The 43,428-nt window shown below is 70.1% G+C and carries 41 protein-coding genes and 1 pseudogene; 22 read left to right on the forward strand and 20 right to left on the reverse strand.

The window, feature by feature from the left end; all coding sequences use genetic code 11:
* The 3 genes from AC1DVI_RS28585 to AC1DVI_RS28595 form a co-directional block, all read left to right on the forward strand.
* On the forward strand, positions 1-522 hold a 522-nt coding region (locus AC1DVI_RS28585), incomplete at its 5' end, for an electron transfer flavoprotein subunit alpha/FixB family protein (RefSeq protein WP_476960849.1).
* A gap of 54 nt (positions 523-576) precedes the next feature.
* On the forward strand, positions 577-1,455 hold the full coding sequence (locus tag AC1DVI_RS28590; protein WP_145627486.1) for a 3-hydroxybutyryl-CoA dehydrogenase: 879 nt from the start codon (positions 577-579) through the stop codon (positions 1,453-1,455).
* 141 nt (positions 1,456-1,596) lie between these two features.
* Entirely contained in the window at positions 1,597-2,193 is a 597-nt protein-coding gene (locus AC1DVI_RS28595; RefSeq protein ID WP_476960850.1) for a DUF4142 domain-containing protein, read from the forward strand.
* A gap of 150 nt (positions 2,194-2,343) precedes the next feature.
* Here the strand turns inward: AC1DVI_RS28595 and AC1DVI_RS28600 are convergent, their stop codons facing one another.
* The gene (locus AC1DVI_RS28600; RefSeq protein WP_476960882.1) at positions 2,344-2,991 is read right to left on the reverse strand and encodes a TlpA family protein disulfide reductase; all 648 of its coding nucleotides are present in this window, start codon (positions 2,989-2,991) and stop codon (positions 2,344-2,346) included.
* A gap of 39 nt (positions 2,992-3,030) precedes the next feature.
* On the opposite strand from AC1DVI_RS28600, the gene argH reads away from it, so the two are divergent.
* The 4 genes from argH to AC1DVI_RS28620 all read left to right on the forward strand — a co-directional run bounded on the left by argH (position 3,031) and on the right by AC1DVI_RS28620 (position 6,427).
* The gene (gene argH, locus AC1DVI_RS28605) at positions 3,031-4,473 is read left to right on the forward strand and encodes an argininosuccinate lyase (RefSeq protein WP_476960851.1); all 1,443 of its coding nucleotides are present in this window, start codon (positions 3,031-3,033) and stop codon (positions 4,471-4,473) included.
* The gene (locus tag AC1DVI_RS28610) at positions 4,470-4,655 is read left to right on the forward strand and encodes a hypothetical protein (protein WP_014197613.1); all 186 of its coding nucleotides are present in this window, start codon (positions 4,470-4,472) and stop codon (positions 4,653-4,655) included. The genes argH and AC1DVI_RS28610 overlap by 4 nt, the downstream gene beginning before the upstream one ends.
* Positions 4,652-5,917, forward strand: coding sequence for a diaminopimelate decarboxylase (gene lysA, locus AC1DVI_RS28615; protein WP_476960852.1), 1,266 nt, complete (start codon positions 4,652-4,654; stop codon positions 5,915-5,917). Before AC1DVI_RS28610 ends, lysA begins: the two co-directional genes overlap by 4 nt.
* 90 nt (positions 5,918-6,007) lie before the next feature.
* Positions 6,008-6,427 (forward strand): bacteriohemerythrin, encoded by a 420-nt coding sequence (locus AC1DVI_RS28620; RefSeq protein ID WP_476960853.1) that lies wholly within the window; start codon positions 6,008-6,010, stop codon positions 6,425-6,427.
* Positions 6,428-6,477: 50 nt separating this feature from the next.
* Here AC1DVI_RS28620 and AC1DVI_RS28625 read toward each other — a convergent pair whose 3' ends face one another.
* Positions 6,478-6,960: a hypothetical protein gene (locus AC1DVI_RS28625; protein WP_476960854.1), complete on the reverse strand. Its 483-nt coding sequence runs from the start codon at positions 6,958-6,960 to the stop codon at positions 6,478-6,480.
* 298 nt (positions 6,961-7,258) lie between these two features.
* Between AC1DVI_RS28625 and AC1DVI_RS28630 the strand changes: the two genes are divergently transcribed.
* Together AC1DVI_RS28630 and rodA are read left to right on the forward strand one after the other, a co-directional pair.
* A complete protein-coding gene (locus AC1DVI_RS28630; protein ID WP_476960855.1) occupies positions 7,259-9,862 on the forward strand; it encodes a TIGR02302 family protein in 2,604 nt (867 codons plus the stop codon).
* 138 nt (positions 9,863-10,000) lie between these two features.
* Positions 10,001-11,173 (forward strand): rod shape-determining protein RodA, encoded by a 1,173-nt coding sequence (gene rodA / locus AC1DVI_RS28635; RefSeq protein ID WP_476960856.1) that lies wholly within the window; start codon positions 10,001-10,003, stop codon positions 11,171-11,173.
* 22 nt (positions 11,174-11,195) lie between these two features.
* Here the strand turns inward: rodA and AC1DVI_RS28640 are convergent, their stop codons facing one another.
* The 5 genes from AC1DVI_RS28640 to AC1DVI_RS28660 form a co-directional block, all read right to left on the reverse strand.
* Entirely contained in the window at positions 11,196-12,500 is a 1,305-nt protein-coding gene (locus AC1DVI_RS28640; protein ID WP_476960857.1) for a hemolysin family protein, read from the reverse strand.
* A gap of 26 nt (positions 12,501-12,526) precedes the next feature.
* On the reverse strand, positions 12,527-13,219 hold the full coding sequence (locus tag AC1DVI_RS28645) for an exopolysaccharide biosynthesis protein (protein ID WP_476960858.1): 693 nt from the start codon (positions 13,217-13,219) through the stop codon (positions 12,527-12,529).
* 133 nt (positions 13,220-13,352) lie between these two features.
* A complete protein-coding gene (locus AC1DVI_RS28650) occupies positions 13,353-14,549 on the reverse strand; it encodes a sensor histidine kinase (RefSeq protein ID WP_476960859.1) in 1,197 nt (398 codons plus the stop codon).
* A 24-nt stretch (positions 14,550-14,573) separates the two neighbouring features.
* Positions 14,574-15,686, reverse strand: a complete 1,113-nt coding sequence (locus AC1DVI_RS28655) for a cobalamin B12-binding domain-containing protein (protein WP_476960860.1) — start codon at positions 15,684-15,686, stop codon at positions 14,574-14,576.
* A gap of 144 nt (positions 15,687-15,830) precedes the next feature.
* A complete protein-coding gene (locus AC1DVI_RS28660; protein ID WP_149166882.1) occupies positions 15,831-16,265 on the reverse strand; it encodes a response regulator in 435 nt (144 codons plus the stop codon).
* A 306-nt stretch (positions 16,266-16,571) separates the two neighbouring features.
* Between AC1DVI_RS28660 and AC1DVI_RS28665 the strand changes: the two genes are divergently transcribed.
* Positions 16,572-17,186, forward strand: coding sequence for a hydrolase (locus tag AC1DVI_RS28665; protein ID WP_476960861.1), 615 nt, complete (start codon positions 16,572-16,574; stop codon positions 17,184-17,186).
* Positions 17,187-17,417: 231 nt separating this feature from the next.
* Complete coding sequence (gene hpnH / locus AC1DVI_RS28670; RefSeq protein ID WP_476960862.1) at positions 17,418-18,545, forward strand: adenosyl-hopene transferase HpnH; 1,128 nt, start codon at positions 17,418-17,420, stop codon at positions 18,543-18,545.
* Here hpnH and AC1DVI_RS28675 read toward each other — a convergent pair.
* Genes AC1DVI_RS28675 through shc form a run of 3 tightly spaced genes read right to left on the reverse strand, consistent with a single transcriptional unit; the run spans position 18,486 to position 21,505 of the window.
* Positions 18,486-19,190: a phosphorylase family protein gene (locus tag AC1DVI_RS28675; RefSeq protein ID WP_476960863.1), complete on the reverse strand. Its 705-nt coding sequence runs from the start codon at positions 19,188-19,190 to the stop codon at positions 18,486-18,488. The genes hpnH and AC1DVI_RS28675 overlap by 60 nt on opposite strands.
* Positions 19,191-19,199: 9 nt before the next feature.
* Positions 19,200-19,586: a DUF2141 domain-containing protein gene (locus AC1DVI_RS28680; RefSeq protein WP_476960864.1), complete on the reverse strand. Its 387-nt coding sequence runs from the start codon at positions 19,584-19,586 to the stop codon at positions 19,200-19,202.
* 2 nt (positions 19,587-19,588) lie between these two features.
* Entirely contained in the window at positions 19,589-21,505 is a 1,917-nt protein-coding gene (shc, locus tag AC1DVI_RS28685; RefSeq protein ID WP_476960865.1) for a squalene--hopene cyclase, read from the reverse strand.
* Between the two features lie 186 nt (positions 21,506-21,691).
* Here shc and AC1DVI_RS28690 point away from each other — a divergent pair, with 186 nt between their 5' ends.
* Positions 21,692-24,379, forward strand: coding sequence for an MMPL family transporter (locus AC1DVI_RS28690; protein WP_476960866.1), 2,688 nt, complete (start codon positions 21,692-21,694; stop codon positions 24,377-24,379).
* Here AC1DVI_RS28690 and AC1DVI_RS28695 read toward each other — a convergent pair.
* Both AC1DVI_RS28695 and AC1DVI_RS28700 read right to left on the reverse strand, forming a co-directional pair.
* Positions 24,291-25,307 carry an SMP-30/gluconolactonase/LRE family protein gene (locus AC1DVI_RS28695; protein WP_476960867.1) on the reverse strand — a complete coding sequence of 339 codons (1,017 nt, stop codon included), beginning with the start codon at positions 25,305-25,307 and terminating at the stop codon, positions 24,291-24,293. The genes AC1DVI_RS28690 and AC1DVI_RS28695 overlap by 89 nt on opposite strands.
* Positions 25,308-25,402: 95 nt before the next feature.
* Positions 25,403-26,530, reverse strand: coding sequence for a sulfotransferase family protein (locus AC1DVI_RS28700; RefSeq protein WP_476960868.1), 1,128 nt, complete (start codon positions 26,528-26,530; stop codon positions 25,403-25,405).
* 168 nt (positions 26,531-26,698) lie between these two features.
* Here AC1DVI_RS28700 and AC1DVI_RS28705 point away from each other — a divergent pair, with 168 nt between their 5' ends.
* Together AC1DVI_RS28705 and AC1DVI_RS28710 are read left to right on the forward strand one after the other, a co-directional pair.
* Positions 26,699-27,319, forward strand: a complete 621-nt coding sequence (locus AC1DVI_RS28705; protein ID WP_149166890.1) for an ABC transporter substrate-binding protein — start codon at positions 26,699-26,701, stop codon at positions 27,317-27,319.
* 4 nt (positions 27,320-27,323) lie between these two features.
* Positions 27,324-28,301, forward strand: coding sequence for an NAD-dependent epimerase/dehydratase family protein (locus tag AC1DVI_RS28710; protein WP_476960869.1), 978 nt, complete (start codon positions 27,324-27,326; stop codon positions 28,299-28,301).
* On the opposite strand, the gene cueR is transcribed toward AC1DVI_RS28710, so the two are convergent.
* The 3 genes from cueR to AC1DVI_RS28725 form a co-directional block, all read right to left on the reverse strand.
* The gene (gene cueR / locus AC1DVI_RS28715) at positions 28,253-28,765 is read right to left on the reverse strand and encodes a Cu(I)-responsive transcriptional regulator (RefSeq protein WP_476960870.1); all 513 of its coding nucleotides are present in this window, start codon (positions 28,763-28,765) and stop codon (positions 28,253-28,255) included. The two genes, AC1DVI_RS28710 and cueR, sit on opposite strands and share 49 nt — an antisense overlap.
* The gene (locus AC1DVI_RS28720) at positions 28,762-31,170 is read right to left on the reverse strand and encodes a heavy metal translocating P-type ATPase (protein WP_476960871.1); all 2,409 of its coding nucleotides are present in this window, start codon (positions 31,168-31,170) and stop codon (positions 28,762-28,764) included. Before AC1DVI_RS28720 ends, cueR begins: the two co-directional genes overlap by 4 nt.
* 233 nt (positions 31,171-31,403) lie before the next feature.
* Entirely contained in the window at positions 31,404-31,610 is a 207-nt protein-coding gene (locus AC1DVI_RS28725) for a heavy-metal-associated domain-containing protein (protein WP_476960872.1), read from the reverse strand.
* A 138-nt stretch (positions 31,611-31,748) separates the two neighbouring features.
* Here AC1DVI_RS28725 and AC1DVI_RS28730 point away from each other — a divergent pair, with 138 nt between their 5' ends.
* From AC1DVI_RS28730 to AC1DVI_RS28740, 3 genes are all read left to right on the forward strand, one after another.
* Positions 31,749-32,588 carry a TIGR02587 family membrane protein gene (locus AC1DVI_RS28730; protein WP_476960873.1) on the forward strand — a complete coding sequence of 280 codons (840 nt, stop codon included), beginning with the start codon at positions 31,749-31,751 and terminating at the stop codon, positions 32,586-32,588.
* A gap of 14 nt (positions 32,589-32,602) precedes the next feature.
* Positions 32,603-33,028 (forward strand): hypothetical protein, encoded by a 426-nt coding sequence (locus AC1DVI_RS28735; RefSeq protein WP_476960874.1) that lies wholly within the window; start codon positions 32,603-32,605, stop codon positions 33,026-33,028.
* A 61-nt stretch (positions 33,029-33,089) separates the two neighbouring features.
* Positions 33,090-33,650 carry a hypothetical protein gene (locus tag AC1DVI_RS28740; RefSeq protein ID WP_040134496.1) on the forward strand — a complete coding sequence of 187 codons (561 nt, stop codon included), beginning with the start codon at positions 33,090-33,092 and terminating at the stop codon, positions 33,648-33,650.
* 228 nt (positions 33,651-33,878) lie between these two features.
* On the opposite strand, the gene AC1DVI_RS28745 is transcribed toward AC1DVI_RS28740, so the two are convergent.
* Positions 33,879-34,577 carry a pirin family protein gene (locus tag AC1DVI_RS28745; RefSeq protein WP_476960875.1) on the reverse strand — a complete coding sequence of 233 codons (699 nt, stop codon included), beginning with the start codon at positions 34,575-34,577 and terminating at the stop codon, positions 33,879-33,881.
* Positions 34,578-34,746: 169 nt separating this feature from the next.
* Here AC1DVI_RS28745 and AC1DVI_RS28750 point away from each other — a divergent pair, with 169 nt between their 5' ends.
* A complete protein-coding gene (locus tag AC1DVI_RS28750) occupies positions 34,747-35,379 on the forward strand; it encodes a trimeric intracellular cation channel family protein (RefSeq protein WP_476960876.1) in 633 nt (210 codons plus the stop codon).
* A 43-nt stretch (positions 35,380-35,422) separates the two neighbouring features.
* Positions 35,423-35,701, forward strand: coding sequence for a GNAT family N-acetyltransferase (locus tag AC1DVI_RS28755; protein WP_149166899.1), 279 nt, complete (start codon positions 35,423-35,425; stop codon positions 35,699-35,701).
* 6 nt (positions 35,702-35,707) lie between these two features.
* Here AC1DVI_RS28755 and AC1DVI_RS28760 read toward each other — a convergent pair whose 3' ends face one another.
* From AC1DVI_RS28760 to AC1DVI_RS28770, 3 genes are all read right to left on the reverse strand, one after another.
* The gene (locus tag AC1DVI_RS28760; RefSeq protein WP_145629512.1) at positions 35,708-36,412 is read right to left on the reverse strand and encodes an ABC transporter ATP-binding protein; all 705 of its coding nucleotides are present in this window, start codon (positions 36,410-36,412) and stop codon (positions 35,708-35,710) included.
* A gap of 103 nt (positions 36,413-36,515) precedes the next feature.
* Positions 36,516-37,259, reverse strand: coding sequence for a sulfite exporter TauE/SafE family protein (locus AC1DVI_RS28765; RefSeq protein WP_476960877.1), 744 nt, complete (start codon positions 37,257-37,259; stop codon positions 36,516-36,518).
* Positions 37,260-37,378: 119 nt separating this feature from the next.
* Entirely contained in the window at positions 37,379-38,995 is a 1,617-nt protein-coding gene (locus tag AC1DVI_RS28770) for an acyl-CoA synthetase (RefSeq protein ID WP_476960878.1), read from the reverse strand.
* 137 nt (positions 38,996-39,132) lie between these two features.
* On the opposite strand from AC1DVI_RS28770, the gene AC1DVI_RS28775 reads away from it, so the two are divergent.
* The 3 genes from AC1DVI_RS28775 (at position 39,133) to AC1DVI_RS28785 (ending at position 42,243) form a co-directional block, all read left to right on the forward strand.
* Positions 39,133-39,666, forward strand: a complete 534-nt coding sequence (locus AC1DVI_RS28775) for an RT0821/Lpp0805 family surface protein (RefSeq protein ID WP_476960879.1) — start codon at positions 39,133-39,135, stop codon at positions 39,664-39,666.
* Between the two features lie 54 nt (positions 39,667-39,720).
* Positions 39,721-41,883, forward strand: a complete 2,163-nt coding sequence (locus AC1DVI_RS28780) for an O-linked N-acetylglucosamine transferase, SPINDLY family protein (protein WP_476960880.1) — start codon at positions 39,721-39,723, stop codon at positions 41,881-41,883.
* Positions 41,884-41,997: 114 nt separating this feature from the next.
* Positions 41,998-42,243: a hypothetical protein gene (locus tag AC1DVI_RS28785; protein ID WP_476960881.1), complete on the forward strand. Its 246-nt coding sequence runs from the start codon at positions 41,998-42,000 to the stop codon at positions 42,241-42,243.
* Position 42,244: 1 nt separating this feature from the next.
* Here AC1DVI_RS28785 and AC1DVI_RS28790 read toward each other — a convergent pair.
* Positions 42,245-43,428: pseudogene (locus tag AC1DVI_RS28790) on the reverse strand (tetratricopeptide repeat protein); the annotation flags it as partial.

Below are 43,428 nucleotides of genomic sequence, written 5' to 3' on the forward strand. Positions count from 1 at the left end.
GACCCGATCAAGGTCGTCACGGTGCGCACCACCGCCTTCGAGGCGGCGGCCGCCACGGGCGGCTCGGCCACGGTCGAGAGCATCGCCGGGACGGGCGACGCCGGTTCGGCCAAGTTCGTCGGCCAGGAGCTGACGAAGTCGGAGCGTCCGGAGCTGACCCAGGCCAAGATCGTCGTGTCGGGCGGCCGCGGCATGCAGTCGGGTGACAACTTCAAGCTGCTGGAGGCGCTGGCCGACAAGCTGGGGGCCGCGGTCGGCGCCAGCCGCGCCGCGGTGGACGCCGGCTTCGTGCCGAACGACTACCAGGTCGGCCAGACCGGCAAGATCGTGGCGCCCGAGCTGTACATCGCCGTCGGCATCTCCGGTGCCATCCAGCACCTTGCCGGCATGAAGGACAGCAAGGTCATCGTCGCCATCAACAAGGACGAGGAGGCGCCGATCTTCCAGGTCGCCGACTACGGCCTCGTCRCCGACCTGTTCAAGGCGGTGCCGGAGCTGACGGCCGAGCTGGGCAAGGCGTAATCGGCCGGTCCTCTTCGGAAGACCAGCGGGCCAAAGACAAGCGGGAAAGCTCATATGTCCACGATCAAGAAGATTGGCATCATCGGTGCCGGCCAGATGGGCAGCGGCATCGCCCACGTCTGCGCGCAGGCGGGGTACGAGGTCGTCATCTCCGACATCAGCCCGGAGATTCTGCAGAAGTCGGTGGCCGCCATCTCCAAGAACATGGACCGCCAGGTTCAGAAGGGGAAGCTGACGGAGGCCGACAAGACGGCGGCGATCGCCCGCATCTCCACCGGGTCCGACCTGTCCGTGTTCCATGACGCCGATCTCGTGGTCGAGGCCGCGACGGAGAACGAAGCGCTCAAGCGCGAGATCTTCAAGAAGCTGGTCCCCAACCTGAAGCCCGAGGCGCTGATCGCGACGAACACCTCGTCGATCTCGATCACCCGSCTCGCGGCCTCGACGGACCGCCCRTCCAAGTTCATGGGCATGCATTTCATGAACCCGGTGCCGGTGATGCAGCTCGTCGAGCTGATCCGCGGCATCGCGACGGACGAGGCGACCTTCAACGCGATCAGCGAGCTGACGGCGAACATCGGCAAGACCGCGGCGGTGGCCGAGGACTTTCCGGCCTTCATCGTCAACCGCATCCTGCTGCCGATGATCAACGAGGCGGTCTATACCCTCTATGAGGGCGTGGGTGGCGTCCACGCCATCGACACGGCGCTGAAGCTGGGCGCCAACCACCCGATGGGCCCGCTGGARCTGGCGGACTTCATYGGTCTGGACACCTGCCTGGCGGTCATGCAGGTCCTCTACGAGGGTCTGGCCGACAGCAAGTACCGCCCCTGCCCGCTGCTGGTGAAGTATGTCGAGGCCGGCTGGGTCGGCCGCAAGGTCGGCCGGGGCTTCTACGACTACTCCAAGAACCCGCCGGTCCCGACCCGCTGACGCGGCGGTTCCGAACGGATGATGCAACGAAGCCCGCCCTTGGGAAACTAGGGCGGGTTTTGTGCGTCTGCGGAACCGCTGCGCTCGCGCTCTGTTCGTCCCGCAGGGGCATCGTGGCGAACAGCGGAAAGGACGGGGGCGATGCGGCGCGGCTTCCTGACGGCGATGCTTGTGACCTGCCTGTCCAGCCCGGTCCTGGCGCAGGCGCCGGGCTCAGTCCCGGCCTCGCCCTCCACCCTGTCCCGGCAGGAGCGCAACTTCATCGCCGAGGCCCTGGCCGACGGCATGGCCGAGCAGGCGCTCGGCAAGCTGGCCCAGGACCGGGCGGAGACGGAGCCGGTTCGCCGCTTCGCCCGCCGCATGGCCGATGACCACGGGCTGAAGACGGACCGGCTGGCCGGCATGGCGCTGCGCCACGGCATTCCCATCCCGCGCGAATTGGGCCTGTCCGCCCGCGCCCACATGTCCAGCCTGCGCGACACGCCGGAGGAGGCCTTCGACCGCCGCTACATGGCCGCGGAGGAGGAGACCCACGCCCGGGCCATCAAGCTGTACGAGGCCCAAGCCGAGCGCGGCGGCGAGACCGGCGACTTCGCCCGTGACGCCCTGCCCATGCTGCACAGCCATTTCGAGGAGGCGCGGGGCATCATGGCCGAATTGGCGCGCGGCCCGGCCCCGCCGCAGACCCAGGCGCCGCCGGGCGACGCCCCGCCTGGAACGTCGGGATCGTCGGAGTGACATGAATTCCCTCGCCCCTCCGGGGAGAGGGTTTGGGTGAGGGGGCGCCCGCATGGACGTCCGCGCTCTGCAAAGTGACTCTGTTGTCGGCCTGCGGCCGCCCCCTCATCCTGACCTTCTCCCCGGAGGGGAGAAGGGACTTCAGGCGCATCACCCGCCCGTCTTCACCACGCCGCTGCGGCTGTCGCGGTTGGGACCGCCGCCGTGGCCCATGTGCTTGCGCAGAAAGGCGATGACTTCCGGCGAATCCCATTCCACCGCGCCTTCGATGCGGCCAAGCTCGCGCCCTTCCTGGTCAACCAGCAGGGTGGTCGGCAGGCCGCGCAGCTTCAGCGTCTGCATGGAGGCGCTCGACGGGTCGAGATAGAGGTCGAGGTTCTTCACGCCGGTCCGCTGGTAGAAGGGCTGCACCTGATCCTTGCCGCCGCGGTCCACCGACAGCGCCACCACCTGGAAGCCCGGCCCGCCCAACTGCGCCTGGAGGCGGTCGAGCGCCGGCATCTCCTTCACGCAGGGCGCGCACCATGTCGCCCAGAGGTTCAGCAGGACCAGACGGTCCTTGAACTCCGACAGGTCGACCCGGCGCCCCTCCCCGTCGAGGAAGGGCAGTTCCGGCACCGGCGTCAGCGGCTCCATGTAGCGGAACTTGTCCAGCCCCACCGCCGTCGCGCCGGTGGCGGGCTGGTCCAGCGTCAGCACGGCGGGGGGCGGCGGGGCCGCCGGTCCGGCCAGCGCCATCCACAGCCCGGCACCGCCCAGCGTCACACAAAAGATTGCGGTGGCCGCCAAAGTCCGCATACTCACGCTTCCCGTCCTCCCACCCGTATTGTGTCCGCCATGAGCGCCGAACAGCCCAAGCCGAACCATCAAGACCGCACCGCCCAGGACCGCTCGGCCCCGGCCGCCAGCCAGATGTGGGGCGGCCGCTTCGCCCGCGGTCCCGCCGCCATCATGGAGAGGATCAACGCCTCCATCGGCTTCGACAAGCGGCTGGCCGACCAGGACATCGCCGGGTCGAAGGCCCACGCCGCCATGCTGGCGCGCCAGGGCATCATAACCCAGGCCGACGCCGATGCCATCCGCGAAGGGCTGGACCGGGTCAAGGAAGAGATCGACTCCGGAGCCTTCACCTTCAAGGTGGAACTGGAGGACATCCACATGAACGTGGAGGCCCGGCTCGCCGAGCTGATCGGCGAACCCGCCAAGCGCCTGCACACCGGGCGGTCGCGCAACGATCAGGTGGCAACCGACTTCAAGCTGTGGGTGCGCGACGCGCTCGACCGCGCCGACCAGGGGCTGACGGCGCTCCAGGCCGCCCTCATCGATCTGGCGGAGAAGCACACCGACACGGTGATGCCGGGCTTCACCCACCTCCAGGCCGCCCAGCCGGTCAGCTTCGGCCACCATCTGCTGGCCTATGTGGAGATGTTCGGGCGCGACCGCGGCCGCTTGCGCGACGCCCGCGCCCGGCTGAACGAGTGCCCGCTCGGCTCCGCCGCGCTGGCCGGCACGCCCTACCCCATCGACCGCTTCATGACGGCGGAGGCCCTGGGCTTCGACCGGCCCACCGCAAACTCGCTGGACGCCGTGTCCGACCGCGACTTCGCGCTGGAGTATCTGGCCGCCGCGAGCATCTGCGGCATGCACCTCTCCCGCTTCGCGGAGGAGATCGTGCTGTGGTGCTCGGCCCAGTTCCGCTTCATCAAGCTGACGGACGCCTTCACCACCGGCTCCTCGATCATGCCGCAGAAGAAGAACCCGGACGCGGCGGAGCTGGTGCGCGCCAAGGCCGGGCGGGTCATCGGCAGCCTGAACAGCCTGCTGGTCGCCATGAAGGGCCTGCCGCTGGCCTATTCCAAGGACATGCAGGAAGACAAGGAGCCGGTCTTCGAGGCCGACGACACGCTGGCGCTGTGCATCGCCGCCATGGAGGGCATGGTGCGCGACATGCAGCCGAACGTGCCGGCGCTGCGCGAGGCGACCGACCGCGGCTTCCTCAACGCCACCGACCTCGCCGACTGGCTGGTGCGGGAGCTGGACATCCCCTTCCGCGAGGCGCACCACATCACCGGGCGCGCCGTGAAGGCGGCGGAGGACAAGCGCGTCGGGCTGACCGCCCTGACGCTGGAGGAGTTGCAGGCCATCGAGCCGCGCATCACCGAATCCGTCTTCCCGGCGCTGAGCATCGAGGCGTCGCTGGACAGCCGGCGCAGCTTCGGCGGCGCTTCCCCCGTCCGCGTGCGCGAGGCCGTCGCGGCGGCGCGGGAGCGCTTCCTGTGAGGCGCCCGCTGCTGATCCTGGCGACCGCTGCCGTCGCGCTGACGCTGGCCGGCTGCGGCAAGAAGCCGAGCTTCGTCGATCCCCCGCAGGGCAAGGAAGCCGACACGTTCCCCGGCACCTACCCGAACCCGAAGACCGACCCCAAGCCCGGTCAGCCGTCCTCCGGAGCCCGCTTCCCATGAGCGCCTTCGCCTACCGCAACGGCGTGATGCACGCCGAGTCCGTGCCGCTGTCCACCATCGCGGCGGAGGTCGGCACGCCCTTCTACTGCTACTCCACGGCGGCGCTGGAGGCGCATTACAGCGCCTATGCCGGGGCCTTCGCGGGGCAGGACGCCGACGTCTGCTACGCGGTGAAGGCCAACTCCAACCTCGCGGTCATCCGCGCCTTCGCCCGGCTTGGCGCCGGCGCCGACGTGGTGTCGGGGGGCGAGATGCGGCGCGCGCTGGCCGGCGGCATCCCGGCGGCCAAGATCATCTTCTCCGGGGTCGGCAAGACGCGCGAGGAGATGCGCGCCGCGCTGGAGGCCGGAATCCACCAGATCAACGTGGAATCCATCCCGGAGGTGGAGGCCCTGTCGGAGGTGGCGGTCAGCCTGGGCGTCACCGCGCCCATCGCCTTCCGCGTGAATCCGGACGTGGACGCCAAGACCCACGCCAAGATCGCGACGGGCAAGAAGGAGAACAAGTTCGGCGTCGATTACGACCACGCGCGGGAGGTCTACGCCCAGGCCGCCAGGCTGCCGGGCATCAAGCCGGTGGCCATCGCCGTCCACATCGGGTCGCAGCTGACCGACCTCGCCCCCTTCCGCGCCGCCTACGAGCGGGTTGCGGCGCTGCTCCACGTCCTGCGCGAGGACGGGCACGACATCACCCGCCTCGACCTCGGCGGTGGGCTGGGCATCGTCTACAAGCACGAGGCGCCGCCGGACATCGCCGACTACGCCGCCATGGTGAAGTCGATCACCGGCAACCTCGGCTGCCGCATCTCGCTGGAGCCGGGCCGCTCGCTGGTCGGCAACGCCGGCGTCCTGGTGTCGCGGGTGATCTACCTGAAGCAGGGGCTGCACCGCCGCTTCGTCATCATCGACGCGGCGATGAACGACCTGATCCGCCCCACCCTCTACGAGGCCTATCACGGCATCGTCCCAGTGACCGAGCCCGCCAGGGGCGCCGCCACCGAGCCCTACGACGTCGTCGGTCCGGTCTGCGAGAGCGGCGACACCTTCGCGCTCCAGCGCGCGCTGCCGGCGATGGCGCCGGACGAGCTGGTGGCGATCCTGTCGGCGGGGGCCTACGGCGCGGTCATGTCCTCCACCTACAACACCCGCCCGCTGATCCCGGAGGTGCTGGTGAACGGCGACCGGTTCTCCGTCATCCGGCCGCGCGTGTCAGTGGAGGAGCTGCTGGCGCTGGACCGCGTGCCGGACTGGCTGAAGGACTGAGCCGCGACGGTTGCCGGCCTGCAATAACCGCTGCACAGAATCACCCGTAAGGCGTATGATTCCCCGTTCGAGAAACGGGCGGGGAACATCATGGAGTGGGACGCGGCCTATGCCATTGGACAGAGCGCAGTGGACGGAGACCACCAGCGCCTGTTCCAGCTGTTCAACCAGTTCAGCGCAGCCATCGCCGCCGGCGAAACCCGCGAGTCCGCGAACCGCTTCCTGCGCGAGCTGGCCGATTATTCGGCCTATCATTTCCGCCGCGAGGAAGGGTTGATGCACGCGGTCGGCTACCCCGACTACACCAAGCACAAGACGATGCACGACACCTTCGCCGACTTCGTCCGCCGGCAATCCGATTCCGGCGCGCGCGATCCGGAGGAGGTCCAGTTCCTCCAGAGCTACGTCGAGATGTGGCTCTGCGGCCATATCCTGGTCATGGACAAATGGTTCGGCGAATGGCTGGACGGGCGGGGCGGGAGTTCCGGCGCGGCGGCCCCGACGGCCTGAGGGCCGGGCCGCGGAAGCCCGGCGCTCAGAACCTTCGGACCGGGCGCCGTCTATTTCTTGTAGGGATTGACCGCCCACGTCTTCAGGTAGGACACGAGTTCGGCGTCCCCGTCATAGTACAGCCACTCGGTTTCCTCCTTCGACAACGGCTTGGTCGGCGACGGCCGATAGAGCTTGTCGTAAGGTACCGAGAAAACCCCCAGATCGGGCGCCGTCTCGAGGATCTTCTTCACCCAGCCCTCGGCCCGGCCATAGAGGGCTTCGTAATCCGTGGCGACGGACAGGAAGGGGTTGTCGTTCGCGTTCTCCGACTGGCTGCCGTACGAGCTTTGCTTGAGCGCCCAGTCGTTCAACACCGAATCGCTGGGTTTGGCGAAGCCGCCGCCGACGGTGTTCCGGCGGCGCGACCTCCAGTCGGTCGCCTTGGCCTTGTCGGCGAACCGATAGACAAGGACATGGCCAGCCTTGGCGGGGTCGAGCGTGTATCGCTCCCCGGTGGCATTCGCAGTCGAGAAGGTCTTGGGGCTTGGCATGGGGCCGCTCCTGATCGGGTGCAGTTGGACGGGCGCGATGCGCCTCGCCTTCTGGAGAACGACCCACCGTCCACCGTCGTGAATTCGGACGGCCCTGAGACAAGAGGGGCGCCGCACCCTGTGCCTTCCATCGGCCCGCCATATTTTGGACCCCGCCATATTTTGGACATGGCCCGATGTTTCGGTAACGAACCGGCATGCCGGACCGCGACAGACGGCGCGGCCGAGCCTATATCCTGACGATGTTCCGGCGGCGGTTTCTCCTCCCGCCCGGTGCCTGACCTGACGGGAGAGCGGCATGAGCGACAGCAAGGACGGGTTCCGGTTCCCCCTGCGCAAGGAGGCACCCCCCGCACCCGCCCCGCGGGAGCCCCGCCTCCGCATGGGGCAGGCCCGCGCCGCCCTGCTCTGGGAACGGCTGTGGCCGGCGCTCTGGGCGCCCATCACCATCGCCGGGGCCTTCCTCGCCCTGGCCCTGCTGAACGTCTTCCTGCTGTTGCCGGGCTGGCTGCACGCCCTGGTCCTGCTGCTCTTCGTCGCCGCCATTGGCTGGACGGGGTGGCGCGGGCTGCGCGCCTTCCGCCTGCCGGATGAGGACGCCGCCCGCCGCCGGCTGGAGCGCGACAGCGGCCTGCCCCACCGCCCCCTCCACGCCCTGCGCGACACGCCCGCCGGCAATGACCCCGTCGCCGCGGAGCTGTGGCGCCTGCACCAAGAGCGGGTGCGCGCCGCCATGCGGCGGCTGCGCGTCGCCATGCCGCCGTCCGACGGCCTCGCCGCCCGGGACCGTTACGCCCTGCGCGCGCTGGTGGCGCTCGTGCTGATCGCCGCGGGCGGGGCGACCTGGGGCGACTGGAAGCCGCGGCTGGCCGCCGCGGTCACCCCGCATTTCGGTGGACCGGCCACGGCGTCGGTCGCGACGCTCGACCTGTGGGTGACGCCGCCGGAATACACCGGCCTGCCGCCGGTCTTCCTGAAATCGGCCAACCCCGCCCACACGCCGAGCCTCGCCGACCCCGTACCGGTCCCCAAGGGCAGCCTCGTGCTGGCCCGCGTCAGCGGCGGCGGCGGCACCCCGTCGCTGGAAGCCGGCAGCAAGACCACCGCTTTCGAAGCGGTGGACTCGTCCACCTTCCAGATCCAGCAGCCCATCGAGGACGGCGCCCGCATCGCCGTGACCCAAGGGGCCAACCTGCTGGGCGGCTGGAACGTGCGGATCATCCCAGACAACCCGCCGACCATCGCCTACGCCAGCCCCCCGGCCAAGGGGGAGCGCGGCGCGCTGCGGCTGGACTACACCGCGCAGGACGACTACGGGCTGGCCGAGGCCAAGGCCGTCGTGCGGCTGGCCCTGCCGGAGGGCGAGGCCCCGGCGCTCGACCGCAGCCCGCTGGAGCTGCCTCTGGCCCTGCCCGGCGTCCGCCCGCGCGAGGCGCGCAACGCCGGCTTCCACGACCTGACCGCCCATCCCTGGGCCGGGCTGAACGTCACCATCCGCCTGACCGCCCTCGACGGCGCCGGCCAGACCGGCAGCACGGAGGACGTGGCGATGGTCCTGCCGGAGCGCGTCTTCAACCACCCGGTCGCCCGCGCCATCGTGGAAGAGCGCAAGAAGCTGACCCTGCGACCCCAGCAGCTCCGCATCGAGGTGGCGCGCGCGCTGGCCGATATCTCGTCCAGACCCAGCCAGTTCGGCGGCGATCTGGTGGCCTTCCTGGCGATGCGCACCGCGGTGAATCGCCTGCTGCTCGACGAGGAAGCGGCCTCCGTCCCCGCCGTCCAGCAGCTTCTGTGGGAAACCGCGCTGCGCATCGAGGACGGCGGGCTGTCGCTCGCCGAGCGCGACCTGCGCGACGCCGAGAGCCGTCTCGCCGAGGCGCTGGAACGCGGCGCCGACGACCAGGAGCTGAAGAAGCTGATGGACGAGCTTCAAGCGGCGCTCGACAAGTTCCTCGACGCCATGGAGCAGCAGATGCGCGAGGCGCTGGAGCGCGGCGAGCAAATTCCCATGGTTCCGCCGGAAATGGCCGACCAGATGATGGACCGCCAGGACCTTCAGCGCATGATGGAGCAGATGCGGCAGATGGCCGAGACCGGCGCCCGCGACGCCGCGCGGCAGATGCTGTCCCAGCTCCAGCAGATGATGGAGAACATGCGCAACGGCGCCATGGCCCAGATGCAGCAGCAGGGCCAGAACGAGGCGGCGCAGATGATGCGCGAGCTTCAGGAGCTGACGCAGCGGCAGCAGCAGCTGCTCGACCAGACCTTCCGCCAGTCGCAGGAGCAGATGGGCCGGCAGGACGGGCAGCAGGGCCAGCAGCAGGGACCGCGCAACCGCCAGGGTCGGCCTCAGCAGGGGCAGCAAGGGCAGCAGGGTCAATCCGGCAGCCCGCTGATGCAGCAACAGGCCGAACAGCAGGAGGCGCTGCGCCGCCAGCTCGGCGAGCTGATGCGCCGCATGGGCGAGCAGCAGGGCGGCGAGATCCCGCGCCCGCTCGGCCGTGCCGAACGGGCGATGCGCGACGCGGGCCAGGCGCTCCAGCAGGGGCAGCCCGGCTCCGCCGTTCCGCCGCAGACCCAGGCGATGGACGAGCTTCAGCAGGGCATGCAGGCAATGGCCGAGCAGATGATGCAGCAGATGATGGGCCAGCAGGGTCCGGCGATGAGCGGGCAGCAGCCCGGACAGGCGCAGCAGCGCCAGGGCCAGGGCCGCAACCGCGACCCGCTGGGCCGCCGCCCCTCCGGCTTCGGCAACTACAACAACGAGGACGTGAAGATCCCCGAGGAAGCCGAACTCCAGCGCGCCCGCGAAATCCTCGACGAGCTGCGCCGCCGCTCCGGCCAGTACGGCCGGCCGCAGATGGAGCGCGAGTACATCGACCGCCTGCTGAAGCAGTTCTGACCGGCTTCTGAAGCAGTTTTAAGGCGGCGGGACCGGGCGGCTTTACCGGAGGGCGGCGCTGGTGCAGTATCCGCCGCGCAAGGCGCCGCCGCTTGCCCTTCCGGCACGGACGCCCCCGGACACAACGAACGTTTCCTCATGGTCGCGGTCCTTTCGAACCACGGGTCGGGCGGGCTTGCCCCGCAGCGCCCGGAACTGACGCTCGGCAGCAAGTTCCGCATGATCAACTGGGGGCTGGTGCTCCTGGTCTGCATCATCACGTCGGTCGGGGTGGCCCTTCTCTACTCGGCCGCCGGCGGCAACTGGAAACCCTGGGCGCAACCGCAGCTCGTCCGCGCCGTCCCCGGCCTCGTCTTGATGCTGATCATCGCGCTGGTCGACGTGCGGCATCTCATGAAGTCGGCCTACGCCATCTTCCTGATCGTGCTCTGCCTGCTGGTGGCGGTGGAGTTGATGGGCCGCATCGGCATGGGCGCCCAGCGCTGGATCGACCTGGGATTCTTCCAGCTCCAACCGTCGGAGCTGATGAAGCCGGCGCTGACCCTGGCGCTGGCCCGCTACTTCCACGGCATCTCGCTGGACCAGATCGGCCGCCCGCTGCTGCTGATCCCGCCCTTGCTGCTGGTCTTCATCCCGGTGGCCCTGGTGCTGATGCAGCCGAATTTGGGCACTTCGCTCCTGCTGATCATGGGCAGCGGCGCCGTCTTCTTCGCCGCGGGTGTGCGGATCTGGAAGTTCCTGTTGGTCATCGGCGGGGGGCTGGCGGTGATTCCCGTCGCCTGGGAATTCCTGCACGATTACCAGAAGCAGCGCGTCTACACCTTCCTCGACCCGGAAACCGACCCGCTCGGCGCCGGCTACAACATCCTCCAGTCGAAGATCGCCCTGGGGTCGGGCGGGCTGTTCGGCAAGGGCTTCATGTCCGGCTCGCAGAGCCAATTGATGTTCCTGCCGGAGAAGCACACCGACTTCATCTTCGTGGTGCTGGCGGAGGAGTTCGGGATGGTCGGCGCGCTGATCCTGCTGGCGCTGTACCTGATGCTGTTCATCTACGGCGTGGTCATCGCGCTGAGCTGCCGCAGCCAGTTCGCCCGGCTGGTGGCGGTCGGCATGACCGCGCAGTTCTTCCTCTACGTGATGGTCAACGTGTCGATGGTGACCGGCCTGATCCCGGTGGTGGGCATCCCGCTGCCGCTGGTGTCCTACGGCGGGTCGGCGATGATGACGCTGATGATCGGCGTGGGGCTTCTGCTCAGCATGTCGGTCCACCGCGAGGTCCGTATCCCGAAGAGCGGCGTCACCGAGTTGTGATACCGCTCTTCGGAGCGCTTTCTCAGCCCTCCGAAATCTCGCCGTTCTCCTGGATCAGCACCTTGTCGATGCGCCGGCCGTCCATGTCGACGACCTCGAAGCGCAGGCCGTTCCAGTGGAAATGCTCCGCGGCGGTGGGCACATGGCCCAGCCGGTCCAGCATGAAGCCGGCGATGGTGTGATAGTCGCCCTCGCCCTTCAAGCCCTTCACGCCGACCAGCGACTCCACCTCCTCCACCGGGGTCATGCCGTCCACCAGCCACGAGCCGTCGTCGCGCTGGACCGCGAATCCGTCGCCTTCCTGCCCCTGTTCGGGCATCTCGCCGGCGATGGCCTCCATGATGTCGGTGACGGTGGCGATGCCCTCGACGCTGCCATACTCGTCCACCACCACGGCCATGTGGATGCTGGCCTGCTTGAACAGCTCCAGCAGCCGCAGGACGGGGGTGCCGTCATGGACGATCAGCGGCTCCACCATGGCCTCGCGCAGGTCGAAGCTGCGTCCCTGGAGCGCCTGGTTGAGCAGCGCCTTGCTGGACACGATGCCCTGCACCTCGTCCACGTCGCCGCGGCAGACCAGGAAGCGGGAATAGCCGCTGGCCTGGATCTCCTTGGCGATGGCGTCGGGCGGGTCGTCGAGGTCGATCCACACGAGGTCCGGGCGCGGCGTCATGATCGACCGCGCGGTGCGGTCGGACAGCCGGAACACGCCCTCGATCATCTGCCGCTCGGCGGGCTCGAAGACGCCGCTCTGGGTGCCCTCCTTGATGAGGCTCTTGACCTCCTCCTCGGTGACGGTCTGCTCGCGCGCGGTGGGCAGGCGCAGCAGCTTCATCAAGCCCTCGGTCGAGACGCCGAGCAGCCAGACCAGCGGCATGGCGACGCGCGACAGGACGCTCATCGGGCCGGCCACGCCGGCGGCGATGCGCTCCGCGTTCACCAGCGCCATGCGCTTGGGCACCAGTTCGCCGACGATCAGCGACAGGTAGGTGATCGCGGCGACGACCAGCGCGAAGCCGACCTGCTGCCCGTAGGGGGCGATCCAGGCGACGTTGGCGTCGAGGACCGTGCCCAGCCGGTCGGCCAGGGTCGCACCGCCGTAGGCACCGGCGATGATGCCGATCAGCGTGATGCCGACCTGCACGGTGGAGAGGAAATTGCCGGGGTCCTCCGACAGTTTCAGCGCGGCGCGGGCGCCCTTGCTGCGTGTTTCCTCGGCCATCTGCTGAAGCCGCGCGCGTCGCGACGACACCAGCGCCATTTCCGACATCGCGAAAAAGGCGTTCAGCAGGATCAGCAATATGATGACCAGTACTTCCCAAATCATGGCGTCGAGCCCGCGGGCGCTCCCTTTTATGAAGACAGTTTGTCGAAGATCAGAATGCCGGCCTGCCCGAAACCGAACAGGATGGCGGCGACGATGACGATGGCGATCAGCCCGGCGATCAGGCCGGCGATGACGAAGGCCCCATCCTTCTCGATCAGCCCCAGCGCGATCAGCGCAATGGCCAGCGCCGGCGGCTGGTTGCCGAAGACGATGGGGAGGGCCAGGATTCCGGCCAGGATCATCACGGCCACGCCGAGCAGCCGTTCTGCCGTGGGGGCGGTCATCGCCGGCAGACGCGGGCGCAGATGCCGCTCCAGCCGGTCGACGTGCGGCTTCGCCTTCGCGATCACGCGCAGGAAGGCGTCCCGGTCGAGCGTGAGGGCGGCCAGCCGGCGCGGCAGCCAGGGGCGGTCGCGCCCGGCGGCGATCTGGGCGCCGATCAGCAGCATCGGCAGGCCCGTCGCCGTGGACAGGCCCGGCACCGGCAGGATGTTCGGAATGGACAGGATCAGAAGCAGGGCGCCGAAGGCGCGGTCGCCCAGAATGCCCACGAGGTCGCCCAGCGCGATCCGCGCGCCATGGTCGTGGTTCAGGAAATCGTCCAGCACCGCCGAAGCGGGGTTCACCGGCGGGAAGCCGGTGGGCGCGGCGTCGCCGCGGTCAACGTCCTCAGGAGCCTGACGGTCCGGGGACGTGTCGGGAGGTCGGCCGTCGCTCACGGCGCTCCCCACGGAGGCCGCCCGAAACGGCGGAAGGGTAAACCCATGGACCTTTCGCGTCGCAACATCGTAGGGGGTCCTTTTACAGCATCGCCGGTCGGTGCGCCACCCCATCCGTGGAATGTGCCGTTTCTCAAGGGGATGATGCCACCAATGGCAACTCCACGGTGAAGGTCGAGCCGCGCCCCGGCGCCGAATCGGCGGTGATGCGGCCGCCATGCCCCTCCGCGATGGACCGGCAGATGTGCAGGCCGAGGCCGACCGTCCCTTCCCCTTCCGTGCCCAGCCGGCCGGTGCGGGTGAAGGGCTGGAACAGCTGCGCCAGCTCGGCCGGAGGAATGCCCCGCCCGTCGTCGGACACGCGGATGCGCGCCCAGCCGCCGCCTTCGCTCGGGGCCTCGCCCAGGGCGACGCCGACCCGTCCGCCACGGTCGGAGTATTTGATGGCGTTCGACAGAAGGTTGTTGAGAAGCTGATCCAGCTTGGCCGGGTCGATGTCGGCCAAGGGCAGCGGGTGTTCGGGCACGGACAGCTCGATGGTGATGGACTTGCCCTCGGCCAACACGCGGTTCATCGAGACGTTCCGACTCACCAGCGCCGCCAGATCGGATGGTCGCCGCGCCAGCCGCAGCCGCCCCGCCTGAAGCGCCGCCAGGGACAGCGCATCCTCCACCATGTGGCGCATGGACAGGCTGGTTTCCCGGATGCGCTCCAGGCAGGCGCGCTCCGTCGGATCCAACCGCCCGTCCAACCGCTGCTCCAACAACTCCGCGAAGCCGGCGACGACCTGGAGCGGCGTGCGCAGATCGTGGGCCAGCATGCCCATCAGCCGGTTCTTCTGCTCGTTGCTGGCGGCCAGCTCGGCGTTGGCCTTGGCGAGCGCCCGCTGGGCGTTGGCGAGGTCGTTGTTGAGAAGGGTCATCTCGTCGAACAGCGCGTCCGCGCTGGGAAGCTCCGGCTTCGCAACCGCCGACCCGAGGGGGGCGAACCGCCGGGCCAGCCGCGGATTGAGCGCGTCCAGCGCGTCCATCAGGGCCGGGAGCCCGCCGGGAGCCGGCGCCACGGCCAACACCATGCCCTCCGCGTCGCTGAGCCCGCTGACATGGAGCACCCCGCCGGGGTCGAGTCGGCTGGGCACGGGATGGTCGAGCGTCCGGCCCGACTTCCGCAGGCCGCTGAACAGATCCAGCGCGCCCGCCACCGCGTCCGGGCCGAACAGGGCCGGAAAGGGCGTGCCGGGCTTTCCCGTCAATCCCGGCAGTCCGGCGCCCAACCGGTGCAAGGCGCGCAGCCGCCCGTCGTGGTCGCAGGTCAGGACCAGCCCGTCCATGTCCCCTCCTTCACGCCATGCTCATCAGGCAACACCGGCGGCGCGGTCCGGGGCTGCGGGACCGATCAGCCGCTCCGCGATGGCGACGGCCTCCTGCGCGCCGGGGGCGAAGGCATCGGCGCCGACCGTCCGCCACAATTCCGGGACGAGGTTGAAGGGATAGCCGCCGACCAGCACCTGCGGCGGCCGCTCCCATGGCGCGGCGCGCACCGCGGCGATGAGGGCGGCGACCCGCCCGACATGGGCGGTGATGGTGGCCGATACCGCCAGAATCTGGGCGTTCCGCTCCCGCAGCGCGTGGATGATGCTGGTCGCAGGCGTGTTGGCGCCGAGATAATGGCTGTCCCAGCCGGCCATCTCGAAGAAGTCGGCGACCATGCGGATGCCGATTTCGTGCTGCTCCCCGCTGACGCAGGTGGCGACCATGGACAAGCCGCGCCGCTCGGCGGCGAAGATCGTCGGGTAGAGTTGGCCCATGATCGCCTGGGTGGCGGCAGTGGCGAAATGCTCGTGCGCCACGGTGATCGCCCGGCTCTGCCACAGCCGCCCGATCTCGCGCAGGGCCGGTTGGAACACATGCAGGTAGAGGTCGGGCACCGTCGCCCCGATGGTCGTGGCCTCCGTCACCAGCGCCGCCGCCCGGCGCCGGTCACCAGCCAGCAGCGCGTCCATATAGGTGCGCGCGAGCACGCCGAGCGGCGCGTCCGACCGGACGAAAGGCGGCGCCTCCCGCGGCAGGCCGGGCAGCACCGACAGACCCTCCCCCACGCAGGCGTGCATGCGCGTCGCCGTGGCGGGATCGACCCGGGCGGCCACCACGTCGCGGAGGATCTCCAGGCTTTCACCCAGTTCCTCGTCCGGAATGCCGATTCCGGCGAAGAGGATCTTGACCCAGGCCACATACTCGCGGAACAGCGCCGGGCTGTCGCTCGCCACTGCCTCCGCCAGATACAGAAGGTGGAAGCCGACATCCTCGACGCAGCGCTCCCGGCCGGCCTCGCCGTAGCGGGCATAGAGCGCCGGCCAGCGCTCGAACTGGATGGCGACGACGGCGCGCGCCAACTCCTCGCGGCGGTCCACGATGGGATTCGAGGCGATCCGCAGCGGAGCTGGGATGGGCCGGACGGTCCCCGGCATGGCACGGCGTCTCCGCTCAGAGGGGTCTTCGGAAGGAAGGTGTCCCCTCCCATCCGTTCCCGCAACGCCTGACTGCGCCAAATAATTACTGCGCCGAATAACTCGGTTTCCGACCGGCCACTCGTTATGATTGGGAAAGTTCTCTCAGCGGCCTTTCTGAAGGACGAAGGTCAGCCTCTTCACGAGGTCGGCCTTCGACACCGGCTTCACCAGATAGCCGGAGATGCCGTAGGCGATGGCCCGCTTGACGGTGTCCGCCTCGCGGTGGGCGGTCAGCACGATCACCGGAAGGTCGGCCAGCGGATTGCCCGTGGCCGTCCGCAGGGCGTGCAGCAGATCCAGCCCGCTCATCCGCGGCATTTCCAGGTCGCAGATGGCGAGGTCCACCTTTTCCGGGTGATCGCGCAGGATGGCCAGCGCCGACACGCCATCCGACGCTTCCCACACTTGGCGGACCTTCAAATCCTGCAGCAGGCGGCTCATCAGCCGGCGGGTGAAGTCGTCGTCTTCGATCAGGAGGACGCGCAGATCATTGATGCTGCGGTTCAGCACCCCATCCTTCGCAGGTTCGTTCAGCATCGGCGCGGCCATCCTTATCCGTGTCGTTGCATTGGAAAAATGCAGGCATACGTTACATCCCCGTCGGCGACCGGAAAAGTCTGTAAATGATGCAAAATTTGTAATTTCTGCAACCTTGGGGACGGATGCGCAGCGGACCGCTGCGGTCAATGCCGGCCCTCCACCGGGGTGCGTTGTCCGCACCGTCCGCGATCTGCTAAACCCCTTCCGGCCAACGATCAGGCCAATGGGTGGGGTCGACGGCTGGGGCAAGCCCTTGGAAGCGGCCCCGCACCCGGCCCGCGGTTTTGGAACAGTCATCAAACCATGCAACTCGATCTTCTCAAAAGGCCGGACGGACGCACCGCCATCCTGATGCCGTCCGGCTTCGTCCTTGATCTGCTGACGCCGGACGCCACAGATATGCCCATCGAGGACATCGCCCAATGCCTGTCCTCCCAGCCGCGCTGGGGCGGCGCCGCCCGGCCCTGGTATTCGGTCGCCGAGCATTCGGTGATGGTGTCGCGTCTGGTGCCGCCGCCCCTGGCCTACTCGGCGCTGATGCACGACTGCGAGGAGTTCCTCGGCGACTGGCCGTCGCCGGTCAAGGTGATGCTGGACCGCGACTACGTCAAACAGCGGCTTCATCCGGTCAAGGACGCGCTCCGCCGCTGGTTCGGCTTCGATGACGAGGCGCCAGCCATCAAGCAGGCCGACCTCGTCTGCATGGCGACGGAACTGCGCGACCTCCTGCCGCCCGCCTGGCTGGATTGGGGGCATCTGCCGGCTCCCCACCCGGACAGGATCGTCCCGGTCGGCCCGGACCGGGCCTACGCGCTCTTTCTGGAGCGGTACGAGGAGTTGAAGCACCTTGCCCAGTCGCAAGCCAAAAGTCAGAAGGCCAAAGCCACGCGGAGCAGACGCAAGCCTCCGCAGCCTTGACCGCCAAGCCGAATTCCCGCACCGAAAGGGCGTACGTGCCCCCTGTACGTCCCCCAAACCATCGCTGCCCGCCGGACCACGGCAAGTATCATACAGTAACCTACCTGCCGTGCGTCCCCGGACGCTCCAAACTGGAGCGCACCACAATTCCAGGGATAAGCGCATGACGGGGATTCACCGGACGGCGATCCATCACGGTTCGGGCCATCACGGTTCGGGAAGGGCATAACCATGGCCGTTCCCGCGATCCAGGCGGCGCTGGTCGGCGCCTATGTGCTGCGCCAGCGGCTCAAGGGCAACCGGCGCTTCCCGCTGGTGCTGATGATGGAGCCGCTGTTCCGCTGCAACCTCGCCTGCGCCGGCTGCGGCAAGATCGACTATCCCGACCCGATCCTGCGCCGTCGCCTGTCGGTGGAGGAAGCCCTGGAGGCGGTGGACGAATGCGGCGCCCCGGTGGTTTCCATCGCCGGGGGCGAGCCGCTGCTGCACCCCGAGATCCACACCATCGCCGCCGGCATCGTGGCGCGGCGCAAGTTCGTCTATCTCTGCACCAACGCCCTGCTGATGGAGAAGCGACTCGATCGCTTCACCCCCAGCCCCTTCTTCACTTGGTCGGTCCATCTCGACGGCGGGCGAGAGGAGCATGACAAGGCGGTCTGCCAGCCGGGCGTCTACGACCGCGCCGTCGCGGCGATCCGCGCCGCCAAGGCGCGCGGCTTCCGCGTCAACATCAACTGCACCCTTTTCGACGGGGCGGAGCCGGAGAAGGTCGCCGCCTTCTTCGACGAGGCGATGGCCGCCGGCATCGACGCCGTCACCGTGTCGCCCGGCTACGCCTATGAACGCGCGCCGGACCAGGAGCATTTCCTGAACCGCCGCAAGACCAAGGAGCTGTTCCGCGACGTCTTCGCGCGGGGGCGCGGCCGCAACTGGCGCTTCTCGCAATCGTCCCTGTTCCTGGACTTCCTGGCTGGCAACCGCAGCTACCGCTGCTCGCCATGGGGCAACCCGACGCGCAACGTCTTCGGTTGGCAGCGCCCCTGCTACCTGCTGGGCGAGGGCTACGCCCCGACCTTCAAGGCGCTGATGGAGGAAACGGACTGGGACGCCTACGGCACCGGTAATTACGAGAAATGCGCCGATTGCATGGTCCACAGCGGCTATGAGCCGACCGCGGTGGAGGACACGCTGCGCAATCCCCTGTCGGCGCTGGCGGTCAGCCTGCGCGGGCCGCGCACGGAGGGACCAATGGCGCCGGAGATCCCGCTGGACCGTCAGCGCCCGGCGGAGGAGGTCTTCTCACGCCACGTCGCGGACACGCTCCGCCGGATCGAGGCCGAACGGACCGCCGCCGAGTGAATTCGCCGGAATGGCTTGGGTGGCCCTGCGCAGTGATGCCAGGGCGCGGCCCAGGTCCCAGGCCAGCCGGCCCAGCGCGACGACGTCGCGGGGGTCGGCGATCAGCCGTGCCAGCACGGCGCCGGGGGTGATGCGCCCAGATCTATCCAGCCCGGCCAACGCCGCCGCGGGCAGTGCCCGCCACGCCGGGTCGGCGACCGCGCGCAGCACGGCGAAGGGCCGCCCCCAGGCTTGACAGGCCCGCGCGACGGCAAGGCTCTCCAGATCGACCGCCGCCGAGCCGGTCAGCGCACGCAGTCGCGCCTTGTCCCCGACCGTCGCCGCGGGCATGCGGGCGCCGGCCACCAACGCGGAGCGCGCCTGCGGCAAGGCGCCGTGCAGGCGATCCCACCAGGACTGGCAAACCTCGAAGACAGCGCCGTCCTCATCGACGACGGCTGTCGCCAGAACCAGTGAACCGGGCCTCAGGTCGGGCGCCAAGCCGCCCGCGATGCCGAAGCTGACGATCCCGCAAGCCCCGCTCTCCAGCAACCGATGCGCCGCCACCGCGGCGGCGGCGCCTCCCGTGGCACAGGCGACGGGCAGCCCGCTGCGCCGGGCCAAACGGGCTTCAAGCGCCATGCCGGTGAGGATCGCGGCGGCCATCACGCCTCCCTAAGGCGACATCCAGTAACGCAGCGTCAACGCCGTTTCCACGCCATCGTCCCCCACCGTCACCGCGGCGTCGCGGAAGTTCGGCGGCGCCAGGGACACCGGGGCGTCATTGCCGAAGCCGAAGCCCTCCCACGGCAAGCCGAGAAGGTTGCGGTCCAACTGCCCGTTGCCGTTCTCGTCGTGGTAGACGCGCAACGCGTAGATCCCCGGCGGCACGTCGGGCACGGCGACGCGCACCGAACCCTCCGCCGCCGGGGCGGTGACCCGGAAGGCGCAACGCCCCGCCGGATAGGCCGCCTCCTCGCAGACGGCGAGGACGATCTGCCCGTCGCCGTTGCGCACGCCCTGAACGGTCACGGTCAGCGCCGCAGCCAAGACCGCCGCCACCCTCACACTCTCAAGGCCCGGTAGCGGGCCAACGCCCACAGCGGGAAGCTCGCCGCGTAGCCATGGTACTTGAGATAGAAGACGCGCGGGAAGCCCACGGCGGTGAAGGGTTCCTCGCTCCACAGCCCCTCGGCGTCGCGGGCCGACAGCAGATACTCGACGCCGCGGTCGACCGCCGGGTGGTTGCCCTTGCCGGCGGCCATCAGCCCGAGCAGCGCCCAGGCGGTCTGCGAGGCGGTGGAGACCGCCCCCTCGCCGCGCGGGTTGCCGGCCCAATAGCTGGCCCCGTCCTCGCCCCAGCCGCCGTCCGCGCGCTGGTGCGCCAGCAGCCACTGGGCGGCGCGCTGCACCGCCGGTGCGGCGTGCGGCACCCCGGCGGCGTTCAGCGCCTCCAGCGCCGACCAGGTGCCGTAGACGTAGTTGGTGCCCCAGCGCCCGAACCAGGCGCCGTCGCTCTCCTGCTCGTGCTCCAGGAACGTCAGGCCGCGGCGGGTCGGCACGGTGTCGCGCCCCTCGCCCAGCCGGGCCAGCATCATGACGCAGCGGGCCGTCACGTCGGCGGTCGGCGGGTCGAGCAAGGCACCGTGGTCGGCGAAGGGGATATGGTTGAGGAAATCGTGCTGGTTCTCGGCGTCGAAAGCGCCCCAGCCGCCGTTGCGGCTCTGCATGCCGACGATCCAGTCCCGCGCGCGGCGGATCGGTTCGCCATAGCGCTCGGTGTCCAGCCGTTGCAGGGCCATCACCACCATGGCGGTGTCGTCGGTGTCGGGGTAATGGGCGTTGTTGTACTGAAAGGCCCAGCCGCCCGAGGCGAGCCCCGGCCGCTGCCACGCCCAATCGCCCTCGACGTCGAGGATCTGGCGGTCGATCAACCAGTCCGCCCCGCGCCGCGCCGCGGCGCGGGCCCGCGGACTTCCGGTCTCCAGCAGGGCGTTGCAGATGATCGCGGTGTCCCAGACCGGCGACAGGCAGGGCTGGCAATAGACCCGCCCCGGCTGGCGCACCACCAGCCCGCGCAGCGCGCGCCGCGCCGTCGCCGCGTCGGGATGGTCGGGCGGCATGCCCAGGCAGTGGAACATCAGCACGGCGTTGACCATCGCCGGGAAGATGGCGCCCAGCCCGTCCTCCCCGTTCAACCGCTCCGTCACGAAGCGCACGGCGCGGTCGATGGCCGTCTGGCGCCCGTTGGCGGGCAGGCGCGGCTCCACCGCGTGCAGCGCCGCGTCGAGCGCCCGGAACAGCGTGGCCCAGCCGCCGCGGCTGTTGTTGCTGTGCCAGTTGCGCACCTCTTCCGGCGGCTCGGTGAACAGCTCCGCGATGCCGATGCCGCGCGGGTTGCGGGCGCGCAGCCGGTGCGCCATGACGACCAGCAGCGGCACCACCACGGTCCGCGACCAGTAGGAGATGCGGGAGATGTGGAAGGGCGACCAGGGCGGCAGGTTCATCACCTCCACCGGCATCGCCGGCACCGCCCGCCAGGGAATTTGCCCGAACTGGGCCAGCAGGATGCGGGTGAAGACGTTGCAGCGCGCCGCCCCGCCGCGCGCCAGGATCGCCTCGCGGGCGCGGCGCATGTGCGGCGCGTCGGGGCTGTCGCCGGCGGCCTTCAGCGCGAAATAGGCCTTCACGCTGCAGCTGATGTCCATGGCGCCGCCGAAGAACAGCGGCCAGCCGCCGTCCTTGCCTTGCCGCCCGCGGATGAAGGCCGCAAGGCCGGCTTCCAGCTCCGGATCGATCTCGTCCAGGATGTGGTGCAGCAGCAGATATTCGGACGGGATGGTGGCGTCGGCCTCCAGTTCGAACACCCAATGGCCGTCGGCCTGCTGGCGGCGGATCAGGGCGTCCGTGGCCTCGGCCACGGCGTCGCTCACGGCCTTGGCCACGGCCTTGGCCGACGGCTCGGCCCGTTGGACCCGCAAGGTTGTGCTTGCGTTGTGGTCTTGCATCGGCGCTCCCGCTTTGCCCCGGTGTTCCCCATGGTGGAGGTATCAGGGTAATGAGGTGCCGCGCTTCGCTCCCTAGTTGGAAGTAACATACAGTAGCGTACGTTGGGTGCCCAAGGTTGTCCTGGCAGACTGCGTACACTTCCAAGGGAGACGTACAGCGTGAGAGAACAGCAAGGCGTCCTGGACCGGATGGCGGACCTCGGCCGCGCCATGATCGGGGGCCTGGGCGCCCTGTCCTGCCGAAGGCCGCGGGTGACGCTGGCGGTCGGGGTGCTGTTGTCCGTCCTGGCCGGCTGGTATTCCGCCGAAAACCTGACGATGAGCACCAGCACGTCGGACATGATCGCGCCGGACACCGCTTTCCGCCAGCACACGGAAGAGTACCGGCAGGCTTTCCCCTTCGCCGACGACCAGATCGTCGTGGTGGTGGACAGCCCGTCCCCCGACCAGTCGGACACCGCCGCCGTACGTCTGGCGGAGCGCCTGTCCACCCGCAGCGACGTGCTGTCGGCGGTGGAGGTGCCCTCCGCCGATCCGTACTTCCGCCGTTACGGCCTGCTCTTTCTCAACACGGAAAAATTGCAGGATCTCGCCACCCGGCTGGCCGGCGCGCAGGCGGCGCTGGGCGCGCTGAACGCCGCGCCGAACCTTCAGGGGCTGGCCGATCTGCTGGACCTGATCCTCACCCACGCGGACGAGGGCGCGCCGGCCACCCCCGCCGAATTGCTGAACCGGCTGGCGGTCAGCACCGCGACGGTGGCGGACGGGCATCCGGTGCCGCTGTCCTGGACCGGGCTGGTGCAGGCCGCGGAGGAGGAGGACCGGGCGGCCAACCGCCGCTTCGTCCTGGCCCGGCCCATCCTGGACAACAGCTCCTTCGGGCGCGGGCGCCCCGCCGTGACCGCGGTGCACGAGGCCATCGATGCGGTGATGGCGGAGCCGGTCGGCCAGGGGGTCGAAATGCGGGTCACCGGCGCCGTGCCGCTGCGCCAGACGGAGCTGGACACCGTCGCCAACAGCGCCGGCCTCGCCACCATCCTGTCCTTCATCCTGGTTTCGGCGGTGCTGATCGCCGGGATGCGGTCGGGGCGGCTGATCGCCTGCATCATGGTGGTCCTGCTGCTCGGCCTGACGCTGAGCGCGGGAGCGGCGGCGTTGACCGTGGGGCGGCTGAACCTGATTTCCGTCACCTGCGCGGTGATGTTCTTCGGGCTGGGCGACGATTACGGCGGGCATCTCGGCCTGCGCTACCAGGAGGAGCTTCGCCGCGGCCTGCCGCCGCTGGCCGCCGCCATCGAGGCGGTGCGGGCGGTCGGGCCGGCGCTGGTGCTCAGCACCCTGTGCGCCATCATCGGCTTCCTGTCCTTCGTTCCGACCGCCTATCTGGGGCTGGCGGAGTTCGGCATCATCTCCGCCGTCGGCATGGTGGTGGCCCTGCTCATCAGCCTGACCCTTCTGCCCGCCCTGATCGTCCTGCTGCGTCCCGGACCCGGCGTCCCCGCGCCGGAGCGCGAGGACCGCGGCTTCGCCGGCTGGGTCACCCGTCACCACCGTGCCATCCTCGCCCTGGCCGGGGCCAGCGCCGTCCTGTCCATGGCGGCGCTGCCCCTGGTGCGGCTGGACGTCAACCCGCTGAACCTGCAGGACGAGCGGACGGAGGCCGTCGCCACCTACCGCGATCTGGCCGTCACCCCGCGCACCTCTCCCTATTCCGTCAACGTCCTGACACCGGACCTCGCGGCGGCGCAGGCGCTGGCCGACCGGCTGCGCCCCCTGCCGGAATCGGGCGGCGTGCGCACCTTCGCCAGCTTCATCCCCAAGGACCAGGAGGCCAAGCTGCCGATCCTGGCGGACATGTCGCTGCTGCTCGGCCCCAGCCTCACCGCGCCAGCCACCTCGGCCGCGCTGGACCAGGGCGGGCTGGAGCGCGCCTTCGCCACGCTGAAGACGATTCTGGAGGGTTATCGGACGGACAAGCGCGACGGACCGCCCGAGTTGCGCGCCGCCGTGCAGCGCTTCAGCGACGCGCTGGCCCGCATCCAGCCGGGGCAGCTCGCCACGCTCGACGCCGCGCTGACCGGGGGCGTGCCGCCGCTGCTCGACCGGCTGCGCGAGGGCATGGCGGTGGAGCAGCCGGTCACCGCCGACGACGTCCCGGACAGCTTGAAGGCCCGCTGGATCGCCGCGGACGGGCGCGCCCGCGTCGAGGTGCTGCCCACCCACGACATTTCCGACAGCCGCGAAATGGCCGATTTCGCCGACGCGGTGCTGGCCGTGGCGCCCAACGCCACCGGCGCCCCGGTCACGGTGACGGAGGCGGCCCGCATCGTCGGCTCCTCCTTCCTGGAGGCGACGGCGTTGACGCTGGTGCTGATGGTGCTGTTGCTGGTCGCCGTTCAGCGCTCGGTGACCGGGATGGTGCTGATCCTGGCGCCGCTGGTCCTGGCCGCCCTGTGGACGATGGCGACCGCCGGGCTGCTCGACATCCCCTTCAACTTCGCCAACGTGATCGTCATCCCGCTGCTGTTCGCGCTCGGCGTGTCGAGCAGCATCCACATGGTCTCGCGCGGGCAGGATCTGGTGCGGAAAGGGGCGTCGGACAGCGCCTTTGGCATCGAGCTTCTGGTGACCAGCACGCCGCGCGCCGTCCTGGTCAGCACGCTGACCACCAGCACCGCCTTCGCCACGCTGGCGCTGTCCAGCCACCGCGGGCTGTCCAGCATGGGGGTCCTTCTCGCGGTGTCGATCACCTACACGGTCATCTCGTCGCTGGTGGTTCTGCCGGCGCTGATGATCCTGTGGCACCGCTGGCGGCTTCGTCGCAGACCAGCAGTCCCGGCGCGGTGACCGACCCGACGACCAGCCGTCCGTTCCAGGACAGGGCGACCGTGGCGGCGGGGAAGCGCCGACCGTCCTCGTCCAGGAGGATCTCCGTCCCGGCAGGACCGACCGCCGCGACGCGGGTCGGTGCCGCCGCCCCGCCCGGCCAGCCGTAACGGTGCAGCGCCAGCCGGACCGGCGAGGGATGCAGGGCCACCAGCAGGCGGCCGTCCGGGGCCATCGTCAGGTTGTCCGGCCCACCGGGCACGGCGATGCGCCGCGGCGGGGCCTGCGGGTCGGACAGGCGGTAGACGAGCAGCGCCTCCTCCCGCGTGGCGGCGACGGTCAGCCGGTCATGGCTCGGGGCGGGAAACATGCCGTTGGCGAAGCCGATCCCGTCGATCAGGACGCGGACGTCGTTGTTTTCCACCAGACCGACAAAGCCGTGGCGCCCGCCGAGGACGTTGTCCTGGATCACGGCACCCCAGCCGCAACCGCCGTGGCTGCTCGTGAACAGGAAGCGGTCACCGTCCAGGAAAGCGACGTCGTTGGCCCGACAGAGCAATGGACCGGCGGTGGTGCCTTGGTGGGTCAGGGTGGCGCCGTCCAGGCGGTAGCGGTCGACCGTGGCCGACCCGTCCTCGTGACGGCCGATGGCGAGCAGGGAGCGCGCGCCGTCCGGCTCCGCGCGCAGGTCGATGCCCGCCGGGCGCAGGTCGGTGGCGAGGGGGATGGCGGCGGCGGTCGGTGCGTCGAGGGATTGCAGATCCAGCAGGTAGAGCCCGCCCGCGGTTCCAGCCCGGCGGTCGTAAGCGGACAGCACCGCCTGACCGCGCGGGGCGTCGAGCGCCATGTCCTCGATGCCGGAGACGGGAGTGCCGTTGGCGGTGACGGACACGGTGCGGCAGGTGGAGTGGGCGGGGTGGGTGAGGAGAGTGATGAGAAGCAAGGTCATTGCCCCCACCCTCCCCACTTCGTGGGTCCCCTCCCTCCCCCGCKGGGCGGGGGAGGGGCAAGGTGGGGGCAAGACTTCGCGACGCCAAACACCCCTCACGCCACACCGGCCCCCCAGCGCGCGACGAAGGGCGCCCATTCGCGGTCCACCCGCTCCCGCCCCTCGTCCGACAGGCGGTAGCGGTTCTTCGCGTAATCGCTCACCGCCCCCAGATACGCCTCGAACTTCGGCCGCGCCGCCGCGTAACCCGGCAACTCCAGCGTTTGGTACAGCCGCTCCACCTCCTCCAGCGGCGCGCGCTCAAAGCGCTCGAACGGCACCTCGGCGAAGCGGTTCGCCGGCAGGTCCGCCGTGTCGTCGAGCAGCGCCTGCATGATGCGTGGATAGTGGTCCAGCACCACCCGTTCCACGTCGATGTGTCCGTGCGGCTGGAGCGACAGCCGCGCCAGCAACGTCCGGTAGAAGCCCACCGTGGACACGAACACCGCCCGAGGGTCGCGGTGGATGTGGATGAAGCGCGCGTCAGGCCAGATCTCCCGCATCATGGCGACCCGCGCGCTGTAGACCGGGTTCTTCAGCAGGATGCAGCGCCCGCCCTGGGAGATCGACACCTTCTCCAGGAAATACAGGAAGCGGCGCTTCCAGGCCTCCCGCTCCGCCGCCGTGCAACCGTCGAAATACAGGCCACGCCGCAGGTTCTCGTCGAAGCGTTCCGGAAAATAGAGGCCATGGTAGAAGGAGATCGGCGACATGTTCGCCAGCGCGATCTCGTCCTCCTGCGGGCTGTCGGCCTTGACCGGCACGTTGTCGATGTAGCGCCGCTCCGGCAGGGCATGGGCCAGCAGCGGCCGCAGGACCGAACCCAGCCCGAGCATGTCCCAGGGCAGGCCGACCGCGAAGGGGTCGATGATGCCGAATTGCGGGTCGCGGCTCAGCACGTTGTAGAGATGGGTGGTGCCGCTGCGCCAATGGCCGAGGATGAAAACCGGCGGCGGCAGTCCGGCGGTCTTCCGGCGCCGCGCCGCCACCCACCCGGCCTCCGCCAACGAGAAGGGGGCGCGCCCGAGGGCTGAGCCCAACGCCGCCAGCGCCGTCGGCCAGCCGCGCCCCCGCGGCCCGCCGTTGCGCGCCAGCACGGTCAGCAGGGTGATGGCGTCGCAGCCATACAGCGGATGGTCCGGGATCGGTGCCCAGCCGCTTGCCCTTTTCGCCGGTCCACCCATCCGGACACCTCCCTTCGACAGCATCACGCGAGAGGATAGACCGGGCCGGACGCTGTTACATCCCACACGGACGGTTGAATCCGCCTGCCCCGAACGGGCAGATTTCCACGACCAATGCAGGAGCATGGGAACGCCGCGATGATTGGTTCTTTCTCACGCCGGACATGGATGCGCGCCGCGCTCGCGCTGGCCGTCCTGGCGGCCGGCCTGCTGCCGGTTCCCGCCGTGGCCCAGCAAGCCGGCACCACGCCGGGCGCCCGCGCCACGGTGGCCCGGCTGAACGAGGCCATCCTGTCCCTGATGCAAGGGGCGGCGGGACGGGAGCCGGCACGGGCGCGGCTTCAGCGCTTCCTGCCGGTGATGCTGGACACGTTCGATCTGGAGGCCGCTCTGCGGGTCGCCGCCGCCCCCTATTTCGACCAGTCCGCCGAGCCGGAGAAGCGGCAGGCGCTGGACGCCTTCGCCCGGCGCAGCGCCGCCCAGTATGTCGACCGTTTCGACAGCTACGACGGCCAGCGGCTCGACATCGTCGGCGAGCGGCCGGCCCCGCGCGGGATGCTGCTGGTCGACACCGATCTGGTGCGCGCGGGCAAGGCGCCGGTGCGGCTGAGCTACCTGCTGCGTCCGGAAGGCGACCGCTGGCGCATCCTCGACGTGCTGGCGAAGGGCACGGTCAGCCAGCTCGCCACCCAGCGCTCGGAGTTCCAGAGCACGCTGCGCGGCGGCGGGCTGGCCGCCCTGACCCGCGACCTGAACAGCAACGCCGACCGCATCCTCGGCGGGGCGTAAGCGCATGGGCATCACCCTCGTCACCGGGGGCAGCGGCTTCATCGGCGGGCATCTGGTGGCCGCGCTGGCGGCGCGGGGCGAGCGGGTGCGCATCCTCGACCTTCAGGACCCGCCGGACGGCCTGCCGCCGGGCGTGGAGTTCCGGCAAGGCTCCATCCTCGACGCGGCGGCGGTGGCTCGCGCGCTGGACGGGGTGGCGCGGGTCCATCACCTCGCCGCCGTCGCTACGCTGTGGGACCGTGACCCGACCGTCTTCAACCGGGTGAATCGGCAGGGCACGCGGGTTGTTCTTGACGCGGCGGCGCGGGCGCCGGGATTGCGGCGCTTCGTGCATTGCTCGACCGAGGCCGTGATGATCGGCCACCCGCCGCCACGCCGTCTGCCCCAACGGCTGGATGAGAGCGCCGATCCAGGGCTGGAGGCTCTGGCCGGTCCCTATTGCCGGTCCAAGTATCTCGCGGAACAGGACGCGCTGGCCGCCGCCGCGCAAGGGCTGCCGGTGGTGGTGGTCAACCCCACGGCGCCCATCGGCCCCGGCGACCGGCTGCCCACCCCGCCGAATGCCATGCTGCGCCTGTTCCGGCGCGGCGGGCCGCGGCTGATCCTGGATTGCGTGCTGAACCTCGTGGACGTGCGCGACGTGGCGCAGGGGATGATCCTGGCGGCGGAGCGGGGGCGGTTGGGGGAGCGCTACATCCTGGGGGGAGAGGACATCGGGTTGGGCGATCTGGCGGGGCGGATCGACCGGCTGTGCGGCAGGGTGCCGCTTCGCCGCCATCTCGTGCCGCCGGCTTTGGCGCTGGCGGCCGCGCGGGTGGAGGAATGGCTGTCCGACCATGTGACCCGCCGCCCCCCCACCGCGTCGGTGACGGGCGTCCGGCTGGCGCTGGGCGGCGGCGGCTTCGACAGCGGCAAGGCGATGCGGGAGCTGGGCTACACGGTCAGGCCGCTGGAGGCGAGTTTGAGGGCGGCGCTGGGGTAGGCATTGCCCCCACCCTTCCCACGGCTCGCGCCGCGGGCCCCTTCCCTCCCCCGCTTCGCAGGAGAGGGAGCCTTATCCCCTCCCCTGCGAAGCGGCGGCCGCTCGTCGCCATGGCAGGCGTGCGCCAGATGCGTCAGCGTGTCGCTCATCGCGCGCAGCTCGGCGATTTTGGCCTCCAGCTCCGCCACATGGTCGAGCGCCACGCGCTTCACCTCGGCGCTGGAACGGCTGCGGTCCTGCCACAGCCCGACCAGGATCTGGATGCGCTCGATGCTGAAGCCCAGCGTCCGCGCCCGCTTGACGAAGCGCAGGATGTTGACGTCGCTGGACGAATAGACGCGGTAGCCCGACGCCGTCCGCCCGGCCTCGGGGATCAGGCCGATGGACTCGTAGTAGCGGATCAGCTTGGCGTTGACGCCGGACGCCTTCGCCGCGTCGCCGATGGTCATGCCGCCGGCGCTCATGGCTTCCACCCCCGCAGCGACAGCGCGTTCAGGACAACGCTGACCGAACTCAGCGCCATCGCCGCCCCGGCCAGCACCGGGCTGAGCAGGCCCGACGCCGCCAGCGGGATGCCCACCAGATTGTAGATGAAGGCCCAGAACAGCCCCTGGCGGATCTTGGAATAGGTGCGGCGCGACACGTCGATGGCGCCGGCGACCAGCGCCGGATCGCCGCGCATCAGCGTGACCCCGGCGGTGTGCATCGCCACGTCGGTGCCGGTCGCCATGGCGATGCCGACGTCGGCGGCGGCCAGCGCCGGGGCGTCGTTGATGCCGTCGCCGACCATGCCGACCACCTTGCCCTCCGCCCTCAGCGCCGCCACCACCTCGGCCTTGCCATCCGGAAGCACCTCGGCGAAGACGCGGTCGATGCCCAGGTCGGCGGCCACCGCGCGGGCGGCGCCGGCGCCGTCGCCGGTGACCATCACCGTCTCCACCCCCTGCGCCTTCAGGGAGCGGACGGCGGCGCGGGCGCTCTCCTTCACCGTGTCGCCGAAGGCAACGAGGCCCAGAACGCGGCGCTCCGGCGCCGTTTCGCCCAGCCACGACACGGTGCGCCCGGCGGACTCCAGCGCCGCCGCCCGCGACTCCAGGCCTGCGTCGGACAGGCCGCTTTCCGTGATCAGCCGCCTGCTGCCCAGCAGAAGGGCGCGGCCCTCCACCGTCGCCGACACGCCGCGCCCGGCCAGCGCCTTGAAGCCCTCCGGCGTCGCCGCCGCCACGCCCTGTTCCGCCGCACGGTCGCGAACGGCGCGAGCGAGCGGGTGCTCGCTGCCGGTCTGGAGCGCCGCGGCCAGCCGCAACAGCTCCCCCTCCTCGACGCCATCCGGGGGCACCAGATCGGTGACGCGGGGCTTGCCCTCGGTCAGCGTGCCGGTCTTGTCGAAGGCCACGGCGGTGATGGCGTGGGCGCGCTCCAGCGCCTCCGCGTCCTTGATCAGGATGCCGTGACGCGCCGCCACGCCGGTGCCGACCATGATGGCGGTCGGCGTGGCGAGGCCCAGCGCGCAGGGGCAGGCGATGACCAGCACCGACACCGCCGTGATGATCGCCGTCTCCGCGTTCCCCGTGCCGATCCACCAGCCGGCCAGCGTCACCGCAGCGATGCCCAGCACCACCGGCACGAAGACCGCCGCCACCGTGTCGACCAGCCGCTGGATCGGCGCCTTGGACGCCTGGGCGCCCTCGACCATGCGGACGATCTTGGCGAGCATCGTCTCGGCGCCCACCGCCACCGTCTCGACCAGCAGCAGCCCGTCCACGTTGATGGAGCCGCCGGTGACGCGGGAGCCCGGCGCCTTCTCCACCGGCAGGCTTTCGCCGGTCAGCATGGATTCGTCCACGCTGCCCATCCCCTCCGCCACGCGCCCATCCACGGGAATGCGCTCGCCGGGGCGGACCGCCACACGGTCGCCGACGCGCACCTGGGCGATGGGCAGGTCCACCTCGACGCCGTCGCGGCGGACGCGGGCGGTGTCGGGGCGAAGCTGCATCAGCGCGCGGATCGCCGCCGCCGTCCGGCCCTTGGCGCGGGCCTCCAGCCACTTGCCGAGCAGCACGAAGGTGATCAGCACCGCCGACGCTTCGAAATAGAGGTGCGGCGTGTGGCCCGGATGCGCCGTCAGCATCGTGTAGACGCTGAGCCCCCAGGCCGCCAAGGTGCCGAGCGCCACCAGCAGATCCATGTTGCCGGAGCCGGCGCGCGCCGCCATGAAACCGGCCCGGTAGAAGCGCCAGCCCAGCCAGAATTGCACCGGCGTCGCCAGCAGGAACTGCACCCAGGGCGTCAGCATCAGATTCAGCCCCAGCAGGTCCCCCGCCATGCCGAGAACCAGCGGCGCCGACAGGGCGGCGGCGATCAGCACATGGTGGAGGTCCCGCCGGTCGCGCTCCCGGGCCGGGTCCTCAGCCGCCGCTACGGACTCGGCCTCGGCGACGGGGGCGGCGGTGAAGCCGGTCATCTCAACCGCCTCGGCAAGCCGGCCGGCGTCCACCGTCCCGGCATAGGCGGTGACGTGCGCCCGCTCCGTCGCGAGGTTGACGGCGGCGGATTCCACCCCCGGCACGCGCAGCAGCGCCTTTTCGACGCGCGCGACACAGGAGGCGCAGGTCATTCCTCCAACCGTCAGGTCGAACACCTGCCTCTGCGGTTCGAAGCCGACATTTTCGATGGCCTCCGCCACCGCCCGTGGATCGGGATCGCCCGCGAAGGCGACCCGCGCCCGCTCGGTGGCGAGGTTGACCGACACGCTGGTGACGCCCGGCAGACGCGACAGCGCCTTTTCCACCCGCCCCACGCAGGAGGCGCAGGTCATGCCGGAAATGCCGATGTCGAGGTCGGTGGTGGTCAACACTGGCGTCCTCATGAGCCCTCTCCCCTCTGGGGAGAGGGTGGCCCGGAGGGCCGGTGAGGGGGTTGCGCATGGCGGAACATCCGGCACAAGCGCAACCCCCTCACCCTAACCCTCTCCCCAGAGGGGAGAGGGGATAGAGCCGACATCGACCGTACAGTGGCGGACATGATCGTCCTTTCTTCATCGTCAACCGGCATCCCCGATAAGGCTTCCAATGATTGGAAGGTCAAGGGCGCCGAGAACCGTTACGCGACCGGAAGCCCTTCGGCCTCGAAGCCGGCCTTGTCGAGGGCCGTCCGCAAGGCGTCGGCGCTGGGAGTCCCGCTGACGCGGACGTCCTTCGAGTCCAAGTCGATCTGCACATCCTCGACCCCGGCGACGGCGCCGAGCGCGCGGCGGACGGAGGTGGCACAACCGCCGCAGGTCATGCCGGGAACCTTGAACGCAACCATGACGAATTCCTTCCCAGAGGGTGGTGTTGCCGTCAGCTTCGGCCTTCCAACGATTGGAAGGTCAAGAGGAAATTCGCTGCCCCCATCACTGCCGTGGTACCGCCGGAACCAACCGCTCCGCTCGCGCATTCATGGGCCATGGACATCACCCGCCAGCGCAGCTTTCTCCATGACGAAGCTCAATTCGCCCGCGCTTTGGCCCGCGCGTCGGCGGGGGCGATCATCTTCGCCCTGCCCTTGCTGATGACCATGGAGATGTGGGAGTTGGGCTTCTACATGGACCGCTTCCGGCTGGCCCTGTTCATCCTGGTGACCCTGCCGGTGCTGTTCGGCCTGTCCTACTTCGCCGGGTTCGAGGAGACCTTCTGCTGGCAGGACGACCTGATCGACGCGCTGTCGGCCTTCGCGGTCGGCTTCCTGATGTCGGCGGTGCTGCTGACCGTCTTCGCCATCGTGCGCCTGGACCAGCCGTTGCCGGAGATCATCGGCAAGATCGCGCTCCAGTCCGTGCCGGCCAGCATCGGCGCCATGCTGGCGCGCAAGCAGCTCGGCCAGCAGGACGACAGCGACAAGGAGCGGCGCATCCGCTCCAGCTATCCGGGGGAACTGTTCCTGATGGGGGCGGGGGCGCTGTTCGTCGGCTTCAACGTCGCCCCGACCGAGGAGATGATCCTGATCTCCTACAAGATGTCGCCCTGGCACGCGGTGGCGCTGGCGGTGCTGTCGCTGGGGCTGCTGCACATCTTCGTCTACACGGTCGGCTTTGCCGGGCAGGAGAGCGCCGGGGACGACGGGTTCCTGTCCGTCTTCCTGCGCTTCTCGGTCGCCGGCTACGGCATCGCCCTGCTCATCAGCCTCTATCTGCTGTGGACCTTCGAGCGAATCGCCGGCCTGTCGATGATGGAGCTGGTGACCGCCACGGTGGTGCTGGGCTTCCCCAGCGCGCTGGGCGCCGCCACCGCCCGCCTGATCGTGTGACGGGAGGGACACCGATGGCCGACATCCGGGAAAACGACATCGAATCCAGGGACGAGGACGGCAGCGCGTCGGTGTCGCGGCTGGCCTGGATCTCGTCGGGGCTGGGGCTCTTGCTGTTCCTGGGCTCGGTGGGGGTGCTGGGCTACGAGGGCATCACCCGGGGCAGCGGCCCACCGGCGATCACCGCTGTCGTCGAGGAGGTGGTTCCCGCCGGCCCACGCTGGCTCGCCCACATCCGGCTCACCAACGACGGCGGCAAGACCGGTGCGAAGGTCCAGGTGGAGGGTCAGTTGATGGCAGGCGACGAGGCTTTGGAAACGTCCGTGGCCGAGTTCGACTATGTGCCCGCCGGCTCCGAACAGAAGGGCGGCCTGTTCTTCGACCGCGACCCGCGGGCACACGACCTGCGCCTGCGCGTGCTGGGCTACGTGGAGCCCTGAACCAAGCGCCCGCCGGCCTGTTGTCCTGAAACCAAGGACCAAGAGGGACACCGACCCCGCGATGACCCGCCTGACCATCGACGAGGCGCAGCAGCGCATCCGCCTTTTCCTGACCGGCGACATGGTGGAGGCGCTGCGCGCCGTGGACTATGAATCCCCGCCGCTGGCCGACCAACCGTCCGGCCTGACGCTGGAGGCCGCAAGGCGGGCCGCGGTGCGCTTCAGCCATGTCGAGGGGGCGTCCGACTGCCTGTACCGCGTGGACGCCTTCGACGAATCGCTGGTGATGCGCCTGCAACTGAACGTCCGCCGCTTCGTGGCGATCTATCAGGTGCCGGTCGCCGATCCGGTGGCCAGCGCCACCATCTCCCCGCATTTCGAGCGCTGGGCCATCGGCGCCGGCCACGCCGGCTGGACCATCGGCTGGCGCGACGGCGCCGACCCCTGGCAGCCCGACCGGCGCGTGGTGGAGACCTACTGCTACGCCATGCTGCCCGAGGACTTCCTCGACAACCCGCTGGAGCAGCTCTACTGGCGCACCGACCTCGTGCAGATGACCCGCGCCTTCATGCTGGAGGCCCGCCGCATGGGCATCCGCCTGGCTGTCCCGGAGGGGATGTGAAGATTCCCAAGATACCCTCTCCCGCCCCGGGAGAGGGAGGGACCCGCCGCGCGAGCGGCGGGAGGGTGAGGGTACCGCCGAGAATCAGTGCATCAATCCTCGCACGACCCTCACCCGGCTCGCGGCGGATGCCAATGGCATCCGCCTGTCGCCGTCAGCGCTGGCTTTCAGCCAGCGTGAGAGGCCCTCCGGGCCACCCTCTCCCGGGACGGGAGAGGGGTTCATGCCTCACGCCAGATCGAACAGCAGGACCTCGGCGCTGACCACGCCGTCCAGCGTCAGGGACTCCTCCTTGCTGATCGCGGCGCCGTCACCTTCCTTCAGGACCGTGCCGTTCAGCCGGATCTGACCGCGAGCGACCTGCACCCAGGCGTGGCGGCCCGGACGAAGTTCGTGGGTCACGCTGTCGCCCTCGTCCAGGAGCGTGGCGTAGAGGTCCACGTCCTGGTGGATGGTCACGCTGCCGTCGCGCCCGTCCCGGGAGCCGACGAGGCGCAGGCGCCCCTGCTTCTCCTCCCGCTCGAAGGCCTTCTGCTCATAGCCGGGGACCATCCCCTCCTCGTCGGGCAGAATCCAGATCTGCAGGAAGTGCGCCGGGTCCTTCTTGGAGGCGTTGTACTCGCTGTGCCGGATGCCCGACCCGGCGCTCATCCGCTGCACCTCGCCGGGACGGATGACCGAGCTGGTGCCCAGCGTGTCCTTGTGCTCCAGCGCGCCGTCCAGCACATAGGACACGATCTCCATGTCGGCGTGCCCGTGGGTGGGGAAGCCGGCACCGGGGATCACGCGGTCGTCGTTGATGACGCGCAGCGCGCGGAAGCCCATATGGGCCGGGTCGTAGTAGTGGCCGAACGAGAAGCTGTGCTTGCTGTTCAGCCAGCCCATGTTGACGGCGCCCCGTTCGTCGCGGTTGCGGATCGTGATCATCTCTGCTCCTCCTCGTCCTGTGCGAGGCCCTGTGGCCCCTCGTCTGGAGAGGAATGTGCGCCCGTTTCCGTGAAACAACAATTGCCGGAGTTGCGGCTTATCTGTTCCATGAGACGCAACAAACGGCTATGATGCCGGCTCCCCTCAACCAGCGTCGCCGACCGCCATCATGCCCGCCATCATACCCGATGTTTCGCCCCTCCTCCTCGCCATGGACCTGACCGGGATCTTCATCTTCGGGCTGACGGGAGGGACGCTGGCCGTGCGGCACCGTCTGGACATCTTCGGCGTGATGGTGCTGGCGCTGGTGACGGCGCTGGCCGGCGGCGTGCTGCGCGACCTGCTGATCGGGGCGATCCCGCCGGCCACCATGCAGGACGAGCGGTACCTGATCACGGCGCTTGCCTCGGGCCTGTTCGCCTTCTTCTTCCACCCCTTCATCAACCGGCTGGTCAAGCCGGTGATGGTGCTGGACGCGGCCGGTCTCGGCATCTTCGCGGTGGCCGGCTGCGGCAAGGCGCTGGCCTATGGGCTGGGTCCGCTGCCGGCGGTTCTGCTCGGCGTGCTGACCGCCTGCGGCGGCGGGCTGGTGCGCGACGTGCTGGTGGCCGAGGTGCCGCGCGTGCTGCGCGAGGAGATCTACGCGGTGGCCGCCCTGCTGGGTGCGGCGATCGTCATCGCCGGGGCCATGCTGGACCTGCCGAAGGCGCCGATCGCCATTGCCGGAGCGGCGGCGGCCTTCCTGCTGCGGGTGGTCAGCGTGCTGCGCGGTTGGAGCGCGCCGCGCGCCCCCGGTTCGTAATATTCGCGGTGAACAACCTCAGGCTTCGGCTGTTGAAACGCGCATGAGCACATCCGTGACCGACAACCCGGCCATGAGCCGATTCGAACTGGACGTGAACGGCCAGACGGTCTTCGCGACCTACCGCCGCCGCGGCTCCATCCTGCACATCCCCTATGTCGAGGCGCCGCCGTCCCTGCGCGGCACCGGGGCCGCCGGGCGACTGCTGGAGGGGGTGATGGCCATCGCCCGCGCCGAGGGGCTGACCATCGTCCCGATCTGCGGCTACGCCGCCAACTGGATGCACCGGCACCGCGAGCACCACGACCTGCTGGCGCGGTAGTTCGGATCACAGCCCCAGATAAGCCTGCTTCACCGCGGGGTCGGCCAGCAATTCCTCGCCTGTGCCGGCCAGCACGACGCGCCCGTTCTCCAGCACATAGGCGCGTTGTGCCAACTTCAGCGAGGCGGCGACGTTCTGCTCCACCAGGATGATCGTCATGCCCTCGGCGGCCAGCGCGCGGATGGTGCGGAACAGCTCCTGCACCATGGTCGGGGACAGGCCGAGCGACGGTTCGTCGAACATGATCAGGTCGGGCTTGCCCATCAGGCAGCGCCCGATGGCCAGCATCTGCTGCTCGCCGCCCGACAGCGTGCCGGCGGCCTGCTCCAGCCGCTCGTTCAGGCGGGGGAACAGGGTCAGCACGCGCTCGAACGTGTCCTTCGCCCCGGCGCGGGCGCGCGGGATGACGGCGCCCATCTCCAGATTCTCGCGGATGCTGAGCGTCGGGAAGATCTGCCGCCCCTCCGCCACCTGCCCGATGCCGAGGTCGCAGACGACATGGCTGGGCAGGCCGGCGATGTCCTTGCCGCGGAAGCGGATGATGCCGCGGGCCGGCTTCAGGATGCCGGAAATGGTGCGGATCAGCGAGGTCTTGCCCGCCCCGTTGGCGCCGACGATGGCGGTCGTCGTGCCCTCCGCCACCGCGATGGACACGCCGTCGAGCGCCTGGGCGTCGCCGTAGAAAAGGTCGAGGTCGGATACGGTCAGCATGGCGTCTTGCGTCGTGGCGGCCTGGGGAGAAGGGCCGCCACCTTAGCGCAGGCGCCGCCGGAACCGAACGGCTTTTGCTTGAGCCCGCCCTACTTCAGCCGCCTTACTTCAGGAAGAACAGGACGCTCATCGCCAAGCCCACGGCGATGATGCCCGCGCGCAGGATGCGCGAGGGGATCTTGCGCCCGACCCGCGCCCCGGCATAGCCGCCGGCCACCGCCGCCACGGTCATCAGCGCGGCGTAGGACCACTCCACCGCCCCGCCGACCGCGTAGGCGGCCACCGCGATGGCCGTCAGCACGGCGGAGAACAGGTTCTTCAGCGCGTTCATGGCGTTCAGGTTGGTCATCCCGAACAGGCTCAGCTGCGCCAGCAGCAGGATGCCGAGGCCGCCGTTGAAATAGCCGCCATAGACCGACACCACGAACAGCGTGGCGAGCATCGCCCCGGTCCCGTGCAACCCCACCGCCCGCAGCCGGGCCGCCAGCATGCCGCCGAAGGCGAACAGCGCGGTGGCGACCAGCAGCAGCCAGGGCACGATGCTGCGGAACACCGAATCCGGGGTCACCAGCAGCAACGCCGCCCCGATCAGCCCGCCGGTCAGGCTGACCACCGACAGCGTGACCAGCCCGACCCCACCGACCGGCTCCAGATCATGGCGATAGCCGTAGACGCCGCTGGCATAGCCGGGCAGCAGCGCCACCGTGCCGGTGGCGTTCGCCGCCACCGGTGGAACCCCGGCGTAGATCAGCGCGGGAAGCGTGAGGAAGCTGCCGCCGCCGGCGACCGCGTTCATCGCCCCGGCCAGGAAGGCCGCGGCGAGCAGAAGAAGGGATGTCGTCACCATCGTTCGGGTCGTTTTCGTTTCTTGTTGTTTGTTTATCCCCTCGCCCCTCTGGGGAGAGGGTTAGGGTGAGGGGGCGCCCGTAGGGCGTCCAAGCACTGCAGTGAGGAGGCGTTGTCGGCCTACCCCCGCCCCCTCAACTCACGGCGAATGATCTTCCCCGTGGTCGTCATCGGCAGGCTGTCCACGAACTCCACGGCGCGCGGGTATTCGTGGGCGGCGAGGCGGGTCTTCACATGGGCCTGGATCTCCGCCGCCAGTTCGTCGCTGGGCCGCACGCCGTCCTGAAGGACGATGAAGGCCTTCACGATCTCGGTGCGCAGGGGGTCGGGCACGCCGACCACGGCGGCCATGCGGACGGCGGGGTGGCCGATCAGGCAATCCTCGATCTCGCCGGGGCCGATGCGGTAGCCCGCCGAGGTGATGACGTCGTCGTCCCGCCCGACGAAGCGGATGTAGCCGTCCGCGTCAAGCTCGCCCTGGTCGCCGGTGACCAGCCAGTCGCCGACAAACTTCGCGGCGGTGGCCTCCGGGTTGTTCCAGTATTGCAGGAACATCACCGGGTCCGGGCGGTGCACGGCGATCAGGCCGATCTCACCGGGAGGACAGCGGTCGCCCTTCCCGTCGATCACCGCCACGTCGTGGCCGGGCGCCGGGCGGCCCATGACGCCGGGCTTGGGCGGCATCACCTTGGCGCAGGAGGACACGATCATGTTGCATTCGGTCTGGCCGTAGAACTCGTTGATGGTCAGCCCGAAGGTCTGGCGGCCCCAGTCGAGAAGCTCCGCCCCCAAGGTCTCGCCGCCGCTGGCGACGGAGCGCATGTTGTAGGCCCAGCGCGTCTGCGGGTCCTTCACCGCACGCATCATCTTCAGCGCGGTCGGCGGCAGGAAGGCGTTGCGCACCTGGAAATCGGCGATCAGGCGGAAGGCCTCCTCCGCGTCGAACTTCTCGAAGCGGTGGGAGACCACGGTCACGCCATGGTGCCAAGCGGGCATCAGCACGTCGAGCAGGCCGCCGATCCACGCCCAGTCCGCCGGGGTCCAGATGCGGTCGCCCGGCTGCGGGAACAGGTCGTGGGAGATCTCCACCCCCGGCAGATGACCGAGCAGCACCCGGTGTGCGTGCAGCGCGCCCTTGGGCTGGCCGGTGGTGCCGGAGGTGTAGATGATCACCGCCGGGTCGTCGGCCGCCGTATCCACCGGCGTGAAGTCCTCCGATGCGGCCTCGACCAGCGCGTGCCAGTCCAGCTCGCCCTCCCCGGCCTCGTCGATGCGCAGAACGAGTTTCAGTTCGGGCAGGCGGTCGCGGATCTGGGCGATCTTGGCCGCACCCACGGCGTCGGTCACCACCGCTCGCGCCCCGCAGTTGCCGAGCCGGTATTCCAGCGCCTCCACCCCGAACAGGGAGAAGAGGGGGACGGCGACTCCGCCCATCTTGTAGACGGCAACGTGGCTGACCGCAGTCTCCGGCGCTTGGGGCAGCAGGATACCCGCCCGGTCGCCGCGCGCCACCCCATGGGCGGCCAGCGCGTTGGCGAGGCGGTTCGACAGGCGGCGGATGTCGGCGAAGCTGTAAGTCTCCACCGCGCCGTCGCGGCGCTTGTGGATCAGGGCGGTGCGGTCCGGATCGCGCTCCGCCCACTTGTCGCAGACGTCCACGCCGATGTTGTAACGCTCCGGCACCGACCAGACGAATCGGTCGCGCAGGCCCTCGTAGCTGTCCGCTTCCGGCAGCATGCTTTTCCTCCCGACGGGTTCTTGCCGGCCGCTTGGACGCGGCCATTTCCTTGCATCATAGGGGCAACGGCGGCGGTCCGTCACGCGGACGGAATAGTTTGCGGGGCAGCCATGTTCATGAACACAGGTTTTGTACCGTGGGGTTCGAGATGAAGGCCAAGGGGATCGTTGCGGTTGTTCTGTCCGTGGGCCTGCTGGCCGGCTGCGCCAGCCCCTATGGTTATGGTCCCGGTTACGGCGCCTATGGGAGCGGCTACGCCCCTGGTTATGGCAATAAGACGGCGGCGGGGACGCTGCTGGGCGGCGTGGCCGGCGGCCTCGCCGGGTCGCGCTTCGGCGGCGGCACGGGCAAGCTGGTGGCGGTCGGCATCGGCACGCTGCTCGGCGCCGCGCTCGGCAACGCCGCCGGCCAGTCGATGGACCGCGCCGACATGATGTACGCGCAGCAGGCGGCGGGGCAGGCCTACATGGCCCCGACCGGCGCCACCGTGCAGTGGAACAACCCGCAGACCGGCAACTGGGGAAGCTACACCCCGACCCGCGACGGCACCGGCCCCTATGGCGAGCTGTGCCGGGAGTTCCAGACCAGCATCGTGGTCGGCGGGCAGCTTCAGCAGGGCTACGGCACCGCCTGCCGCCAAGCGGACGGAAGCTGGCGCATGGTGAGCTGAGGCACCCCACGCACGCCCTTCAACCAAGCGGGGAAATGCTCTAGACAGTCGGGCATGGCGACGATCAAGGACGTGCTGGCTGCGGCGCTGGCCCACCATCAGGCCGGCCGGCTGGCGCAGGCCGCCGCCGGCTATCAGGCCGTCCTCGACACCCTGCCCGACCACCCCGACGCGCTGCACCTGCTGGGCGTCGTCTACCTCCAGGCCGGACACCCGGCGGAGGCCGAGCCGCGCATCCGCGCCGCCATCCGCGCCGACGCGACCGTGGCCGACTATCACGACAACCTCGGCAGCGCCCTGCGCGCCCTGGACCGGGCCGCGGAGGCGGCGGAAGCCCACCGCGCGGCAATCCGCCTGCGCCCGGCCTTCGCGCAGGCCCACTACAACCTCGGCAACGCACTCGACACGCTGGGCCGGCTGGAGGAGGCCGCGGACGCTTACCGGCAGGCCGCCGCGCTGCGCCCCGGCTACGCGCGGGCGCGCTTCAACCTCGGCAACACGCTGACGGCGCTCGGCCGGCTGGCCGAGGCGGACGATGCCTTCCGCGCCGCCCTGGCCGACGATCCCGGATTCGGGGAGGCGCACGCCAACCGCGCCTCGCTGATGTTGCAACGCGGCCGGGCGGCGGAGGCGGAACGGGCTTTGCGCCGCGCGCTGGCGCTGCGCCCCGGCCACGCCACGGCGCTCGCCAACCTGTCCGCCGCCTTGCTGGCCCTCGACGTCCCCGCCGACGCCGAGCGGGCGGCCCGCCGCGCCGAATCCGCGCGCCCGGACTTCGCGGCGGCCGCGCTGCGCCGGGGCGACGCGCTGCAAAAGCGCAACCGTCTGGCCGAGGCCGGCCGCGCCTACGCCCGTGCCGCCGCCCTGTGCCCCGACTTGGCGGAGGCTTACGCGAACCACGCGCTGGTGCGCCAGACGCAGGGCGACCTGGACGGCGCGGCGGCCGGCTACCGCCGCGCGCTGACCCTGCGGCCCGATCTGGCGGAGGTGCGCTCCAACCTCGCCTATCTGGAACTGTTCCGGCCCGGCGTGACGTTGGTCCGCGTGCTGGAGGCGCACCGCGGCTGGGACGTCGTTCACGGCGCGCCGTTGCGGTCCGAATGGGCGCCGCACGCGCCAATGGTACGAGACGACGCCCGTCCGCTGCGCGTCGGCATCCTGTCCGGCGACTTCCGCCGCCACCCGGCGGGCCAGTTCGCCGTACGGGCGGTGGAGGCGCTGCCGGAGTTCGGCGTCGAGCTGACCCTTTACGCCAACCAGTTGGAATCGGACGACCTCACCGAGCGCTTCCGCGCCGCGGCGGCGCGCTGGGTGCCGGTCGCCGAGCGGACCGACGCTGAACTTGCAACATTGATTCGGAACGACCGGTTGGACGCGCTGATCGACCTCGCCGGGCACAACGCCCGCGGGCGGCTGGGCGTCTTCGCGCGCAAGCCGGCACCGGTGCAGGTCGCTTGGTCCGGCTACATGGCGACCACCGGGCTCGCCGCCATGGACGCGCTGGTCGCTGACGCCCATCACGTGCCGGAGGGGGCGGAGCGCTTCTACAGCGAGCGCATCCTGCGCATGCCCGGCGCCTTCATCGCCTACGACCCGCCGCCGGACGCGCCGGAGCCCGGCCCGCCGCCCTGCCTGACCGGCCAGCCCGTCACCTTCGGCGTCTTCAACATCCTGACCAAGCTGACCGACGAGGTGCTCGCCACCTGGGCCGCCCTGCTCGCCCGTATCCCCGAGTCGCGCCTGCTGCTGAAGACCAAGGCGCTGTCCTGCCCCGAAACCGCCGCCCTGTGGCGCGAACGGCTGGTCGCGGCGGGCATCGCGCCGGAGCGGCTGATCCTGGCGGGGGCGACCGCCAGCCGCGAGCATATGGGCTGGTGCGCCCGCGTCGACGTGGCGCTGGACCCCTTCCCCTTCGCCGGCAGCACGACGACGCTGGAGACGCTGTGGATGGGCGCGCCGGTCGTCACCCTGCCCGGCGAGACCTTCTCCAGCCGCCACTCCCTGGCTTTCCTGAGCGTGGCGGGAGTCGAAGGCTGCGTCGCCCGCGACCCGGCGGACTATGTGGACCTCGCCGCCGGCTGGGCCGCCAACACGGATCGGTTGGCGACGCTGCGCCGGACCCTGCGCACGCGCATGACGGCCGGGCCGCTGTGCGACGGGCGGAGCCTAGCCGAGGCGTTGGCGAAGTCTCTGCGGGATTTGACGAGAGGCGACTAGCCTTTCCGGATAGGACAGCCCCATATCCAAAATTAGGGGTTGTTTGGACACTAATTTTTCGTCACATGTTGTATATCAGATTCATAAGGGTCGCGACGCCCCAGGGGGTCCTGGATGCTGAACCTGTTGGCTGTCCGCACGGCCATTGAGGACGTGGAGTTGGCCATTGCCGCGATGCTGGCACCGGAAGCGCTGACCGCCAAGACGGTCGCCGCCAACCGGCGGGCTCTGGCGCGCCTCTACACCGCCTATGCCCAGGGTGTTCTCAAGCGGCACGGCATCGCCGTGGATCTGGACGACATCTGCGGGCAATGCTGCCGGGACTGCCCGGATGGACGCTGCGCCCGGCTTCCCTGTTGACTCACTTTTCCCCGATGAAGCGGACCCAGGGGAAGTCCAGAACGTCGAACCAGCGTACCCGCAGGCTTTCCTCCTGCCGCTGCAGTGCGTCGAGCACCGCGAAGGGCGCTGCCTGATCCAGCATCCAGAAGCCGCGCCCCTCCCGCAAAAAAGCCCCGATGTAGGCAGCGGTCAGCGCCAGAAACGCCCGCCCCCGCGGGGTCGGCTGGAAGGCGGCGAAACAAACGGTGATCTCCCGCGTCGGGCCGCGCCAGCGGGCATCACGCAGCAGCCCGGCGTCGGCCCCCCCCAGCAGCGTCGCCAGCGGATCCAAGCTCCCGGACAGCGTGCAATCGGCGTCCAGATGCAGCAGGGGCCGCTCCCAGCGGGTCATGAGCTGGTGCCAGCGCAGGAAGCGGATGCAGGCGTAATAGGTGGTGCGGCGATGGTCGTCCCAGCCCGTGAAGTCCACTTCTTCCCGGCTGGTGCCCAGCGGCAGGCGCTCCCGCCGCCGGGCGAGGTCGGCCAGGGCCTCCGGCGAGGGGTTCACGACATGGACATGGACCGCCACGCTCCCTGCTTGCGCCTCCACCGAGTCGAGCAGACCCGTGGCGAAGCGCCGGTAATAGCCGTCGTCACAGGACACCGCCAGCAGCGGTCCGCTCCCCGCCGGCGGCTCGGCCAGCAGTTCCAGCGGGGGGAAGGCGCCGAGCAGAGCGTCGGCATCGGGTAGGCCGTCCAGCGCCCGCCGTCCGGCCCGCACCATCGACCACAGGCGCAGTTCGAAGTCCGCCGCCACCTCCGCCGCCGTGAAGCGACGAGCGATGCGCCGCATGAAGCGACCGGCGAGGTCCGTCCGCCCCCGCCGGTAGAAGCGGTAGGCGACCGCCGCCGCCGCCCGCGTGTCGCGCGGGTTCCGGCTCAGGGCCGTCAGGGCGGTGCGGGCAGCGCGGTCGAGCAGGCGTTCCGGCGCCTGCCCGGCCTGGACGAGCGCCAGCGCCGCCCCGAGCAGCGCGTCCGCCGCCGCCCCGTGCTGCGGGTCGGCGGCCAGGGCGTAAGTCAGGGCGCCGATGGCGCGCTCCACCAGTTCCGTGTCGAGGCGCCGGGCGTGCGACAGCGGACGGTCCAACCCGGCGTCGGCCAGCGCGCTCACCGCGGCGTTGTGCAGCGCGTCGGGATGGGCGGGCGCCAGGGCCACCGCCTGCC

It is taken from the genome of Azospirillum sp. P4_B5 (assembly GCF_056402275.1).

Excerpts from the sequence above, each read along its gene's own strand:
- AC1DVI_RS28595 (WP_476960850.1), top strand. The coding sequence starts at position 1,597 with ATGCGGCGCGGCTTCCTGACGGCGATGCTTGTGACCTGCCTGTCCAGC.
- AC1DVI_RS28600 (WP_476960882.1), bottom strand. The coding sequence starts at position 2,991 with ATGCGGACTTTGGCGGCCACCGCAATCTTTTGTGTGACGCTGGGCGGT.
- argH (WP_476960851.1), top strand. The coding sequence starts at position 3,031 with ATGAGCGCCGAACAGCCCAAGCCGAACCATCAAGACCGCACCGCCCAG.
- lysA (WP_476960852.1), top strand. The coding sequence starts at position 4,652 with ATGAGCGCCTTCGCCTACCGCAACGGCGTGATGCACGCCGAGTCCGTG.
- AC1DVI_RS28620 (WP_476960853.1), top strand. The coding sequence starts at position 6,008 with ATGGAGTGGGACGCGGCCTATGCCATTGGACAGAGCGCAGTGGACGGA.
- AC1DVI_RS28625 (WP_476960854.1), bottom strand. The coding sequence starts at position 6,960 with ATGCCAAGCCCCAAGACCTTCTCGACTGCGAATGCCACCGGGGAGCGA.
- AC1DVI_RS28630 (WP_476960855.1), top strand. The coding sequence starts at position 7,259 with ATGAGCGACAGCAAGGACGGGTTCCGGTTCCCCCTGCGCAAGGAGGCA.
- rodA (WP_476960856.1), top strand. The coding sequence starts at position 10,001 with ATGGTCGCGGTCCTTTCGAACCACGGGTCGGGCGGGCTTGCCCCGCAG.
- AC1DVI_RS28640 (WP_476960857.1), bottom strand. The coding sequence starts at position 12,500 with ATGATTTGGGAAGTACTGGTCATCATATTGCTGATCCTGCTGAACGCC.
- AC1DVI_RS28650 (WP_476960859.1), bottom strand. The coding sequence starts at position 14,549 with ATGGACGGGCTGGTCCTGACCTGCGACCACGACGGGCGGCTGCGCGCC.
- AC1DVI_RS28655 (WP_476960860.1), bottom strand. The coding sequence starts at position 15,686 with ATGCCGGGGACCGTCCGGCCCATCCCAGCTCCGCTGCGGATCGCCTCG.
- AC1DVI_RS28660 (WP_149166882.1), bottom strand. The coding sequence starts at position 16,265 with ATGCTGAACGAACCTGCGAAGGATGGGGTGCTGAACCGCAGCATCAAT.
- AC1DVI_RS28665 (WP_476960861.1), top strand. The coding sequence starts at position 16,572 with ATGCAACTCGATCTTCTCAAAAGGCCGGACGGACGCACCGCCATCCTG.
- hpnH (WP_476960862.1), top strand. The coding sequence starts at position 17,418 with ATGGCCGTTCCCGCGATCCAGGCGGCGCTGGTCGGCGCCTATGTGCTG.
- AC1DVI_RS28675 (WP_476960863.1), bottom strand. The coding sequence starts at position 19,190 with ATGGCCGCCGCGATCCTCACCGGCATGGCGCTTGAAGCCCGTTTGGCC.
- AC1DVI_RS28695 (WP_476960867.1), bottom strand. The coding sequence starts at position 25,307 with ATGACCTTGCTTCTCATCACTCTCCTCACCCACCCCGCCCACTCCACC.
- AC1DVI_RS28700 (WP_476960868.1), bottom strand. The coding sequence starts at position 26,530 with ATGGGTGGACCGGCGAAAAGGGCAAGCGGCTGGGCACCGATCCCGGAC.
- AC1DVI_RS28705 (WP_149166890.1), top strand. The coding sequence starts at position 26,699 with ATGCGCGCCGCGCTCGCGCTGGCCGTCCTGGCGGCCGGCCTGCTGCCG.
- AC1DVI_RS28710 (WP_476960869.1), top strand. The coding sequence starts at position 27,324 with ATGGGCATCACCCTCGTCACCGGGGGCAGCGGCTTCATCGGCGGGCAT.
- cueR (WP_476960870.1), bottom strand. The coding sequence starts at position 28,765 with ATGAGCGCCGGCGGCATGACCATCGGCGACGCGGCGAAGGCGTCCGGC.
- AC1DVI_RS28720 (WP_476960871.1), bottom strand. The coding sequence starts at position 31,170 with ATGAGGACGCCAGTGTTGACCACCACCGACCTCGACATCGGCATTTCC.
- AC1DVI_RS28725 (WP_476960872.1), bottom strand. The coding sequence starts at position 31,610 with ATGGTTGCGTTCAAGGTTCCCGGCATGACCTGCGGCGGTTGTGCCACC.
- AC1DVI_RS28730 (WP_476960873.1), top strand. The coding sequence starts at position 31,749 with ATGGACATCACCCGCCAGCGCAGCTTTCTCCATGACGAAGCTCAATTC.
- AC1DVI_RS28735 (WP_476960874.1), top strand. The coding sequence starts at position 32,603 with ATGGCCGACATCCGGGAAAACGACATCGAATCCAGGGACGAGGACGGC.
- AC1DVI_RS28740 (WP_040134496.1), top strand. The coding sequence starts at position 33,090 with ATGACCCGCCTGACCATCGACGAGGCGCAGCAGCGCATCCGCCTTTTC.
- AC1DVI_RS28745 (WP_476960875.1), bottom strand. The coding sequence starts at position 34,577 with ATGATCACGATCCGCAACCGCGACGAACGGGGCGCCGTCAACATGGGC.
- AC1DVI_RS28750 (WP_476960876.1), top strand. The coding sequence starts at position 34,747 with ATGCCCGCCATCATACCCGATGTTTCGCCCCTCCTCCTCGCCATGGAC.
- AC1DVI_RS28755 (WP_149166899.1), top strand. The coding sequence starts at position 35,423 with ATGAGCACATCCGTGACCGACAACCCGGCCATGAGCCGATTCGAACTG.
- AC1DVI_RS28760 (WP_145629512.1), bottom strand. The coding sequence starts at position 36,412 with ATGCTGACCGTATCCGACCTCGACCTTTTCTACGGCGACGCCCAGGCG.
- AC1DVI_RS28765 (WP_476960877.1), bottom strand. The coding sequence starts at position 37,259 with ATGGTGACGACATCCCTTCTTCTGCTCGCCGCGGCCTTCCTGGCCGGG.
- AC1DVI_RS28770 (WP_476960878.1), bottom strand. The coding sequence starts at position 38,995 with ATGCTGCCGGAAGCGGACAGCTACGAGGGCCTGCGCGACCGATTCGTC.
- AC1DVI_RS28780 (WP_476960880.1), top strand. The coding sequence starts at position 39,721 with ATGGCGACGATCAAGGACGTGCTGGCTGCGGCGCTGGCCCACCATCAG.
- AC1DVI_RS28785 (WP_476960881.1), top strand. The coding sequence starts at position 41,998 with ATGCTGAACCTGTTGGCTGTCCGCACGGCCATTGAGGACGTGGAGTTG.